Genomic DNA, 45,366 nt, shown 5'->3' with positions numbered 1-45,366 from the left:
CCAGATCCGCATCGGGCATCAGCACCGCGTGGTTCTTCGCCCCGCCCAGCGCCTGGACGCGCTTGCCGCGCTTGGTGCCTTCGGAATAGATGTATTCGGCAATCGGCGTCGAACCCACGAAGCTCAGCGCTTTGACTTCCGGCGCTTCGATCAGCGCGTCCACCGCAGTCTTGTCGCCGTGCACCACGCTCAGCACGCCTTTCGGCAGGCCGGCTTCCAGCAGCAACTGTGCGATCAGCAGCGTCGAGCTCGGATCACGCTCGGAAGGCTTGAGGATGAAGCAGTTGCCGCACACGATCGCCAGTGGATACATCCACAGCGGCACCATGGCCGGAAAGTTGAACGGGGTGATACCGGCCACTACGCCCAGCGGCTGGAAGTCGGACCAGGCATCAATGTTCGGACCAACGTTACGGCTGTACTCGCCCTTGAGGATTTCCGGTGCCGCGCAAGCGAATTCGACGTTCTCGATGCCACGCTTCAGTTCACCGGCAGCATCTTCCAGGGTCTTGCCGTGTTCTTCGCTGATCAGTTGAGCGATGCGGGATTCGTTCTGCTCCAGCAGTTGCTTGAAGCGGAACATCACCTGGGCACGCTTGGCCGCCGGCGTGTTACGCCAGGCCGGGAACGCAGCCTTGGCAGCATCGATAGCGCTCTGGATGGTTTCGCGGGTCGCCAGTGGCAGCTTGTGGATGGCTTGCCCCGTGGACGGGTTGAACACATCAACCGCGCGACCGTTCTCGGTCACCAGTTCGCCATTGATCAAATGCGGAATAACGCTCATGGAAGCTCCTGAAAAGTTGTCCACAGGCGCGCTCCAATCGGCGCGCCCGTTGTGTGTATCTATATAGAAGGAGAAATCAGTCGATTTTGCTCAGCACTTCACCCACCGCGTCGAACAGACGATCAAGGTCTTGCGGCTTGCTGTTGAAGGTTGGGCCGAACTGCAGGGTGTCGCCGCCGAAACGCACGTAGAACCCGGCTTTCCAAAGCGCAATGCCCGCTTCGAACGGACGCACGATGGCGTCGCCGTCACGCGGAGCGATCTGGATCGCACCGGCCAGGCCGAAGTTGCGGATATCGATGATGTTTTTGGTGCCCTTCAGACCGTGCAACGCATTTTCGAAATGCGGTGCGACTTCGGCCACGCTCTGCACCAGGTTTTCCTTCTGCAACAGGTCGAGTGCTGCGAGGCCCGCGGCGCACGCCACCGGGTGTGCGGAATAGGTATAGCCGTGCGGGAATTCCACCGCGTATTCAGGGGTCGGCTGATTCATGAACGTCTGGTAGATCTCGGAACTGGCAATCACCGCGCCCATCGGGATCGCACCGTTGGTGACTTGCTTGGCAATGCACATCAGGTCCGGGGTCACGCCAAAGGTGTCGGCACCAAACATGTTGCCGGTACGGCCGAAACCGGTGATCACTTCGTCGAACACCAACAGGATGCTGTGCTGATCGCAGATCTCGCGCAGACGCTTGAGGTAACCCTGTGGCGGAACCAGCACGCCAGCGGAGCCGGCCATTGGCTCGACGAATACCGCTGCGATGTTCGACGCGTCATGCAGTTCGATCAGCTTCAGCAGTTCGTCTGCCAAGGCGATACCACCCTGCTCCGGCATGCCACGGGAGAACGCATTGCTCGCCAGTAACGTGTGCGGCAAGTGATCGACGTCCATCATCGCCTGGCCGAACATTTTGCGGTTGCCGTTCACGCCGCCGAGGCTGGTGCCGGCGATGTTCACGCCGTGATAGCCACGGGCACGGCCAATCATCTTGGTCTTGGTCGACTGGCCCTTCAGGCGCCAGTAGGCACGGACCATCTTCACGGCGGTATCGGCGCACTCGGAACCCGAGTCGGTGAAGAACACGTGATTCAGGTTACCCGGCGTCAGATCCGTGATTTTTTCTGCCAGTTGGAACGACAGCGGATGGCCGTACTGGAAGCCCGGCGAGTAATCGAGGGTACCCAGTTGCTTGGCGACTGCTTCCTGGATTTCCTTGCGGGTGTGCCCGGCGCCACAGGTCCACAGACCGGACAGCGAGTCATAAACCTTGCGGCCCTTATCGTCGATCAGCCAGCTGCCTTCCGCGCCGACAATCAAACGCGGATCGCGCTGGAAGCTACGGTTGGCGGTGTATGGCATCCAGTGAGCATCGAGCTTGAGCTGGCTGGCCAGAGAAGTCGGGGCGTTTTCGGGCAAGTTCATGAGCGAAACCTCGCAAGGCAATAAGCGGCGTAGGGATTGAAAACCGTTGTTGCAGCTAAGTTGCCACGGCGATAAAGTCGGTGAAATGCAACTTTTGTAACCTTCAGTCTGCCATTCACTAAACATTCGAGTAGCCCGCATGAGCATTCGCCGTCCCGATCCACTGGCTCAAGTCAGCGACTTCGATATCCGCCTGTTGCGGATTTTTCGCAGCGTGGTCGAATGTGGCGGCTTTTCCGCGGCTGAAAGCGTGCTCGGCATCGGTCGTTCGGCCATTAGCCAGCAGATGAGCGACCTGGAACAGCGCCTCGGCCTGCGCCTGTGCCAACGCGGTCGCGCCGGCTTTTCCCTGACGGAGGAAGGGCGCGAGGTTTACCAATCGGCATTGCAGCTATTGAGTGCGCTGGAAAGTTTCCGCACCGAGGTCAACGGCCTGCACCAGCACTTGCGCGGTGAATTGACCATCGGGTTGACCGATAACCTGGTCACCCTGCCCCACATGCGTATCACCCACGCGCTCGCGCAATTGAAAGAGCGCGGCCCGGACGTGCAAATCCAGATCCGCATGATCGCGCCCAACGAGGTGGAACAAGGTGTACTCGACGGTCGCCTGCACGTCGGCGTGGTGCCACAGGCGAGCGCACTGTCGGGACTGGAATATCAACCGCTCTACAGCGAACGTTCGTTGCTGTACTGCGCGGTTGGCCATCCGCTGTTCTATGTCGATGACAAGCAATTGGATGATGAACGCCTGAACAGTCAGGACGCCATTGCGCCGACCTTTCGTTTGCCCGCGGAAATCCAGGCCCATTATCAGGCGCTCAACTGCACCGCCAGTGCCTCCGACCGCGAAGGCATGGCGTTCCTGATCCTGACCGGGCGCTACATCGGTTACTTGCCGGACCACTACGCCAGCCTTTGGGTGCAACAAGGCCGGTTACGCGCCCTGAAACCCAACGCGCGCTTTTATGACCTGAGCCTCGCCTCGGTCACGCGCAAGGGCCGTCGCCCTCATCTGGTGCTGGAAAGCTTCCTCGAAAGCCTGGCCGCCACGCGCTGAACAAACGCAAATCCTGCGACGGGACTTGTCTGAAGCCCATGGGTGCGCTATCAACGCACTGGATGCACCCACCCACTTGTCCGGAAGTGCCTATGACCTTTGAAGTCCCAGCCCACGGTGGAAAACCCGCCAGCCGCATTCGTCAGAAGAACGAAGAGACCATCATCAAAGCCGCCGAAGACGAGTTCGCCCGTCACGGGTTCAAAGGCACCAGCATGAACACCATCGCCCTGAATGCCGGGTTGCCGAAGGCGAACCTGCATTACTACTTCACCAACAAACTCGGTTTGTACGTGGCGGTGCTGAGTAACATCCTGCAATTGTGGGACAGCACCTTCAACACCTTGACCGCCGAGGACGATCCGGCTGAAGCCCTGACCCGCTACATCCGCGCCAAAATGGAATTCTCCCGGCGTCAACCGCAGGCGTCACGCATCTTCGCCATGGAAGTCATCAGCGGTGGCGAATGCCTGACCGAGTATTTCAACCAGGACTATCGCAGCTGGTTCCAGGGCCGGGCCGCCGTGTTTCAAGCGTGGATCGATGCTGGCAAAATGGACCCGGTCGATCCGGTGCACCTGATCTTCCTGCTGTGGGGCAGCACCCAGCATTACGCCGACTTCGCCACCCAGATTTGCCGGGTCAGCGGGCGCAGCAAGTTGACCAGGCAGGACATGGAAGACGCTGGCAACAACCTGATCCGTATCATTCTCAAGGGCTGTGGCCTGACTCCGACTATTTAAGACACCTATGCCTTTTACCCTCAGTGGTTTTTGCGAATACCGCGAAGAAATTCGCAAAAGCCGCTTCATTACCTTCGCCGCGCCGATCACCAGCCCCGCTGAAGCCCAGGCATTCATCGCACAACACAGCGACTTGAATGCCACGCACAACTGTTGGGCATGGAAAATCGGCGATCAATACCGCAGCACCGACGACGGCGAACCGGGCGGCACGGCTGGCCGACCGATTCTGGCCGCGATCGATGCTCAGGATTGCGACCAGGTCGTGGTACTGGTGATTCGTTGGTATGGCGGCATTCAACTCGGTACCGGCGGGCTCGCCCGGGCGTACGGCGGCGGTGCGAACAAATGCCTGCAGCCAGCACCGAAGATCGAATTGATCAGTCGGGTGCCATTGAGATGTGCCTGTGGGTTTAGCGAGTTGGCCCTGGTGAAGCTGCGGGTTGCGGAACTCGGGGGTCTGGTGGTGGAAGAGAACTTCACGGCCAATGGTGTGGAACTGCAGTTGGCGGTCGGTGCACGTCAGATTGATACCCTGCAATCCCAGCTCGCCGACTTGAGTCGGGGACGCATTTTGTTGCAGCGTTGAGGCCTGCATTTTTTTGGGGCGCGCCGATTTTTCACTTATTCCATACTTGCCCACATCAGCTGTGCACCCGACTGTGGATAACCTGAGCACATACTGCTGTAACCCTTCTGTCATGCGGCTTTCAGGGCTTTGCTCACTTTTCGTCCAATTCGACATTGAAAACGCCAAATCCACGTAAAAACAATTAGTTAGAGCGGTTTATCACCTTTAGAAGATAGCCGTCGCGCGCTTATGCCCTCCCTTTGAGCTTGCGCACAAATACTGTGGAGCAATCTGTGGATAACCCGTTCATGGCCGCTGCCGCACCATGCCGGACATGGCTTACGCTCAACTGCTCATTTTTTGATCAAAGGCTGCCGAGCGAAAGCGGAGCCCGATCAAAGGCTTTGCCCTCAAGTGGTGCCGAATTCGGGGGGACTGCCAGCGAAGCGGCCTGCGCAACGCCTTGACTCATGGCGGTTTGAAAATTTCCTGACCCAATGGCCAGAAAATTGCTTTATCCACAGGCACACGTCCATAGCACTGAGCCTGTCATGCCCAATCCCGTGCCACATTCCATTCAAGCGCCTCGCTTGCAACTGCGCAGCATCAGCAAGCGCTACCCAGGCTGCCTGGCCAACGATGACATCGACCTGAGCATCGCCCCGGGCGAAATCCATGCCCTGCTCGGTGAAAACGGTGCGGGCAAAAGTACGTTGATGAAGATCATCTACGGCGTCGTCCACGCTGACGCGGGGGAGCTGATCTGGCAGGGACAACGCGTGACCATGCGCAACCCGGCTCAGGCGCGCAACCTCGGAATCGGCATGGTGTTCCAGCATTTCTCGTTGTTCGAAACCCTGAGCGTGGCGCAGAACATCGCGTTGGCCATGGGCGCAGCGGCTGGCACGCCGAAACAACTTGAACCGAAGATCCGTGAAGTCTCACAGCGTTATGGCATGGCGCTGGAACCTGAACGACTTGTCCACAGCCTCTCCATCGGCGAACGGCAACGGGTGGAAATCATTCGCTGCCTGATGCAGGACATCCGCCTGCTGATCCTCGACGAACCGACTTCGGTGCTGACCCCGCAGGAGGCCGACGATTTGTTCATCACCCTGCGCAGGCTCGCCGCCGAGGGCTGCAGCATTCTGTTTATCAGCCACAAGCTCGGCGAAGTCCGCGCCCTGTGCCACAGCGCAACAGTACTGCGAGGCGGCCGGGTGGCTGGGCAATGCGTGCCTGCCGAATGTTCAGACTCGCAATTGGCGCGACTGATGGTGGGCGAGGCCGCAGAACTGATCACCGATTATCCAAAGGTGCGCGGCGCTCAGGCCTTCTTGAAGGTCAAAGACTTGTCCTGGCATAACCCCGACCCGTTTGGCTGCTCACTGAAAAACATCAACCTTGAGGTGCGCAGCGGCGAAATCGTCGGCATCGCCGGGGTGGCCGGCAATGGCCAGGACGAATTGCTGGCCTTGCTCAGCGGTGAAGAACGGCTGACCCGCGACGAGGGCACAACGATCTGCTTTGGCAGCGAAGCGGTGGCCCATTTGCGCCCCGACGCGCGTCGCCTGCGCGGCCAGGCGTTCGTCCCCGCCGAACGCCTGGGCCACGGCGCCGTGCCGGAACTGAGCCTGGCGGATAACGCCCTGCTCACGGCATTTCAACAAGGACTGGTCAGTCACGGCCTGGTGCAGCGCGGCAAAGTCGAAGCGCTGGCCGAAGAGATCATCCGTCGCTTCGGGGTCAAGACACCGGACAGCCAAACCCCGGCCCGCAGCCTGTCGGGCGGTAACCTGCAGAAGTTCATCCTCGGCCGGGAGATCCTCCAGCAACCGAAGCTGCTGGTGGCCGCCCACCCGACCTGGGGCGTGGATGTCGGCGCCGCCGCCACCATTCACCGGGCGCTGATTGCCTTGCGCGATGCCGGCGCGGCGATCCTGGTGATCTCCGAAGACCTCGACGAATTGTTCCAGATCAGCGACCGCCTCGCCGCCTTGTGCGGCGGACGATTGTCGCCACTGCGCGCCACGGTCGACACCCGCCTGATCGATGTCGGCGGCTGGATGGCCGGCCGCTTCGACGCCCCTCAATCACCTGTATCCGCAACGCTTTAACGGAGTGTCACATGCTGCTTTCTCTTGAACCCCGTGGCCAGCAATCGCGCCTGATGTTGTGGTGTTCGCCGATGCTCGCGGCGGTCCTGACGCTGAGCTGTGGCTCGCTGCTGTTCATCGCACTGGGGCATGACCCGCTGCTGACGCTGCACACCTTGCTGATCGCGCCGGTCAGCGACTGGTATGGCGTGTCCGAATTGCTGGTCAAGGCCTTGCCCATTCTGCTCTGCGCACTGGGCCTGGCGGTGGCCTATCAGGCGCGGATCTGGAACATCGGCGCCGAAGGTCAACTGTTGCTCGGTGCACTGGCCGGCAGTGCGCTGGCGGTGAACATCATCGATATGCAAAGCCGTTGGGCGCTGGTACTGATCCTGCTCACCGGCACCTTCGCTGGCGCGGCATGGGCCGGTCTGACCGCATGGTTGCGCACGCGCTTCAATGCCAATGAAATCCTCACCAGCATCATGCTCAATTACATTGCCCTGAACCTCCTGCTGTATTGCGTTCATGGCCCGCTGAAAGACCCGGAAGGCTTCAACTTTCCGCAATCGGCGATGTTCGGCGATGCCAGTCGCTTGCCGTTGCTGACAGAGGATGGGCGAGTGCATGCCGGGGTGTATTTCGCCCTGCTCGCGCTGGTGGCGGTGTGGGTGTTGTTGCAGAAAAGCTTTGTCGGTTTCCAGATCAAAGTGCTTGGGCTGGACAAGCGCGCGGCCGGTTTCGTCGGCTTTCGCGAGAAGCGCCTGATCTGGCTGGCGCTGTTGATCAGCGGCGGTCTGGCGGGGCTGGCCGGCGTCTGCGAAGTCACCGGCCCGATCGGTCAATTGGTGCCACAAGTGTCGCCCGGCTACGGCTATGCGGCGATTACCGTGGCCTTTCTCGGTCGTTTGAATCCTGTCGGTATTCTGTTTTCCAGCCTGTTGATGGCACTGCTGTACATCGGCGGCGAGAGCGCGCAAATGAGCCTGAACCTGCCCCAGGCGATCACGCAATTGTTCCAGGGGATGATGCTGTTTTTCCTGCTGGCCAGTGATGTGCTGATTCTCTATCGCCCGCGTTTGAACCTGCGCTGGACCCGCCGCGCCCCCACCACCGCCGTACACGCAGGAGCGCTGTGATGGATATCGATCTGCTGAGCAATATTTTCTACGCCATGGTGCGCTGCGGCACACCCTTGCTGCTGGTGGCGCTGGGTGAACTGATCTGCGAGAAAAGCGGCGTACTCAATCTGGGCCAGGAAGGCATGATGCTGTTTGGCGCGGTGATCGGTTTCATCGTCGCCTTCAACAGCGGCAACCTGTGGCTGGGGGTGTTGCTGGCGATGCTGGCCGGGATGCTGCTGTCTTCGCTGTTTGCGCTGGTGGCGCTGGTGTTCAATGCCAACCAGGTGGCCACCGGTTTGGCGCTGACGATTTTCGGCGTGGGCCTGTCGACCTTCGTCGGCGCGGCATGGGTCGGTAAACCGCTGGCGGGTTTCGAACCCTTGGCGATCCCTTACTTGAGTGAAATTCCGCTGATCGGACGCATGCTGTTTGCCCAGGATCTGCTGGTGTATCTGTCGTTCGCCCTGTTTGCGCTGGTGGCCTGGGTGATTCTGAAAAGCCGCGTCGGGCTGATTATCCAGGCAGTCGGGGAAAACCCGGATGCGGCCAGTGCCATGGGCTTGCCAGTGCTGGGCGTGCGCGCATTGGCGGTGTTGTTTGGCGGTGCGATGGCGGGGTTGGCCGGGGCGTATCTGTCCCTGGCGTACACGCCGATGTGGGCGGAAAACATGAGCGCCGGACGCGGCTGGATTGCCCTGGCACTGGTGGTGTTTGCCAGTTGGCGGGTGTGGCGTCTGCTGCTCGGCGCCTACCTGTTCGGGCTCGCCAGCATTCTGCATCTGGTGGCGCAGGGATTGGGGCTGGCGATTCCATCGAGCCTGCTGGCGATGCTGCCGTACGTGGCGACCATTGTGGTGCTGGTGCTGTTGTCCCGGGATGCGGTGCGCACCCGGTTGTATGCGCCGCTGTCGTTGGGGCAGCCGTGGCAGGCAGGGCATTAGGCGTTGATCGGCCTGCCCTCTTCGCGGGCAAGCTCGCACCTACATGACAGCGCCTTGCGCAATTATTGTGTCTGACGTAAACCCTGTGGGAGCGAGCCTGCTCGCGATGGCATGCGAACAGGCATCACCTGCGCAACACCCCACGCCAGTTCAAAAAACAGGACAATCACCAATAGCGAACTGGCCCCATGGACCAGGGCATACAACTGCCAGGCCGCAAACAGGAATCGGCCCACCGCGTCATACCGCCCATAAACCCGCTGCGGATCACGAATCCGCAGCACCGCCCACACGCACACAATCGAGCCCAAGAGATTCGCCATCAACATGTGCACGGGCTCGAACGGTGGTAACGAACCTGGCAAATCGAAAGCCTGACTCACACTCACCATCACCGCATGCAACGCTGCAAAACTCCACGGTGTGGCAAACGCCGCGGTCACGATCAAGTCATACCAGGCACTGCCGAGCACCAATCGGCGATATTGCGTAGAAGTCCACATCGGCGTTGCTCCATAAAATCAGGGAGCAACAAGGCTAAAGCCTGGAGTATGCTCCAGGGTCAAGCCCCTTTGAGACGTCATGATGCGCATCGGTGAATTAGCCCGGGCCAGTGCCGTCACGCAATTGCTGCATGACAAGCTCAAGCTGATCGAAACCCGCATGGCCGAACTGGGTGCACTGCGCAACGAGTTGCAGCAACGGCTCGGTCAACGCTGTCCACTGAATCCATGACCCTACTGAACAAGGAAGCCCATCATGTCCACGGCAAAAACCGCACTCATCATCGGCGCCTCCCGGGGCTTGGGCCTCGGGCTGGTGAAAATCCTGCTGGCCGACGGCTGGCAAGTCACCGCCACCGTGCGTAACCCGCAGAACGCCAATGCCTTGCAGGCCTTGGGCAAGGTGCGGATCGAGAAACTCGACATGGACGACCAGCAAGCGGTGATCGCATTGAGCCAACAGCTCAAAGGCGAAGTGTTCGACCTGCTGTTCGTCAATGCCGGGGTCAAGGGCCCTGACGTGCAGACGCCAAACGGCGGTGCGACGCTGGCCGACGTCGGTCAGCTGTTTTTCACCAACGCCGTCGCGCCGATCAACCTGGCTCAGCGTTTCATCGGGCAGATCCGGCCGGATACCGGCGTGCTGGCGTTCATGAGTTCGGTGCTCGGCAGCGTGACCATGCCGGATGCGCCGGAACTGGCGCTGTACAAGGCCAGCAAAGCGGCGCTGAACTCCATGACCAACAGTTTCGTCACCCAGTTGGGCGAGCAGAAGCTGACTGTGTTGTCGCTGCATCCGGGCTGGGTGAAGACCGACATGGGCGGTGAAGGTGCCGACATCGACGTTGAAACCAGCACCCGCGGCCTGGTGGATCAGGTGAATGCGTATGTCGGCAAGGGCGGGCATCATTTTGTGAATTACCGGGGCGAAACCATTCCCTGGTAACACACAACCCCCCGTGGGAGCGGGCTTGCCCGCGATAGCGGTGTATCAGGCGCCAACGATATCGACTGACACTCCGTCATCGCGGGCAAGCCCGGCTCCCACAGGGGCTCCGGTTGCTCTGTCGGACGAGGCTTGCCGGGAAAGCCGTTTTGATCGAAACTCCGCACCTCGCCTCCCCGGCGACCCTGGATCAGCAGACAGGGCAACACTGAGCTGGCAACCCTGAACCCCACTTTCAGAGGAGCCGGCCAACATGCCTGCGACCCGTACCTGGTTAAAAAATCCCCTCGCCATTTTCACGGCCAACGGTCTCGATGCCCGTGGCGGCCTGGTGCTGCAAGACGGTGTGATCATCGAAGTGCTCAGCCTCGGTCAACAACCTTCGGCACCGTGCAATGAAGTGTTCGACGCCCGCGAGCACGTGATCCTGCCTGGCCTGATCAACACCCATCACCATTTCTATCAAACCCTGACCCGCGCCTGGGCGCCGGTGGTCAACCAGCCTTTGTTCCCGTGGCTGAAAACCCTGTACCCGGTCTGGGCCCGACTGACGCCGGAAAAACTGGCCCTCGCCACCAAAGTCGCGTTGGCCGAGTTGCTGCTGTCCGGTTGCACCACCGCCGCCGATCACCACTATCTGTTCCCCGAAGGCCTGGAAAATGCGATCGACGTGCAGGTTGAAAGCGTGCGCGAACTGGGCATGCGCGCCATGCTCACGCGCGGCTCCATGAGCCTCGGTGAAAAGGACGGCGGCCTGCCACCGCAACAAACCGTGCAGGAAGGCCAGGTGATTCTCGACGACAGCCAGCGCTTGATCGCCGAGTACCACGAACGCGGCGACGGCGCGCAAATCCAGATCGCCCTGGCGCCCTGCTCGCCGTTCTCCGTGACCCCGGAAATCATGTCTGCCAGTGCCGATCTGGCCAACAAACTTGACGTGCGCCTGCACACTCACTTGGCCGAGACCCTCGACGAAGAAGACTTCTGCCTGCAACGCTTCGGCCTGCGCACGGTGGATTACCTGGACAGCGTTGGCTGGCTCGGCCCGCGTACCTGGCTGGCCCACGGCATCCACTTCAACCCGGATGAAATCGCCCGCCTCGGCGCGGCCGGCACCGGCATTTGCCATTGCCCGAGCTCGAACATGCGCCTGGCCTCCGGCATCTGCCCGACCATCGAATTGACCGATGCCGGCGCGCTGCTCGGCCTTGGCGTGGATGGCTCGGCCTCCAACGATGCGTCGAACATGATGCTTGAAACCCGGCAGGCGCTGTACATCCAGCGTCTGCGCTACGGTGCCGAGAAGATCACGCCGGAACGCGTACTGGGTTGGGCGACCAAAGGTTCGGCGAGCCTGTTGGGCCGTACCGATATCGGTGAGATTGCCGTGGGCAAGCAAGCCGACCTGGCGCTGTTCAAGCTCGACGAACTGCGCTTCTCCGGCAGCCACGATCCGGTATCGGCGCTACTGCTGTGCGGCGCGGATCGCGCGGATCGGGTGATGGTCGGCGGCAAATGGCGAGTGATTGACGGTCAGGTTGAAGGGCTAGACCTCAAAGGCTTGATTGCCGATCACAGCCAGGCTGCACGGCAGTTGATCGCCGGGACCTGACACAACACCAATCAACTGTAGGAGCGAGCCTGCTCGCGATGGAGGATCAGTTGCATGGATGTTGACTGACACACCATCGCGAGCAGGCTCGCTCCTACAAGGAATTTATGGTGTTCAAAGGCCCAGCAGCGACAGCATGATAAACGTCGCAAACAGCACAAAGTGGGTCATGCCTTCGATGGCGTTGGTCTCGCCATCGTTAAGGTTGATTGCGCTGACGATCAGGGTGATGAAGATCATCACGGTCTGCACCGGCGTCATGGCCATCTGGAACGGCTGGCCGGTGTAAAGCGCCATCGCTTCCATCACCGGCACCGTCAGGATCACCGTCGACAGCGACGCGCCCAATGCGATGTTGACGACCGACTGCATGCGATTGGCCAGCGCCGCACGCAATGCCGTCAGAATCTCTGGGGCCGCGGAAATCGCCGCCACCAGGATTGCCGTTATCACCGGCGGCGCGCCTGTCCCTTCCAGGCCCAGATCGAGGGTCTTGGACATCACCTCGGCCAGTGCGCCAATCACCACCACACCGAACACCAGGATGCCGATGGACAACTTCAGGTTGATCGGTGCCGGTTCGCTTTCCTGAGGCTCCTTCTTGCGTCGCTTGTCCGGATAGCTGTAACTGAAAAAGTAACTGTGCGGACCAACCTGCATGCGCAGGAACAAGGTATACAGCACCACCATCGCACCGATGGTGAAGGCCGAATAGAGCTTCCAGTTGGCCTCGGGAATAAACTCCGGCACCACCATCGACACCCCCATGGCGGTAAGGATCATCACGCTGTAGCTGCGCGCCGAATCATCGTTGTAGGACTGTTCGCCATGTTTGAGCCCGCCCATCAACGCCGCCAGACCGAGGATGCCGTTGATATCGAGCATCACCGCCGAATAAATCGTGTCACGCACCAGGGTCTTCGAGGCTTCGTTGCTCATCATGATCGCCAGGATCACCACTTCCACCAACACCGCAGCCAGGGTCAGGATCATCGTGCCGTAGGGGTCGCCGACTTTCTCCGCCAACAATTCGGCCTGATGAGCGACACGCATGGAGGCAGCGACGATGAACGCGATCAGCAGCAGTCCGCCGGTCAGTGCAATGGCCTGGCCGCTGTGCAGCAACCAGTGCTCCAGCGCGAAGGCAATGACTGCGGCAATCAGGGCCAGCAGCAGAAAGGTTTCTTGCTTGAGGACGGAGAGCATGTCGAGCCTTTTGCCGTGAGGAGCCGATGAGCTACTGACTGTGGAGCAGCGCTAATGGTTCGCGACACCTTAACGCACCAGTGCATTGCAGCCGTACAAGCCCATGCACTTTTTTTGGCCCTGCCGACCTCTTCGCGGGCAAGCCCGCTCCCACGGGGTTGACGGTGCTTTGGTGGAAGCGAGCTTGCTCGCGAAGGCCGTTATGCGATTAAGCGCTATTTGTTGTCTTGTTGGTCAGCAATTTGCATTGACCCTGCCAACCACACAACAACATGGAGTTCCAATTCATGCACAAGCGTCCGTTGAAGAAGCTGCTTTGCGCCATTACGGCGGCCATCGGTCTGAGCGCCAGCCTGTCCGCCAGTGCCACCGATCCGCTGAAAGTCGGCTTCGTCTATATCGGTCCGATCGGTGACCACGGCTGGACGTATCAGCATGAACAGGGACGCAAGGCACTCGCGGAAAAATTCGGTCCGCAGATCACCACCAACTACGTGGAGAACGTCGCCGAAGGCGCCGACGCCGAACGGGTGATCCGCAACATGGCCAAGGACAAGTACGACCTGATCTTCACCACCTCCTTCGGCTACATGAACCCGACGCTGAAAGTCGCCAGACAATTTCCCAAAGTGACCTTCGAACACGCCACCGGCTACAAGCAGGACAAGAACCTCGGCACCTACCTGGCGCGCACCTACGAGGGTCGCTACGTCGGCGGCTTCCTCGCGGCGAAGATGACCAAGACCAAGAAGATCGGCTACGTCGCATCGTTCCCGATCCCGGAAGTGATTCGCGACATCAACGCCATTCAACTGGCCCTGAACAAGTACAACCCCGGTACCGAAATCAAGGTGGTGTGGGTCAATTCCTGGTTCGATCCGGGCAAGGAAGCCGATGCCGCCAACGCACTGATCGACCAGGGCGTGGACGTGGTGTTCCAGCACACCGACAGCCCGGCACCGATCCAGGCCGCCGAGCGGCGTGGCGTGTATGCCGTCGGCTACGCTTCGGACATGGCGCACTTCGGGCCCAAAGCGGTGCTGACGTCCATCGTCAATGACTGGGCCCCGCACTACATTCAGGCCACCCAGAGCGTGATCGACCATGCCTGGAAATCCCAGGATTACTGGGGCGGATTGAAAGAAGGCACGGTTGAACTGCCGATCAGCGACCTGGTGCCTGCACCGGTGAAAGCCGAGGCCGAGCAGATCATCGCCGACATCAAGAGCGGTGCATTGCAGCCGTTCACCGGGCCGATCAAGGATCAGGCCGGGGTCGAGAAAATTCCGGCGGGCTTGAGCGCGACCAATGCGGAGCTGGCGTCGATGAATTACTACGTGGAAGGCATGAAAGCCGAGATGCCGAAGTAATCCAACGATCAACACAAACCCTGTGGGAGCGGGCTTGCCCGCGATAGCGGACAGTCAGTCAACAGAGATGCAGGATGTGCTGACGTCATCGCGGGCAAGCCCGCTCCCACAGGCTCCCCAGCGTTTTCCCGTTTGCGTACTTCTCAGGACAATCGCATGACCAGCCTTCCCATCATCGACATCGCCCCGCTCTACAGCGACAACCAGAACGCCTGGTCTGAGGTGGCAACGCAAATCGACCACGCCTGCCGCGAATGGGGCTTTTTCTATATCAAGGGCCATCCGATCAGCGCCGCACGGATCGACGCCGTACTCGACAGCGCCAGGCATTTCTTCGCTCAACCTGCCGCCGAAAAGCTCAAGATCGACATCACCCAGACCCGCCACCATCGCGGTTATGGCGCCATCGCCACCGAGCAGCTTGACCCGGGCAAACCCAGCGACCTCAAAGAGACCTTCGACATGGGTTTGCACCTGCCCGCCGACCATCCCGAGGTGCTGGCGGAAAAACCCCTGCGTGGCCCGAATCGTCATCCTTCAGTGCCGGGCTGGGAAGCACTGATGGAGCAGCACTACCTCGACATGCAGGCCCTCGCGCAAACACTGTTGCGGGCGATGACCCTGGCGCTGGGGATCGAACGCGACTTTTTCGATACGCGCTTCAACGAACCCGTCAGTGTTTTGCGGATGATCCATTACCCGCCGCGCCACACGGCCAGTTCCGCCGAACAACAAGGTGCCGGTGCCCACACCGATTACGGCTGCATCACCCTGCTCTATCAAGATGCCGCCGGCGGCCTGCAAGTCCGGAACGTAAAAGGCGAATGGATTGAGGCGCCCCCCATCGAAGGCACGTTCGTGGTCAATCTGGGCGACATGATGGCGCGCTGGAGCAATGACCGTTACCTGTCGACGCCACACCGGGTGATCAGCCCGCTGGGCGTGGATCGCTATTCGATGCCGTTCTTCGCCGAGCCACACCCCGACACGCGCATCGAATGCCTGCCCGGCTGTCAGGATGAGCTGCGCCCGGCTAAATATCCGACCACGACCTGTGCTGAATTCCTGCTCTCGCGCTTCGCCGATACCTACGCCTATCGACGGGAACAGCAAACGGTGTGATGAACCCCTCGGTCAGGTTTTACCAATTATTGCAGCGAGCACCTGTAGAATGGCGGCCATTGCACCTGATGAGAACAGACTATGTACGACTGGCTGAACGCCCTGCCCAAGGCAGAACTGCACCTGCACCTTGAGGGTTCGCTGGAACCCGAGCTGCTGTTCGCCCTGGCTGAACGCAACAAGATCGCCCTGCCGTGGAGCGACGTCGATACCTTGCGCAAGGCCTACGCCTTCAACAACCTGCAAGAGTTCCTCGACCTGTATTACCAGGGCGCCGACGTGTTGCGCACCTCCCAGGATTTCTACGACCTGACCTGGGCATACCTGTTGCGTTGCAAGGCGCAGAACGTGATTCACACGGAACCGTTCTTCGACCCGCAGACCCACACCGACCGTGGCATTCCATTCGAAGTGGTGCTCAACGGCATCGCCGCCGCGTTGAAGGACGGTGAGCAGCAACTGGGAATCAGCAGCGGTTTGATCCTGAGTTTCCTGCGTCACCTGAGCGAAGAACAAGCACAGAAGACCCTCGACCAGGCGCTGCCATTCCGTGACGCGTTCGTCGCCGTCGGCCTGGACAGTTCCGAGATGGGCCACCCGCCGAGCAAGTTCCAGCGCGTGTTCGATCGTGCCCGCGGCGAAGGCTTCCTCACCGTCGCCCACGCGGGTGAAGAAGGCCCACCCGAGTACATCTGGGAAGCCCTCGACCTGCTGAAAATCCAGCGCATCGACCATGGCGTGCGCGCCATCGAAGACGAACGCCTGATGCAACGCATCATCGATGAGCAAATCCCGCTGACCGTCTGCCCGTTGTCGAACACCAAGCTCTGCGTGTTCGATCACATGTCGCAGCACAACATTCTCGACATGCTCGAGCGTGGCGTGAAAGTGACCGTGAATTCGGATGACCCGGCGTACTTCGGCGGTTACGTCACCGAAAACTTCCATGCGTTGTACACCGATCTGGGAATGACCCAGGACCAGGCCAAGCGGTTGGCGCAGAACAGTCTGGATGCACGCCTGGTAAAACCGTAAGAGCTCCGCAAACCAATGTGGGAGCGCGCTTGTTCGCTCCCACAGGGTCAGCATTTAGCCGATGGACACCGGCTCGCTCAATTCCTCCAGGGTCTTGCCCCGCGTCTCCATCCCGAAGACCCAGACCACCAGCGCCGCCAACGCAAAACACAACGCCCCCAGGGCGAACACCCCGCCCTGCCCCGTTATCGGGAACACCAGCCCGGTCACCAGAGGCCCAAGCAGCGAACCCACGCGACCAATCGCCGAGGCAAAACCCGAGCCGGTGGCCCGCGCCGATGTCGGGTACAGCTCCGGCGTGTAGGTATAGAGCACCGCCCACATGCCGAACAGGAAAAACTGCATCAACAACCCCGAGGCGATCAGCAGGCTGACGTTGCCGCCGAACACCGCACTCTGCCCATAAAGAAACGCCATCACCCCGCCGCCGAGCAGCGTCACGACGCACACCGGCTTACGTCCCCAGCGCTCCACCAGCCAGGCCGCCATCAGGAAACCGGGAATCCCGCCGAGGGAAATCAACACCGTGTAGTACACCGACTGAGTCACGGCAAAACCCGATTGTTGCAGCAAGGCACTGAGCCAGGAGGTCAGGCCATAGAAGCCGAGCAAGGCGAAGAACCAGACGCTCCAGATCATCATCGTGCGCTGGCGATACAGCGGCGACCAGATCTGCCTCAGTGCCGAAAAAAAGTTGCCCGGTTGACTGGCCACCTGCGGCAGGCGAATCGGCTCGGGCAAGTGTGAATGGCCCAATGACGTCCTGACCCGCTCCTCGATGCGCCGCAATACCGTATCCGCCGCCTCATGGTGACCGGCCTGTTCCAGCCAGCGCGGTGACTCGGGAATGAAAAAGCGGATCGCCAGGACGAACACCGCCGGCACCGCCAACACCAGAAAAATATCCCGCCAACCAATCACCGGCAGCAGGAAGTAGGAAAGCACCCCGGCCGCGACGAAGCCAAGCGGCCAAAAACCGTCCATCAAGGCGATGTAGCGTCCGCGCCGTTTGGCCGGAATCAGTTCGGACAGCATCGACTGAGCAATGGGAAACTCCATGCCCATGCCGATCCCCAAGAGGACTCGGAACAACGTCAGCGTCTCTATCGTTTGCGCCGTGGAACACAGGTAGCTGGCGAGCCCCCACACCACGATGCTCCACTGGAACACCGGCTTACGCCCGAAGCGGTCGGCCAGCATTCCGGACAGAGACGCGCCCACCACCATTCCGAAAAAGCTCGAACTGGCCAGCAGCCCGGCCTGCGCGGTGCTCAGGCCGAACTCGGCTTTGATGGAACCGAGCAGGAACGTCATCATCGCCAAGTCCATGGAGTCGAAGAAAAACGCCAGGGCGATAATGATGAAAATGACGCGGTGATAACCGCTGATGGGCAGTCGTTCCAGACGTTCTGCCGCGCTATAGCTTCGTGTGTCCATACCGCATCCCCCAATCCAGGAAGTCCCCGGTTCGAGTGTGCGTGATAGCCATGGAGGGTTATTGCTGGATGCGACCTGTCCGGGCTTCTGAACGACGTCTGGTGCCCCAACCCCAGACGTCAACCTGAAAAAGCCCTAGAGCGCCAGTTCCAGCTCGGTTTCCTTGGCAAAACGGTGAATTTCACGCTGCCCGGCGACGGTAATCTGCAAGGCCCGCGAATCGTTGGCCAGGCTCAACCAACCTGATTGCATGAACAGCTGCAACAACGCAGCGCCCAATGAACCACCCAGGTGCGCGCGTCTTTCGCTCCAGTCGGGGCATGCGCACGCGACCCGGCCGTTGCGATGGGCCAGTGCCTGGATGTAGACACCACGGGCCGCCAGCTCCGTGGAACCCTTGAACGTGATCGTGACACGCTGATCAAACTGTTCGATCCAGCCTGAATCCAGTAACCGCTGATACAGGTCAGCGGCCAGTGTGCCGCCCAAATGATCATCGCAAAGCCGGGCACGCAACAATGGCGAACGGGTCGGCAGCGATTTGGCCAGAGGCGCGGTACGTTTGAAAATGTCAGGGATATTCTGTGGGGTGCTGGCAATCGTCGCACTGGCCAGGGCTTCGATCGCCGCACCGACTTCAGGGGCGGCCAGGCGGAAGAAACGCTTGCGCCCGCGGGGCTCGACCTTCAACAGACCTCCGGCGGACAAACGCCCCAGATGCGCACTGGCCGAAGACGGTGACAGACCCGCCAACAACGCCAACTCTTCGGTCTGTCGTGCCGAGCCGTCCATCAAGGCCCACATCATTGCGCTGCGCTTTGGGTCAGCCAGCAAGGTGGCTATCTGGCTGATGCAAGGTGCATGTTCCATGTATTCACTCCCTGTTGAATCGTTTCGTCTACTGCTCACGGGACATCTTGAGCAGTAATGTGTCGTCGGCCAAGACGCGATAACCGCCATTCACCGGACAAAACCATCGCTCACTCAAGCCCTCACCGGACAAGGGTTGCAGAGGGCAAACGACGGGATATGGGGCAAGGTCGGCTCCAGCGAGGCCTCGCCATTCGGATCGACGGTGCGGACATGAGGCGAGCGCTAGTATAGGCGGGTTAGCGCCTGGTTCCTGCCCTCCGCGAAGCGTTGGTGGTGATAGTTCCTGAGGGAAATTTCGCTTTTTTCCTGCGATTAATGATCAATGCCCGCCAACCCCGGAAAATGACTGCTCAACCGCGCACATCGGCTGGCCAACATTTCTCGCAAAAGGTTCACTGGCTTACTCAGTTGGGCGCGATGGGCGCACAGCAGATTCAGCGGTGCGCGCTCGCAGAGCAGCTCGGGCATCAGCACCTTCAAACGGCCGGCGATTACATCGGCCGCCACGTCAAGCCAGGACTTGTAGGCGATGCCTGCCCCCGCCACCGCCCACAAACGCACCACATCGGCATCGTCACTGAAACGATCGCCACTGACCGTCAGGCTGATCTCGCGCTTGCCATCGTGGAAACTCCAGTGGTCGTGGACGCGACTGCCGAGCATGAACAGCAGGCAATTGTGTTGGGCCAGTTGCTCCAGTTGCCGCGGCTCACCATGCCGGGCCAGATAATCCGGTGAAGCGCAGAGGACTCGCCGGTTCTGCGGGGCGATGGGCAACGCCACCAGGCTGGAGTCTTCCGGCTCGCCATAACGCAGGGCAATGTCCACCGGCTGCCGAAACAGATCGGCGATACGGTCGCCCAGCAACAGGCGCACCGTGAGTTTCGGGTGCTCGCGCTGGAACTCGTCGAGCCAGGGCAACAACAGGTTGCGCCCGAAGTCCGACGGTGCCGACAACTGCAACACTCCGCTGACCTGGTCCTGTCCGCTGGCCAACAAACGCCGACCCTCGTCGAGATTGCTCAGGGCCGCCCGGGCGTATTCGAGAATCCTTCGCCCTCGGCGGTCAGGCGCAGGCTGCGCGTGGAGCGCGCCAACAGGCGGGCGCCGAGCTGCTGTTCGATGCGTTTCAAGGCGGCACTGGCCACCGCCGCCGACATGTCCATACCTCGCGCGGCCGCCGACAGACTGCCCAGGTCCGCCGCCCGGACAAACAACTGCAAGTCATCGAAACGCAGCATGTGAAGCCTCGATTATCAAAAAAATATTGAAAGAGACTGCTCTTTTAGCGGGTTTTATCTTCAGTAGAAATAGCCAATCATCTCTCCATCGAAATCACCCCGTTCCCGGAGTCGAAGATGTCCCAGCCTTTTACCGCTATCGCCACCCTCATCGCCAAACCCGGCCAGCAGGACGCCCTCGAACAGCACTTGCGGGCGCTGGTGGAGCCGACCCGTGCCGAGGCGGGTTGCGGGCAATACGATCTGCATCAGGACCTGGCCAATCCACTGGCCTTCTACATGATCGAGCGCTGGAGCAGCGATGAAGCCCTGCAAGCCCATGACGCCAGTGCTCATATCCAGCACTTCCGCGCCAGGGCCGGGGATTTTCTCGAACACTTCGAACTCAAGCGCCTGCAAGCCCTCGCCTGAATCTTTCCTCTATTAGTTAACGGAGCCCTCCATGAAAGCCATCGCCTATTACGCCTCCCTGCCAATCAGCGACGAAAAATCCCTGCAAGACATCGAACTGCCGGAGCCTGTCGCCGGGCCCCGCGACCTGTTGGTAGAAGTCAAAGCCATATCGGTCAACCCGGTGGACACCAAGGTCCGCCAGAACGTCCAGCCTGAGGGCGGCGCGGCCAAGGTGCTGGGCTGGGACGTGGCCGGTGTGGTCAAAGCCGTTGGCAGCGAAGTGACCCTGTTCAAGACCGGCGACAAAGTGTTCTACGCAGGCTCCATCGCCCGCGCCGGTGGTAACAGCGAACTGCACGTGGTGGATGAACGGATCGTCGGCCACATGCCCAAAACCCTGGGATTCGCCGAAGCGGCCGCCCTGCCGCTGACCGCCATCACGGCGTGGGAACTGCTCTTCGAACGCCTGCAAGTACGCGAAGGCAAAGTCGATGAAGGCCAGAGCCTGCTGATCGTCGGCGCAGCCGGCGGTGTCGGCTCGATCCTCACGCAACTGGCGAAACAACTCACTGGCCTGAACGTCATCGGCACCGCTTCGCGTCCGCAAACCCAAAGCTGGGTGAAAGACTTGGGCGCCGACCTGGTGGTCGATCACAGCCAACCGCTGAGCGAAGCACTCAAACACGCCGGTATCGAACACGTGACCCACGTTGCCAGCCTGACCCAGACCGATCATCACCTGGATCAACTGGTCGAGGCATTGGCACCGCAAGGCAAGCTGGCACTGATCGATGACCCGAAAACCCTCGACGTGACCAAGCTCAAGCGCAAGAGCCTGTCGCTGCACTGGGAGTTCATGTACACCCGCTCACTGTTCGAAACCGCAGACATGATCGAGCAGCACAAATTGCTCAATCGCGTGGCCCGGTTGATTGATGCCGGGACGCTGAAAACCACGGTTGGCGAGCACTTCGGCACAATCAACGCGGCGAATTTGCGCCGAGCCCATGCGCTGCTCGAGAGCGGAAAGTCCAAGGGCAAGATTGTGCTGGAAGGCTTCTAGGCCGATGGCTTCGGTGTCGCCCCGAGCACGGGCGACACCGTCAGTCAGAAGCTTGATCCTTGTCACAATTGCGATCGTATTCAGGACTACAATCGACACCTCTGTGAGACACATTTTTATCTGAGGAGGTCAGTAATGAAGATCCTGATAAAAGAATTGGCAAAGTCCCAGTGGCAAGTTCGTCTGGACCAACATGCGGTGACTTTTCGCAGCGAAGCCGAAGCACGCGCCTTCACCAACACGCTTGAAGCGCGCTTGCAGGCCCCCCATCAAATTCCCGACCGTCAGCAGCGAGCTGCCGGCTGAGTCCGCCCTCAGACCTGGGCTTGCACCAACGCCCGGGCATTCTGCAAGCGTCGGGTAAGCATCGCCGCGCTCACCACCAGAATGCCGCACAGGCTGATGACCAAGGCCATCGGCATCGCGCTGCCGTCGTGTAAAACGCCCACCAGCGCGGAAGCTCCGGCGGCCACACTGAATTGCAGGCAACCGAGCATCGCCGAGGCGCTGCCGGCGCGGGCGCCCTGGCCGTTCATCGCGCAGGCCGAGGCGTTGGGCAGGATGCAACCCAGGCTGGCGATGCAGACAAACAGCGGAATCAACAACGGCCAAAGCTGTGCGGTATGCAGCGCACTGACGGCGAGCAACGCCAGGCCGGCGCCAAGGTAGATCCACACCGTGCGCGCCAGCAGGAACGCCGGGCCACGCCGGGCCAACAGCCGTGCATTGACCTGGGCCACCAGAATGAAACCCGCCGCATTGGCCCCGAAAAACCAGCCAAAATGTTCGGCCGGAACACCATAAAGTTTGATGAAGACGAATGGCGAACCGGCGATGTAGGAAAACATCCCGGCGATGGCGATACCACCGGTCAGCGCGTGGCCGAGATACACCGGGTCTTTCAACAGCCGCCCGTACTGACGCAACGCCCCCGACAAGGGTTGGCGCGGCAAATGGGCGGGCATGCTTTCCGGCAATCCAAGGGCCACGGCCAGACCGGCCAACGCGCTGAAACCGGTCAACACCAGGAAGATCGACTGCCACCCCGCGGTGTTGACCAGCACGCCGCCGAGCATCGGCGCAAGAATCGGCGCCAGCCCCATGACCAGCATCAACTGCGAAAAAACTTTCGCCGAGCCCACTGCATCGCATTTGTCGCTGACCACCGCCCGTGAGATCACCATCCCCGCACACCCGCCCAGCGCCTGGACGAAACGCGCGCCGATGAGCCAATCGAGGTCCGGCGCATAGGCGCAGGCCAGCGAGGCAGCGGTGAACAGCCCGACTCCGATCAACAGGGGAATGCGTCGCCCAAAGCGATCCGCCACCGGGCCATAGGCCAATTGACCGATGGACAGGCCAAAGAAGTATGCCGCCAACGTCAGCTGCACATGTTGCTCATCGGTAGCAAAGGCAAGCGCCATGGCCGGAAAGGCCGGCAAGTAAAAATCGATCGCCAGCGGACCGAACGCGCTCAAGGCGCCGAGAATGAGGATTGTGCGCAGGTTCATCAGGCATCCAGTTGGGCAGAGTCAGCAGCCCGACAGTCTAGCCGTGCATGGATGCCTTGAACATTCAGATAGCTCGCTAACTATTAAAAAAATCAGGCTAACTTGACGTCATAACCTTCTTCGCTGATCGCCGCGATCACCTGCTCGGCGCTCAGCGAACTTTCGACGCCCACTTCTTTCGCCGCCAGATCGACCCGCACACTGGCGGCCGCATCCCTGGCCTGTACCGCAGCCGTGATGGCTTTGACGCAATGGCCGCAGGACATGCCTTCAACATTGAATACTTGCATGGGACAACTCCTTGAATGAGGTTTTTTAAATAGGCGACGCGCAGTGTCGAGCTTGCCATCATGGCAAGGTCAAGTTCTGAAATAATCTGCCGGGCTGGCAATCGGCGTCGCGCTCGGCCAAGCTGCGTCCATCTATGACTCGATCTCAGGAGATTCAGCCATGCGCTGGTCAGCTTTCAGCCTGTTTGGCTTTCTCAGCCTTTTCGCCGCCATGCCCTCGGCCAATGCTGCCGGGGAGGACTATGGTGTGCTGATCATTTCCCGCGAACGGCTGGAAGTGTCGACCAACTGCGAGATTGGCGTTTACATCCAGGATCAGTTGTCGGCGCGGTTGTTCCAGGAGCAAAGCACTTCGTTCAATCTGCCGCCGGGCAATGTCTCGCTGCGTCTGAAACTGCTGCCCGGCCAGGCACCTGGCTGCAATCCGGGCATGTTGGCGCCGGGCTCGCAAAACATCACGCTTCGGGCCGGGGACGTGCTGAAGTTCCGGATTGCGATGACGCAGGAAGGGATGTACCTCAAACAAGCGGCGCTCGAGTACTGACATAGCGCCCTTGGGGGAGCGAGCAGGCTCGCTCCTACAGTTGGATTGCAGTGAATTTCTTAATGGCGCTTGACCTTACCCGCATGGCAAGGTTGATCCTGTGGCCATCCACTACAGGGAGCGTGCCCCATGTCCGATTCCATTACCTACGATCTCCCCATTGCCGGCATGACCTGCGCCAGTTGCGCCGGCCGTGTCGAACGCGCCTTGAGCAAAGTCGTTGGCGCCACGGCTGTCAGCGTCAACCTGGCCACTGAGCAGGCCCGTGTTCAAGCACCCGCCGACAGCCTGCCGGCCTTGATGGAGGCGGTGCAAAACGCCGGATACAGCGTGCCGCAGCACAGCCTGGAATTGAGCATCGACGGCATGACGTGCGCCTCTTGCGTCGGTCGCGTCGAACGGGCGTTGAACAAAGTACCCGGTGTGAAGAGCGTCAGCGTCAACCTGGCCAACGAGCGCGCCCATCTCGAATTGCTCGGCCAGATCGATCCGCAAACCCTGCTCGCCGCCGTGACCAAAGCCGGATACAGCGCCAGCGTCTGGGAGGCCGAACAGCCACAAACCGACCGCCAGCACACTCGCCTGCACCGCGAGCGCTGGGCCTTGCTCGCCGCCATCACCCTCGCCTTGCCGTTGGTACTGCCAATGCTGCTGCAACCGTTCGGCGTGCACTGGATGCTCCCGGCCTGGGTGCAATTTGCGTTGGCCACGCCAGTGCAGTTCATCTTTGGCGCGCGCTTTTATGTCGCGGCCTGGAAAGCCGTACGTGCCGGGGCCGGTAACATGGATTTGCTGGTCGCCCTGGGCACCAGCGCCGGTTATGGCTTGAGTCTGTATGAATGGGCCACTGCCGCCGGACGCATGCCGCACCTGTATTTCGAAGCCTCGGCGGTGGTGATCGCCTTGGTGCTCTTGGGCAAATACCTGGAAAGTCGTGCCAAACGCCAGACCGCCAGCGCCATTCGCGCCCTCGAAGCACTGCGCCCCGAGCGAGCCATTCAAATCGTCGACGGTCGTGAGCAAGAAGTCGCCATCAGCGCCTTGCGCCTCAATGACCTGGTGCTGGTCAAACCCGGCGAACGTTTCCCGGTGGACGGTGCCGTGGTCGAAGGCCAGAGCCATGCCGACGAAGCGCTGATCAGCGGCGAAAGCCTGCCGGTGCCGAAACAGCCTGGCGACAAGGTCACCGGCGGCGCAATCAATGGTGAAGGCCGGTTGCTCGTTCGTACTCAGGCACTCGGTGCGGAAACCGTATTGGCGCGCATCATCCGTCTGGTGGAAGACGCTCAAGCGGCGAAAGCACCGATCCAGAAACTGGTGGATAAAGTCAGCCAGGTATTCGTGCCGGTGGTCTTGCTAATGGCCCTGGCGACGCTGATCGGTTGGTGGTTGTACGGCGCACCGATGGAAACCGCGTTGATCAACGCCGTGGCGGTGTTGGTGATCGCTTGTCCATGCGCCCTCGGACTGGCGACACCGACGGCGATCATGGCCGGCACCGGGGTCGCGGCGCGCTACGGGATTCTGATCAAGGACGCTGAAGCGCTGGAACGCGCCCATGAAGTCAGCGCGGTGGTGTTCGACAAGACCGGCACCCTGACCTCGGGCGCTCCGCGTATCGCCCATTTGAGCGCCATCGACGGCGACGAAGCCGCGCTGCTGCAAATGGCCGGCGCCCTGCAACGGGGCAGCGAACATCCACTGGCCAAGGCGGTGCTGGATGCCTGCAGCGAACGTGGCCTGACCGTGGCCGATGTCAGCGACAGTCAGTCCCTGACCGGACGCGGCATTGCCGGGAGCCTCGAAGGCCGGCGGCTGGCCCTGGGCAATCGGCGCTTGCTGGACGAGAGCGGCTTGAGCACGGGTCCCTTGGCCGATTCGGCAAGCGCCTGGGAAACCGAAGGCCGGACCTTGTCCTGGCTCATCGAGCAAAGCCCGGAGCCACGGGTGCTGGGCCTGTTCGCCTTCGGTGACACACTCAAGCCCGGCGCACTGCAAGCGGTGCAACAACTGAGCGCACGGCACATCAGCAGTCACTTGCTGACCGGCGACAACCGTGGCAGCGCCAAAGTGGTGGCTGAAGCGCTGGGCATCAGCGACGTGCATGCCGAGGTGCTGCCAGCCGACAAAGCCGCCACGGTCACCGCGCTGAAGGAAACCGGCGTGGTGGCGATGGTCGGTGACGGCATCAATGATGCGCCGGCCCTCGCTGCCGCAGACATTGGCATCGCCATGGGTGGCGGCACAGACGTAGCCATGCACGCCGCCGGCATCACCCTGATGCGCGGCGATCCACGATTGGTGCCCGCCGCGCTGGACATCAGCCGCAAGACTTACGCGAAGATCCGGCAAAACCTGTTCTGGGCGTTCGTCTACAACTTGATTGGCATTCCATTGGCGGCTTTCGGCTTCCTCAACCCGGTACTGGCCGGCGCGGCCATGGCGTTGTCGAGTGTCAGCGTCGTGAGTAACGCGCTGCTGTTGAAAACCTGGAAACCCAAGGACCTGGAGGACAACCGATGAACATCGGCCAAGCGGCGCGCCACAGTGGCCTGAGCGCCAAGATGATCCGGTATTACGAGTCTATCGGCCTGCTCAAGGCCGCCCATCGCACCGACAGCGGTTATCGGATCTACAGTGACGACGATTTGCATACCCTGGCGTTTATCAAGCGATCCCGGGATTTGGGCTTTTCCCTGGAAGAAGTCGGCAAATTGCTGGCCCTCTGGCAGGACCGCCAGCGCGCCAGCGCCGATGTCAAAGCCCTGGCCCGTCTGCATATCGAGGAGCTGAATCAGAAGATCCGAGAACTGGGCCAGTTGCGCGATACCCTCCAGGACCTGGTTGAGCACTGCCAAGGGGATCACCGGCCGGACTGTCCGATTCTCAAGAACCTGGAATCGGGGTGCTGTGCTGAACCTGTTTCTGCCTGACACCTTGATGCTGAATGTACTGACGCCTTCGCGGGCAAGCCCGCGAAGGCGGACGATCAGGCGACATCCATATTGAATCTGTAACCCTACAAAAAACCCGGCCGAAGCCGGGTTTTTCTTTAGCCGATTACTGCATCCACGGCGGAGGCGGTTCTTCGGCCTTGCCCGGTGGCGCGTCATCAGCGGCACGCGCCGCTTGCTTGCGCTCTTCATCGAGCCGTGCGGCCTCGATCTCGCGCATGATGCCGCCCACGTCAGCTATCTCTTCCGGTTCATCGAACTCGCCGGTCAAGACGCTGGCCGGGTGCAAGGTGCCGGCCTCGTACAAGGCCCACATTTCCTTGGCGTACCGGGTCTTTTTCAACTCCGGCGCGAACCGCCCGAAGTAGGACGCCATGTTGCCCACGTCCCGCTCCAGCATGCTGAACGCGTGGTTGTTGCCCGCTGCGTCCACCGCTTGGGGCAAGTCGATGATCACCGGACCGGTCGGGGTCAGCAATACGTTGAACTCCGACAGGTCACCGTGCACCAGACCGGTACACAGCATCAGCACGATCTGCGAAATCAGAAACGCGTGATACTCGCGTGCCTGGTCCGGTTCCAGCACCACGTCGTTCAGACGCGGCGCGGCATCACCGTACTCGTCGGCCACCAACTCCATCAACAGCACGCCTTCGAGGAAGTCGTACGGCTTGGGCACTCGCACACCGGCGTTGGCCAGACGGAACAGCGCCGCCACTTCGGCGTTCTGCCAGGCGTCCTCGGTTTCCTTGCGGCCGAACTTGGAGCCCTTGGCCATGGCCCGGGCCTGACGGCTATTGCGCACCTTGCGGCCTTCCTGGTACTCGGCCGCCTGACGAAAACTACGTTTATTCGCCTCCTTGTAGACCTTCGCGCAACGTAACTGGTTACCGCAGCGCACCACATAAACAGCTGCTTCTTTACCACTCATGAGTGGGCGCAGCACTTCGTCGACCAGACCGTCTTCGATCAGGGGTTCAATGCGTTTTGGAGTCTTCATCAGCTTTTATTGTGGGTCCTTTATTGCCAAACACGCGAAAGTCATTCGTTATACGGCAATCCTCTCCTTGACGGGAGGGGTTGCCGACCTATGAACGCTGCCGTTGCACACAATGTGCCGAAAAACCTGACAAATTCCGCCGATGCTCATCGACCGCCAAGAATCATAGCCGAGCCCGCAGCACTTGTTGGAGAAGGGATACAAGGGGATTGACGACAAAATCCGACATACCGACCGACCTTTTTCGTAGGATTTTTTTCCAACAGCCCTCAATTTCCCACGAGAGCAGCCGAAGTCATTAGTAACAAAGCGAATTGTCCGACGCTCGTTTCAATAGAAGACGACGACTCTCCCAGGAACGGGATCAACAACTCAGTTTATGTCTGCCAATAATTCCGCGAGTCCTCTGCACTACGTGGGTTACAACAAAATATGGAGCGCGGATGAATATCAAACAGAAGTTGACGTGGGCGTTTGCAATCATCGCCTGCTTGCCCGTGGTCCTGGTCGCCACCCTTGTGGTGCTGAACCTGCGCAGCGATGCCAAGGACAATTTCATCGACGGCAGCGGCCGCGAGATTCGTCAGGTCAGCAACGCCATGCAGCTGTTTTTCGACGGCATCAGCCAGAACGTCGAGTACCTGGCCAACCAGCCCTTGGTCAAGACAGCCGACGCCAGCGTGAAAAGCCGCGTCAGCGCTGACGCCGCGAACATTCCAGACACCGAGATCGACACCAAGCTGTTTGATTTGTTTGCGGCCCTGGCCGCCAGCCATCCGGCTTACTCCTACGTGTCCTACGGCCTGGCCAGTGGTGGTTATGCGTTCTGGCCTGGCGACGCCAAAATGGCCAACTACGATCCACGCGTTCGTCCCTGGTACAAAACGGCGATGGCCAACCCGGGCAAGACTGTGCGCACCGAAGCCTATTACTGGGCTGGCGATGACGCCGTGCTGGTGAGTACCGTGCGCGCCGTGGCCAACCAACTGGGTGCCCAGGGTGGCGTGGTCAACATCGACGTGTCGCTCAAGCAGCTCACCGAAATCGTCAAACAGATCAAACTGGGTGAGTCCGGCTACCTGATGCTGATGGAAAACAACGGCACCGTACTGGTGGACCCGAAACAACCGGAACATAACTTCAAAGCCCTGAGCAGCCTCGGCGACGGTTACGCGCAATTGGCCAAGGCCGGTAAAGGTCTGGTCGAAGTCGAGCTCAACGGCGAGCGCTACATGGCCAACGTCTGGCCGTCGGAGCAATTGGGCTGGACCTTCATCGGCCTGATCAAGCAAAGCGAAGTCATGAGTGCGGCAACCCAACTGACCTGGTTGATCGCCATCATCGCCGCTGTGCTGGCGGTGCTCTTCGCTGTCGTCGGCGCCAGTTTCGCCAGCCTTATCGTGCGCCCGATCCGCAGCGTGGCCAGCGGACTGGAAGGCATCGCCCAGGGTGAGGGCGACCTGACCCAGAACCTGCAAATCCGTGGTCGCGATGAAACCGCGCAACTGGCCAACTGGTTCAACCAGTTCCTGGCGGCGATCCGCAACCTGATTCAGAGCATTGGCGGCGCCGCGAGCAAAATCCTCGACACCTCCAAGAGCTCGACCCAGGTCTCCCACGACATGGCCGAAGCGGCCGGACGTCAACGTGAAGCCGTGGACATGGTGTCCACCGCGTTCCACGAAATGGTCGCCACCGCCAACGAAGTGGCCCGCTCTTGCAGCCAGGCCGCCGAATCGGCCGACAGTGGCCAGCGCCAGGCCCGCGAAGGTCAGCAACAGATTGACGCCGCCGTGACCAGCGTCGACCGCCTGAGCCAGGAAATCGAACAGTCGGCCCAGTCGATGCAACAGCTGGAGCGCGACAGCAACGACATTCAGTCGATTCTCGGGACCATTCGTTCGATTGCCGAGCAGACCAACCTGTTGGCGCTGAACGCCGCCATCGAGGCCGCACGTGCCGGTGAACAAGGCCGTGGTTTCGCGGTGGTCGCCGACGAAGTGCGAGCCCTGGCCAAACGCACGGCCGACTCCACGGCGGAAATCGACGGGCTGCTGGGCAACCTGGCCAAACGCACCAGCCAAGTGACCCAGCAGATGCATGCGAGCCTGGAAGTGTCGCAGCAATCGGTCATACGCATCGGTGAAGCGCGCAGCAGCTTCGGGCAGATTCGCGAGTCGGTGGACGTGATCCGCGACATGAACACCCAGATCGCCACGGCGGCCGAGCAACAGCATCAAGTGGCCGAAGACATCAACCGCCACATCAGCCACATCCATGGCGATGCGCAGTTGGTGGCGGAGCTGGCGAACTCGGCGCGCCTGGATTCCCAGAGCCTGGCCGGGTTGTCGAATGAGCTGGACGGGTTGGTGCGCCGCTTCCGTACCTGACCGAAGACCGCTGCGCGGTCGATCGCTGGCAAGCCAGCTCCCACAGGTTCGTGTCGTACCCAATATCGGGAATGACGCGACCTCTGTGGGAGCTGGCTTGCCAGCGAAGGCTTCATCACTGCCGAAACAACTCTCCCGGCGTAAACCCGAACAGACCTTTGAACGCCGCAATGAACGCCGACGTCGAGTCATACCCGCACGCCAGCGCAGCGTTGGTCACGCTGTCGCCCTCCTCCAGCAAGCTCAGCGATGACAACAGCCGCATGCGCTGGCGCCAGCCACGGAAACTCAACCCCGTTTCGCGCTGAAACAAGCGCATCAGGGTTTTCTCCGAAATGCCCAAGCGCTCAGCCCACGCCTGCAAGGTCACGTTGAGCTCGGGATTTTCGATCAGTTCGTTGCACAACCCCAGCAGCCGTTCGTGCCGAGGCAACGGCAGGGAAAACCCGACTTCCGGCAACGTTGCCAATTGATCCAGCAACACACTCACCAGCCGCGCCTGCGGGCTATCGCCCTGCGGATACTCCACCGGCAGCAAGCAAAAACTCTTGATCAGTTCACGGGCCAGTGGCGTCACTTCCAGCACCCGGCAACGCCCGTCCGCCCACTGGCAATCCTCGCGACGCACGTAGAGGCTGCGCATCTCGGCGCGCATCGAGGTCACCACCTGATGCTCCAGATCCGCCGGAATCCAGATCCCCCACTGGGGCGGCGCGAAAAAACTGCCTTCAGCAGTGTGTACGCCGAGTACGCCACTGATCGCGTAGGAAAACTGCACCCAGTCGTGGCGATGGGACGGCGTCCATGAACCGGCATTGAGGCTCTCCACCCGCGCATACAGCGGACGCGGCAACGCCTTGAGGGGAGGAATGCTGCGTTCGAGGGTGACTTGTCCGTTAGTCGGCATTGACTGACCTTATGTTGCAAGACGGCTGATGGGGCCGACGTTAGGCCATGTCATACATCTATTCAACACCGGTGGCCCCTTGTGGGAGCGGGCTTGCCCGCGATAGCGGTGTGTCAGGCAACAGAGATGTTGAATGTGCCGGCCCCATCGCGGGCAAGCCCGCTCCCACAGGTCTTTCGATGCCTTCAAAAATCAGCGCTCGATGATGGCGGTCACGCCCTGCCCTCCCGCAGCACAGATCGAGATCAGGCCCCGGCCTTTGCCTGCCGCATTCAACAACTTGGCCAGGTTGGCAACGATGCGCCCGCCCGTCGCGGCAAACGGGTGCCCGGCCGCCAGCGAGCTGCCTTTGACGTTGAGCCGGCTGCGATCGATCGACCCCAAAGGCGCATCGAGGCCCAGGCGGGTCTTGCAATAGTCCGGGTCCTCCCAGGCCTTCAAGGTGCAAAGCACTTGCGCGGCGAAGGCTTCGTGGATTTCGTAGTAATCGAAGTCCTGCAACGTCAGGCCGTTGCGCGCCAGCAAGCGTGGCACCGCATACACCGGTGCCATCAACAGCCCTTCGGCGCCGTTGACGAAATCCACCGCCGCCGCCTCGCCGTCGCGCAGGTAGGCCAGAATGGGCAAGCCACGTTCCTTCGCCCACGCTTCGCTGCCCAGCAGTACCAGTGACGCGCCATCGGTCAGCGGCGTGGAGTTGCCCGCCGTCAGCGTGCCCCTGGCACTTTTTTCATAGGCCGGTTTGAGTGAGGCCAGCTTTTCCAGCGTCGAATCCGCACGCAGGTTGTTGTCGCGCGTGAGGCCGAGGAACGGCGTCATCAAATCGTTGTGCCAGCCTTCCGTATAGGACGCAGCCAGTTTTTGATGACTCTCCAGGGCCAGTTGATCCTGTGCTTCACGGGGAATGTTCCAGGTCTGTGCCATCAACTCGCAGTGTTGTCCCATGGACAAGCCGGTTCGCGGTTCGCCGTTGCGCGGAAACTCGGGGATCAGGTCGCGGGGCCGCAACTGCAGGAAGGTTTTCAGTTTGTCGCCGGTGCTTTTGGCGCGGTTGGCTTCCAGCAGAATCTTGCGCAGGCCTTCACTGACACTGATCGGCGCGTCAGACGTGGTGTCGACCCCGCCGGCAATGCCACAGTCGATCTGGCCCAGGGCAATCTTGTTCGCCACCAGCAACGCGGCTTCCAGTCCGGTGCCGCAGGCTTGCTGGATGTCATAGGCCGGGGTCGTGGGTGACAGCCGCGAGCCGAGCACGCATTCGCGGGTCAGGTTCATGTCTCGCGACAGCTTGAGCACCGCCCCGGCAACCACCTCCCCGATGCGCAGGCCATGCAGGTTATAGCGCTCGATCAAGCCTTCGAGGGCAGCCGTGAGCATGGCCTGGTTACTGGCGGTGGCGTATGCACCGTTGGAGCGGGCGAAGGGAATCCGGTTACCGCCGATGATCGCGACGCGGCGCAGCTGAGTCATGAAAAGCTCCCTATCAACATTTGAAAGTTAAAACCGCCCCCTGTGGGAGCGAGCTTGCTCGCGATGGTGTGTCAGCTACATTGACTTCGACGGATACACCATCGCGAGCGGGCTCGCTCCTACAGTCTGGTCAAGCGTAGGCCTTATCTCGTGGATCGAACGACTGATCGCCATTCATGGTCCACACTTTGAACCTCAGCTGCTGGAGCGCGTTCCATGTCTGACCGCTATATCGACTTCGCCAATTCCTCCATCGGCCATCGTCTGGTCGGGGCCTTGGGCCTGCCTTCGCCGGTGCGCCTGGAGCGTTGGCAAGCGGGCCGCTTGCGTCCTATCGAAGGCGCATTGCTGATCGGCGGCGGGCCGCTGGCGGAAAACGTCAGTGCCTTCGCCCATCGCCTGACCGATGCCATCTACAGCTACGCCACCGATCCTTCGCTGGCCACGGCGTGGATTCCCGGCCATGGCCCGAAACTCAAGGCCGTGGTGTTCGATGCCACTCACCTGGTGCAGACCGATCAGCTCAAACAGCTGCGCGAGTTCTTCCAGCCCTTGATGAAGAACCTCGACCACTGCGCGCACCTGGTCATTCTCGGGCGTGAGCCGCAGACCTTGAGCGACCCGTTCGCCGCCAGCGCCCAACGGGCGATTGAGGGGTTCAGTCGTTCGCTGGCCAAGGAACTGCGCAGCGGCGGCACCTTGCAGCTGATCCACGTCGGCGAAGGCGCTGAAGATCAACTGGAAGGCCCGCTGCGGTTTTTCCTTTCGCCGAAAAGCGCCTTCGTCTCCGGGCAAGTCATTCGCCTGAACGCCTGCGACACCCCGGTGACCGACTGGACCCGTCCGCTGTCCGGGCGCAAGGCGCTGGTCACCGGCGCGGCGCGCGGCATTGGTGCTTCCATCGCCGAAACCCTGGCTCGCGACGGTGCCGACGTCATTCTGCTCGACGTGCCGCCCGCCAAAACCGATCTCGACGCCCTCGCCGCACGCCTGGGCGGGCGCAGCATCACCCTCGACATCTGCGCCGAGGACGCCGCCACGCAACTGGTCGAAGCGCTGCCCGACGGCATCGATATCGTGGTGCACAACGCCGGCATCACCCGCGACAAAACCCTGGCCAACATGACCCCGGAATTCTGGGACGCCGTACTCGCGGTCAACCTCAATGCCCCGCAAGTCCTGACGAAGGCCTTGCTCGATAACGGCACCTTGCGTGACCACGGCCGGGTCATCCTGCTGGCATCGATCAGCGGCATCGCCGGCAATCGCGGACAAACCAACTATGCGGCGAGCAAGGCCGGGCTGATCGGCCTGGCACAGGCCTGGGCGCCGCTGTTGCAGGCCCGGGGCATCAGCATCAATGCCGTGGCACCGGGGTTTATCGAAACCCAGATGACCGCACACATTCCATTCGGCCTGCGCGAAGCCGGGCGACGCATGAGCTCCCTGGGCCAGGGCGGCCTGCCTCAAGACGTCGCCGAAGCGGTGGCGTGGCTGGCGCAGCCGGGCACGGGCGCATTCACCGGGCAGGCATTGCGCGTCTGTGGGCAAAGCGTTTTGGGGGCATAGGCATGATCACTGATTGGCACACACTCAACCGCGAGCCGAGCCTGCCGGGGCTGTATCTACGCGCGGCGACGCGACGCAAAATCAGCGGCATCACCCTGCCCGATGCCGGTCTGCGCTGCTGGGTCGATGTCGATCCGAAACGCCTGGCGGACTATCGCAAGGTCTGCGGGTTCGCCGACGATGGTTTGCTGCCACCGACTTATCCGCACATCCTCGCGTTCGCCTTGCAGATGCAATTGCTGACTGCCAAGGACTTTCCGTTTCCGTTACTGGGGCTGATTCATCTGAGCAATCGCATTCGCGTACTGCGGCCGCTGGGCGGGGTCAATCGGGTCCGGGTCAGCGTGCAAGTGCAGAACCTGCAACCCCACGCCAAGGGTGCGACCTTCGACCTGGTGACCACCCTCGATGATCAACTCGGGTCGCTGTGGGAAGCTGAAAGCCGGATGCTCTGTCGCGGCGTCAAGCTTGAGGGTGAGCCCGTCGAGCAGGTGTTGGTCTCGACACTGCCGCTGAGCGAAGTCGCGCACTGGAAAGCACCCGCGGATATCGGCCGGCAGTACGCCAAGGTGTCCGGCGACTACAACCCGATTCACCTGAGTGCCGCCAGCGCCAAACTGTTCGGGTTTCCTTCGGCCATCGCCCATGGATTGTGGAACAAGGCGCGCACCCTGGCCGCGCTGGCCGATCACCTGTCGACGGCAAACCTCGAGATCACGGTGCAATTCCAGAAACCGGTACGTCTGCCCAGCGAGGTGACGTTGCTCGCCAGTGCGGCGGGGTCGAGTGGCGATCTGCGCTTGATCGGCGCCGGAGAGCTGGAGCACATGACTGGCCATTGGCGGCCGCTTGCCTGACAACGTCTGAAGAAGACGCAATGCTGGCGAAGGATATTGGAGGGAGTCGTGTTCTACTGGCCGCCTTCGCGGGTCAGCCAGCCGTCAACCGATCGCCAGACCCAGACAGCGACATTCAGGGATAAACCAACTGAAGCCGCGGCAGTGGAAACAGGTTGTTCAACGTCTCCAACAGCCGTACGTGATAGATCGGCTTGCGAAACAGGTCCAGCACCTGCAACCGCAACATGTCACTCACGTCCTCCATGCCCGCATGTCCGGACATCACAATCACCGGCAGATGCTGGCGCGACGTATGCTCGCGCAAGCGCTTGATCAGCGACATGCCACTCTCCTCCGGCATGCGCAGATCGGTGATGACCAGTGCAATATCCGGATGGAGTGTCAAATGCTGCAACGCCAGTTTCACCGACGTCGCGGTAAAGCAAATAAAGCCTTCGCCCTCCAGCCACTCGGCCAACTCAAGTAACGCCTCTTCCTCGTCGTCGACCAGTAGAAGTTGCTGGCGCGAAAGCACAGGAGCGTTCATAGGAGACACCTGGAGTGGGTTAGCGCTGAAATTAGAATTCGTTTTTAGCCCTGGCGACTTGCCAATACTTAGCCCAACGCAGTTTTGATTTTTCCAAAAATGGTAGTGATCGAATTACCCATTCCAGTACTGAGCCCGGCAATCACCACCGCCACCATCGCCGCCACAATGGCGTACTCAATACCCGAAGCCCCTTCGGTATCTTTGGCCAGACTTTTATAGAAAGCGATCTCGGATTTGATCTTCTGAACAACCTTGGCAACAGACATGACGTTCTCCTTGATGACCACGGGTGTTGCATCGGCGCAACATGATTCCCCTATGCCAGCACCAGCATTGTCGGCATTTCCCCGGTCAACAACTGTAAGAACGCATTAATACAAAAGTATTAGTCATTTAGTTGGCGTCAGATAACCTGATATTTCAGCTTAATCATTCACTTTTATCAGATATTTCAGTGCCAGTAATGGCATTTGCACTAGCTGCGCTAGGGTCAAATAGCGAAATAGTTCAATGTTCATAGCTGCCTTATTGCAAATTTTTCTCGTTCTCTGATATGAAATTTTTGCGCAGCAGGAAAGGGAGAGCCGCATGAACAGTCGTGCCATTCTGGGTCTTGCCGGACTGTCTCTGGTGGGCGCTGTCATTGCCGGTTACTGGGGCTTCACCCTGAGCCGGCAACCGGCTGCCGCACCTGTGGTTGCACAGACCGGGATCGTCACCCCGGCAGCCGCCACTCCTCAGGCAGCGGCACCACAGGAAGAAGACACCCGCCAACCCGTCGTCGTGCTGCTGCATGACATCGCGCCGTTCGTGCAAATCACTGCCGCCGACGTGGCCGTGGAAAAACTCCGCACCGCCCCTGCCGGCAGCCTCACCCGTCTCGATCAAGCGATCGGTCGCGCGCCCTGGCGCAGCCTGCGTGCCGGAACCTGGCTCAGTGACGAAAGCTTCGAAGCCGGCAGCAAACTGGCGCGGATGATTCGTTCTGACGAACGCGCGCTCGCCGTATCCGTGGACGAAGTCATCAATGCCGGCGGCCAACTGGCACCGGGGGACTATGTCGACGTCTTGCTGTTTTTGCGCATGGACGCCATCAACCCCCAACCCTCCGCACAACTGGTGGTTCCGGCATTGCGCGTGTTGGGGGTGGGCGAACAGTTGGGCCTGACCAACGATGGCCAACCCACCAGCCTGGCCTACAGCAATGATGAAAAGCTCAAGCAGGAACAACAGCGCGCCAACGCCCGTACCGTACTGCTCGCCGTTCCCGCGCCACTGTTGAGTCGCCTGCTCCTCGCCACCCAGGCCGGGGTGTTACGCCTGGCCGTTCGCAGTGCCGATGAGAAACGCCTGGCCCGTTATTGGGCCGGCGAGCGCGATTCTGCGACCAACCTCACCAACGCCAATCGCGAGTTGATCCAGTTCAATCAACTGGCCATGACCGCACCGCCCAAACCCGTCGTCGCCAGTGTCCCCGTCGCACCGAGAAAATCGGGCGTGGAAGTCATTCGCGGCAATGAACTCACTCAACAGACCCCCTGAATCGAGCAAGGACGCCTTTCCATGCGCAGACGTATTATTCCGTTATTCAACGGTTTGATCTGGGCCGTCTTGATCGGTGGCATGCCGTTGACCGCCGCCGTCGCGGCAGGCGGAAACTGCGCCGCACTGAGCCCGTTACCCGCCACCGTGGAAATCGGCGAAGGGCAGCAACAGGAACTGCAATCGCCCGTTCCCATCACGCGCCTGGCCGTAGGGGACCCGAAGATCGCCGACGTTCGGGTCAATGGCAACCAGGCGTTCCTGCTCACCGGGATGGCCCCCGGCACCACCAGCCTGATGGTCTGGACCGCCTGCGCCAGTGCACCTCGCCAAAGCATGGTGTTCGTCCAGGGGCGCGCCACCGCGGCCATGACCAGGGCCGCGCGGCTGCCATCGGATGATCCGTCGCTGCCGTCGCAGGTGCAGACCGACATCCGTTTCGTCGAAGTCAGCCGGACCAAACTCAAAGAAGCCAGCACCTCGATCTATGGCAAGAACTCGAATTTCCTGTTCGGCTCCCCTGGCACAGTGCCCAATACCGGGGTGACGCCCCGCGTACTCCCGCTGCGCAACATCGATCCGCGCATCGCCGCCCCCAGCATTCCCCTGGCCAACGACGTGTTCAATATCGTCGCCGGTGGCGGTAACTTCCTCGCCATCATCAATGCCATGGAAAGCAGCGGCTTCGCCTACACCCTGGCACGCCCGAGCCTGGTCGCCCTGAGCGGGCAGAGCGCGAGCTTTCTCGCCGGCGGGGAAATCCCGATCCCGATTCCCAGCGCCAACAGCAACAGCTACTCGATCGAATACAAGGAGTTCGGCATCCGCCTGACGCTCACGCCAACGGTGGTCAGCAACGATCAGATCGCCCTCAAGGTTGCCCCCGAGGTCAGCGAACTGGACTACAACAATGCCGTGACCATCGGCGGCACCACGGTGCCGGCGTTCACCATTCGCCGCACGGACACCAGCATCTCCCTGGCTGACGGCGAGAGCTTTGTCATCAGTGGTTTGATCAGCACGCAAAACGGCTCGCAGGTCAGCAAGTTTCCGGGCCTGGGTGACATTCCGATTCTCGGCGCGTTTTTCCGCAGTTCTTCGATCAGCCGCGAAGAGCGTGAACTGCTGATGATCGTCACCCCGCATCTGGTCCAGCCGTTGGCCGCCAACGCGCAGCTGCCGTCGTTGCCCGGCGAGAAACTGCGCAACTACGACCCCAACTGGTATCGCCTGTACTTCCTCGAAAACGGCGACTTCGATAAACGCAGCGGGTTATCGCAATGAGCCAGAACCTGAGCCAGACCTTCCTCGCGATCACGCGCAACCACACTGACCTCGAGTGGCTGCAGGGCGCCCTCGCGCCGCTGGGTCAAGTGGTCAGTGCCGGCTCCGGCAGCCTCGACGAACTGCTGGCGCTGGTGGATGTGACCTTCGCCAGCCTGGTGTTCGTCGGCCTCGACCGCGAGCACGTGGTGGCCCAATGCGCATTGATCGAGGGCGCCCTGGAAGCCAAGCCGATGCTGGCGATCGTCGCCCTGGGCGACGGCATGGACAACCAGCTCGTACTCAATGCCATGCGCGCAGGGGCGCGGGATTTCGTTTCTTATGGATCGCGCTCCAGTGAAGTCGCCGGGCTGGTACGCCGCCTGAGCAAACGCCTGCCGGCCGTGACACCGAGCACCCAACTGGGTGGCCTGACCGTGCTGTATGGCGTGCAGAGCAATGCCGACGGCGCGCTGCTGGCCAATCACATGGCGCAGGTGGTGCAGAAGAGCGGACAGCAAACCCTCTTGCTCGACCTGGGTCTGCCGCGCGGCGACAGCCTGGCCTTGCTCGGGCTGGAGAGTTCGTTTCACTTCGGCGATGCCTTGCGGCATTTGCGCCGACTCGACGCGACCCTGATCGACAGTGCCTTCACCCGTTGTGAAGTCGGGGTACGAATCCTCGCCTACGCCAGTCACGATGAGCCGCTGGAGCACACCAGCGCCGCCGAGTTGTACATGCTGCTCAGCGCCCTGCGCCAACACTTCCAGCACATCGTGGTGAACCTCACCGGGCAACCGGACAGCGAAGCCCTGCGCACCTTCGTCAGCCATTGCGACAAGCTGTTGTGGTACACCGACCAGAACGTGCTCGACTGCCGCCGCAACCTCGAAGTGCTCAATCTGTGGCGCGAAAAGGGCATGAAGCTCGATCACGCCCGGCTGTTGGTGGATCGCTACTTGCGCGCCGTCGCGCCGGACTCCGACGCCCTGGGCAAAAGCTTCGGCATGGAGGTCATCGCCACCCTCGCCTACAGCCCCGAGGTGCGCCTGAACGCCAAGAATCAGGGCGTGACCCTGTTCGAACTGGCGCCACGGGAAGTCCTTACGCAAAGCCTGCGCACCCTCGGAGAACGCCTGGCCAAGCGTTCCGAAAACCTGGCCAAGCCCAAGTCCTGGTTCAGCCGTTTGAGAGGTGCGCAATGAGCGGCGAAAAACTGTTCGGTGTGGCGCAACGCAGCGTGGCCGGCAACACCGACCACGAAGGCCTGAAACTGGTGCTGCACCGCTACATCATCGATGCGATCGAAGAGTCGGGCAAAAACCTCCTGGAGGGATCGCGGCAGACGCTGTCGCAATTCGTCATCGACAAAGTGGCCGAATACATCGCGCGCCTGCACCTGGCGATTTCCCGTTATGAGATGGAGCGCCTGGCCGAAGAGATCGTCGACGAGCTCACCGGTTTCGGCCCGCTGGAAGTGTTGTTGCGAGATTCGGCGGTGACCGAAATTCTGGTCAACGGCCCGCACCGGGTGTTCATCGAGCGCGACGGTTTGCTGCACCAGAGTGATTTGCGCTTCATCGATGCGCACCACGTCGAACGCGTTATCCAGCGCATTCTCGCGCCCCTTGGTCGGCGGCTCGACGAGTCGTCACCGATGGTCGATGCGCGCCTGCCCGATGGCAGCCGGGTCAACGCGATCATCCCACCGATCGCCCTCGACGGCCCGTGCCTGTCAATCCGCAAGTTCCGCCGGGACATGCTCAACAGCACCGACCTGATGACCATGCAAACCATCGATCAGGCCATCTACGACTTCCTCCAGGAGGCCGTGGGCAAGCGCTGCAACATTCTGATCAGCGGCGGCACCGGTACCGGCAAGACCACGCTGCTGAACATTCTCAGCCAACTGATCAATCCCCAAGAACGGCTGGTGACCATCGAGGACATTGCCGAACTGCAACTGGGCCACCCTCATGTGGTGCGCCTGGAGACCCGTCCGCCGAATGCCGAGGGCCACGGCGAAGTGAAGTCCAGCGACCTGATTCGCAACGCCCTGCGGATGCGCCCGGACCGCATCATTCTCGGCGAGATCCGCGGTGTCGAAGTGGTCGATGTGCTCACCGCCATGAACACCGGCCACGACGGTTCAATGAGCACCGTGCACGCCAACAATGCACAGGATGCGCTGCTGCGCCTGGAAACCCTGGTCGGCCTGACGGGCCGCAGCATCGCCGAACGCACCTTGCGGCAAATGATCTGCGCGGCGCTGGACGTGGTGATCCAGTTGACGCGCTTGCCCGATGGCCGTCGCTGCGTCAGCGAGGTCGTGGAGGTGATCGGCATCCGTGAAGATGTATATGTGACCAATACGCTGTTCCGCCTCGACCGTCGCAGCGGCTTCGGCTTCATGCGCGAAGCGGTCAACCCTGCCGGTGACAAACTGCGGCGCGAATCGGCGCTCTCTCCCTCGGCGTACTGAAGGTTACAGCATGCTCAAATCGCTGCTGCTCATCCTCGTTTGCCTGGCCTTGCTCGGCCTGTCGGCCCGCCTGCTTTACCGCGGGTTGCGCCAGCCCGGCACCCAGCGCGTGCTGGAGCGCCTGACCCAGGGGCAACCCGAACGGGTGGTGCAGAAATCGTCCTGGGTGGCACTGGATCGAGCCTTTTTGCGTGCAGGCCTCGGGCGGCCCACGGAGCGCCTGGGGCTATGGCTGACACTTTGGGGGCTGGCTGTCTTGCTCGGGGTCGCGGCGGGCGGCTGGGTCGGTCTTTTCATTCTGTTGCTGCTGCCGCCGCTGTTTCTGCACTTGTACATCGGTTGGCGCTATCAACGCCGGCTCAAGCGCATGATCGAGCAATTGCCGTCGCTGCTTGACCATGCGGTGCGCAGCCTGAAGTCCGGACGTACCCTGGCCGATGCGGTACTGGGCGCCATTAACGTTGCCGAAGACCCGCTGAAAAACGCCCTGGGCCGTGTGCAACGCAGTGTGCAGTTGGGCGTCAGTCTGCCCGACGCCGCCTCGGACTTTGCCGAGCTGTACGACAAAGACGAACTGCGCCTGTTCGCCCTCGGCTTGAAGGTCAACCATCGCTATGGCGGCAACGCCAGCGAGCTGCTGGAGAACCTGATCAAACTGATCCGCGAACGCGAGCAAGCGGCTCGCCAATTGAGTGCCATGACAGGCGAAACCCGCGTCACGGCGCTGGTCCTGGCCCTGCTGCCGGTCACCGTCGCCGGCTACTTTCTGATCTCCAATCCTAAGTACCTGCTCAGCATGTGGAACGATGGCTCCGGGCAATGGATGCTGGTGAGCGCCCTCCTCTTGCAGGTATTGGGCTGTCTGGCACTGTGGCGGATGTTGCGTAGCCTATGAACCTGTCCATGTTGCTGAGCTCATTGCTGTTTCTGTTGGCATCGCTGCTGCTGTTAAGCGTCGTGCTGGAATTGCGTCGGCGTGCGCGGCAAGTGGTGCGACGACTGGACGGCAAAGCGCCGAGCGAGCCCCGCTTGAGTCAATGGCTGCTGGCCCTGGGCACCAGTCGGCTGGGTCAGCAGTCGGTCAAACTCGATAACGAAACCCAGACACTGCTCAACGGCCTCGGCTGGCGCACCGCGCGCAAACGCGCCCTGTATGCGGCGTTCCAGGTCGGCGTGCCAGTGCTGGCACTGGCCCTGAGTGTGCTGATTCAGGAGCTGTTCTTTGCGCACGTCACCCATCGCTGGGTCGCGCCGACGTTTGCCACCGGCATGGGCTATCTGCTGCCCAAACGCCTGCTGGCGATGGCTGTACAGCATCGCAAAAAAAAGCTGGCGATCGAGATTTCCACCTTCATTCCGTTGCTGCGCATCCTGTTCGAATCAGGCATGGCCGTGGAGCAATCGCTGCGCGTGTTGAGCAACGACGGCAAACAGCTGATGCCCACGCTCACCCATGAACTGCGCCTGGTGTTGGCCCGGGTCGATTCCGGCCTGGAACTGGGCGATGAACTGAACAAGGCGAGCCGCTTGCTGGCGGTGGATGAGTTCACCGACACCTGCGTGATTCTGCAACAGCTGATCCATCAGGGCGGCGGTGCGATGAAGTCGCTGCTGGCACTCAAGCTGTTGCTCGATGACCGGCGCCTGACACGCCTGCAGGAATACATTTCCAAGATGTCCGCCAAAATGTCCGTCGTGATGATGCTGTTCCTCTTCCCGGCGTTATTGATCGTACTGGCCGGCCCGGGCCTCACCGCCCTGAGCCGGGCCTTTGCTTCTTAGAGGGATCGTGATGAAAGTAGTGATTGCCGGTTTGAGTCTGCTGTTGCTGGGCGGCTGCGCGAGCAACGGCCAGACACCCTGGAACGCCCTGACCGACTCCGCCCGTTGCGGCAAGTTGAGTTCCGAAGAACAGCTGTCGCTGAACCTTGCGGACGACATGGCCAATGACGGCAAGCTGCACGCCAGCCTGGCCAATCTGCAGAACCTGCCGGACAACCTGGCCGATGTGCGCTTGCGCAAGGCCAAAGTCTATCGACTGCTGGGCCGCAACGAAGCCGAGCCGCTGTACCGCAGCCTGCTCGGCGGCTGCAAGGCAGCCGAGGCCGAACATGGCCTGGGTCAACTTGCTGCCGCACGGGGCGACAACGGCCAGGCCCAGTCGCACCTGCAACGGGCGGCACGCCTGGCGCCCACCGACGAAAAAATCCGCAACGACCTCGGTGTGGTGTACCTCAATCAATTGCGTGTCGAAGATGCCCGATTCGAATTCCTGACCGCCCTTGAACTCAAGCAAAACAACACATTGGCAGGACTAAATCTGGTGACGTTGCTGATCTATCAGGACGACTGGAGCCGCGCCGCCGAACTGGTCAGCCGCCTCGGCCTGAGCCCCGCCCAAGTCACCGAGGCCCAGGCCCGAGCGGAAAGACTCAAGGCGCCAGCCAAGTCCGCCCCGACCGTCGCCGCGCAAGTCGCCGTCGCCACCGCACCCGCCCTTCAGTAGGGAGAACCCAGGATGAAACCGACCACCCTATGCTGCCTCGGCCTGCTGGCCCTGCCCCTCACCAGCCACGCCATCGACCCCGGCCCGGCCTCGCCACAACAACAGGAAACCGAAGGCTGGCTGCAACTGCAAAGCAGCAAGAACGCCGCTTCGCAAAAACTGCAAACCGCTACCGCAACCGAACGCGAACTGACCATGCAGCGCTGGTTGAAGACTTATCAGCACGAGATCCCGCAGTTCTTTGATCAGGATGCGGGCGGGAAGGTGGACAGTGGGTCGGGGAATTAGCGTTGGTGGTTTGCGGCCATGGGGTGGACGCAATCCTGTAGAGCCGGCTTGCCGGCGAAGCCGTCCTTGAGTCGTGCATCGCGCTTGAGGTCCTCTTCGCTGGCAAGCCAGCTCCCACAGGGGATCGTGGTCGCTCTTCACCACTCATCAGGCCGAGCGTTAGCTCGCCTGCAGCTTTTGATCTTGATCCACCCGCCCCTTCGGAAGGCTGAGTGGAGGTGTTCATCCGGGGAGTGGCGCGCAGCGCCGTTCGACGCAGTCGAACACGCTGCATGTAGGTTGAAGCGAAGCCAACCGGAGGGCAGTGTCCCCGGATGGATACCGTAGCGAAGGAACACCGAGCCTAAGCGAGGGGCCGGACGCCGGGGCGAGCGTTTTTTGCTTACTTTTTTAGGCGCTTGTAAAAAAGTGAGTCGCCGTAAGGGCGAAACCCTAAGTGGCCATTAACGCAGAAATGGATATGTACACCATCCAAAAAACCGATGGCATATTCAGTGCGCCGTCACCCGCTGCCGCAACCCGGAACCGCTCGGCGAAAGCGCCAACGCCAACTGCGTCCGATTATGCATATGGGTCAAGCGCAGCACCTGGGACACATACAGTTTTACCGTGTTCTCGGTGATCCCCAACTCACAGGCAATCTGATAATTGGTCAGCCCCTTGCCCACCAGCCGCGCCACATCCAGTTGCCTGGGTGACAACTGATTGAAAATCGCCGGGATCTCTACCCGATCCGCTTCGCTGACGGCCTCATCGCCCGATTCCCCCGAACCCGACGAAAGCGGAGTCCGGCGAACCTTGTCCAGGTCCTGATACAGGTCCTCGATCGACTCGGACAGGTACTGCAGCTTCTGATCCAGGTGCCCCAGTTGCAGCGCCTTGTGCCGTTCCTGCAAGACCAGCTCCTGCCGCTGCAAGCCTTCGAGCAGCTCCCTCAGATCAATCGGCTTTTGGTAGTAATCGGCAAAACCGGCACGCAATGCCTTGATCACATCCTGCTTGTCCGCATGCCCGGTCAGCATGATCGCCTCGAACGCGCGGTGTTTGCCCGACAGCCGTTGCAGCTCCAGAACCAGTTGAATGCCGTCCAGACCCGGCATGTGCAAATCACAGAGCACCAGGCCGATATCAGGGTCTTCGTTGAACCGCTCAATGGCTTGATGGCTGGACCCGCAGGCAACGGAACGGTAGCCGCGGCTCTCAAGAAATTCGCAGAGTTCTTCAACGATGAATGGCTGATCGTCGACCACAAGGACTTTTACTGCCGAGTTACGCTTGCTCACGTGCAACTCCCTGCCAGGTCAAAGGCTGACCGTTCTTCCAATCACAGCTCAGGGCTGTACAACTACTGAATGAAAGTAGTCGCACTTTCCGACTCTGTAAAAAAACGAAATACAGCCAATGTCAGCAACAAGCCCACGAGCAAAAACGGCGCGAAGGGTTGTTTCTTTGACATTCCAGGCTGCAGATAGCGAAGGCGTCCTCTAAGCCTTTGACCGATATGGAGCCAGACGCTTGGCGCCAGCAGCAGCCAGCACACACTGGCCAATCCGGCACCGATGAACACGCCCAGCACATGCCGACCATCGGTCGCCAGACCCAGGGCGGTCATGAGTTTCACATCCCCCGCGCCCAGGCGTCGTATCGCATAACCGGGCAGGGTGAACGCCAGCGCCAACAGGGCTGCCCAGCCGCCCTGTTCTGCGGGTGCGCCC

The 45,366-nt window shown here is 61.0% G+C and carries 43 protein-coding genes and 2 pseudogenes (2 of these 45 cut by a window edge); 29 read left to right on the top strand and 16 right to left on the bottom strand.

Features of this window, described 5'->3' with window-relative positions; genetic code table 11:
- On the bottom strand, positions 1-784 hold the 5' portion of the coding sequence (locus tag GQ39_RS28395) for a CoA-acylating methylmalonate-semialdehyde dehydrogenase (protein WP_047537154.1). Its footprint begins 710 nt before the window's first position; the window shows 784 of its 1,494 coding nt (coding positions 1-784); its start codon is at positions 782-784; the stop codon falls past the left edge of the window.
- A gap of 76 nt (positions 785-860) precedes the next feature.
- Positions 861-2,210 carry an aspartate aminotransferase family protein gene (locus GQ39_RS28390; protein WP_047537151.1) on the bottom strand — a complete coding sequence of 450 codons (1,350 nt, stop codon included), beginning with the start codon at positions 2,208-2,210 and terminating at the stop codon, positions 861-863.
- Between the two features lie 139 nt (positions 2,211-2,349).
- Between GQ39_RS28390 and GQ39_RS28385 the strand changes: the two genes are divergently transcribed.
- The 6 genes from GQ39_RS28385 (at position 2,350) to GQ39_RS28360 (ending at position 8,745) form a co-directional block, all read left to right on the top strand.
- The gene (locus GQ39_RS28385; protein WP_047537148.1) at positions 2,350-3,270 is read left to right on the top strand and encodes a LysR family transcriptional regulator; all 921 of its coding nucleotides are present in this window, start codon (positions 2,350-2,352) and stop codon (positions 3,268-3,270) included.
- Positions 3,271-3,362: 92 nt separating this feature from the next.
- On the top strand, positions 3,363-4,013 hold the full coding sequence (locus GQ39_RS28380) for a TetR/AcrR family transcriptional regulator (protein WP_047537145.1): 651 nt from the start codon (positions 3,363-3,365) through the stop codon (positions 4,011-4,013).
- Positions 4,014-4,020: 7 nt separating this feature from the next.
- The gene (locus tag GQ39_RS28375; RefSeq protein WP_047537142.1) at positions 4,021-4,602 is read left to right on the top strand and encodes an IMPACT family protein; all 582 of its coding nucleotides are present in this window, start codon (positions 4,021-4,023) and stop codon (positions 4,600-4,602) included.
- Positions 4,603-5,135: 533 nt separating this feature from the next.
- On the top strand, positions 5,136-6,701 hold the full coding sequence (locus GQ39_RS28370; RefSeq protein ID WP_047537139.1) for an ABC transporter ATP-binding protein: 1,566 nt from the start codon (positions 5,136-5,138) through the stop codon (positions 6,699-6,701).
- 11 nt (positions 6,702-6,712) lie between these two features.
- Positions 6,713-7,819, top strand: a complete 1,107-nt coding sequence (locus GQ39_RS28365; protein ID WP_047537136.1) for an ABC transporter permease — start codon at positions 6,713-6,715, stop codon at positions 7,817-7,819.
- Positions 7,819-8,745: an ABC transporter permease gene (locus GQ39_RS28360; protein ID WP_047537133.1), complete on the top strand. Its 927-nt coding sequence runs from the start codon at positions 7,819-7,821 to the stop codon at positions 8,743-8,745. Before GQ39_RS28365 ends, GQ39_RS28360 begins: the two co-directional genes overlap by 1 nt.
- A 62-nt stretch (positions 8,746-8,807) precedes the next feature.
- Here the strand turns inward: GQ39_RS28360 and GQ39_RS28355 are convergent, their stop codons facing one another.
- Positions 8,808-9,248, bottom strand: coding sequence for a hypothetical protein (locus GQ39_RS28355; protein WP_047537130.1), 441 nt, complete (start codon positions 9,246-9,248; stop codon positions 8,808-8,810).
- A 109-nt stretch (positions 9,249-9,357) separates the two neighbouring features.
- Here GQ39_RS28355 and GQ39_RS33080 point away from each other — a divergent pair.
- The 3 genes and pseudogenes from GQ39_RS33080 to GQ39_RS28345 all read left to right on the top strand — a co-directional run.
- Positions 9,358-9,480: pseudogene (locus GQ39_RS33080) on the top strand (MerR family transcriptional regulator); the annotation flags it as partial.
- Positions 9,481-9,504: 24 nt separating this feature from the next.
- A complete protein-coding gene (locus tag GQ39_RS28350) occupies positions 9,505-10,194 on the top strand; it encodes an SDR family oxidoreductase (protein ID WP_047537127.1) in 690 nt (229 codons plus the stop codon).
- Positions 10,195-10,447: 253 nt separating this feature from the next.
- Entirely contained in the window at positions 10,448-11,806 is a 1,359-nt protein-coding gene (locus GQ39_RS28345) for an 8-oxoguanine deaminase (protein ID WP_047537119.1), read from the top strand.
- Positions 11,807-11,920: 114 nt separating this feature from the next.
- On the opposite strand, the gene GQ39_RS28340 is transcribed toward GQ39_RS28345, so the two are convergent.
- Positions 11,921-13,012 (bottom strand): calcium:proton antiporter, encoded by a 1,092-nt coding sequence (locus tag GQ39_RS28340; RefSeq protein WP_047537116.1) that lies wholly within the window; start codon positions 13,010-13,012, stop codon positions 11,921-11,923.
- A gap of 287 nt (positions 13,013-13,299) precedes the next feature.
- On the opposite strand from GQ39_RS28340, the gene GQ39_RS28335 reads away from it, so the two are divergent.
- From GQ39_RS28335 to GQ39_RS28325, 3 genes are all read left to right on the top strand, one after another.
- Positions 13,300-14,382, top strand: coding sequence for a BMP family ABC transporter substrate-binding protein (locus GQ39_RS28335; RefSeq protein ID WP_047537113.1), 1,083 nt, complete (start codon positions 13,300-13,302; stop codon positions 14,380-14,382).
- Between the two features lie 156 nt (positions 14,383-14,538).
- Positions 14,539-15,504 carry a 2-oxoglutarate and iron-dependent oxygenase domain-containing protein gene (locus GQ39_RS28330; RefSeq protein WP_047537110.1) on the top strand — a complete coding sequence of 322 codons (966 nt, stop codon included), beginning with the start codon at positions 14,539-14,541 and terminating at the stop codon, positions 15,502-15,504.
- Positions 15,505-15,585: 81 nt separating this feature from the next.
- Positions 15,586-16,539, top strand: coding sequence for an adenosine deaminase (locus GQ39_RS28325; RefSeq protein ID WP_047537107.1), 954 nt, complete (start codon positions 15,586-15,588; stop codon positions 16,537-16,539).
- 54 nt (positions 16,540-16,593) lie between these two features.
- On the opposite strand, the gene GQ39_RS28320 is transcribed toward GQ39_RS28325, so the two are convergent.
- From GQ39_RS28320 to GQ39_RS28310, 3 genes and pseudogenes are all read right to left on the bottom strand, one after another.
- Positions 16,594-17,976, bottom strand: a complete 1,383-nt coding sequence (locus GQ39_RS28320; protein WP_047537104.1) for an MFS transporter — start codon at positions 17,974-17,976, stop codon at positions 16,594-16,596.
- 135 nt (positions 17,977-18,111) lie between these two features.
- Positions 18,112-18,846, bottom strand: a complete 735-nt coding sequence (locus GQ39_RS28315; RefSeq protein WP_047537101.1) for an ArsR/SmtB family transcription factor — start codon at positions 18,844-18,846, stop codon at positions 18,112-18,114.
- A 315-nt stretch (positions 18,847-19,161) separates the two neighbouring features.
- Positions 19,162-20,090: pseudogene (locus GQ39_RS28310) on the bottom strand (LysR family transcriptional regulator).
- Positions 20,091-20,207: 117 nt separating this feature from the next.
- Between GQ39_RS28310 and GQ39_RS28305 the strand changes: the two are divergent.
- From GQ39_RS28305 to GQ39_RS33075, 3 genes are all read left to right on the top strand, one after another.
- Entirely contained in the window at positions 20,208-20,501 is a 294-nt protein-coding gene (locus tag GQ39_RS28305) for a putative quinol monooxygenase (RefSeq protein ID WP_047537098.1), read from the top strand.
- A 31-nt stretch (positions 20,502-20,532) separates the two neighbouring features.
- A complete protein-coding gene (locus GQ39_RS28300) occupies positions 20,533-21,546 on the top strand; it encodes a zinc-binding alcohol dehydrogenase family protein (RefSeq protein WP_047537095.1) in 1,014 nt (337 codons plus the stop codon).
- 135 nt (positions 21,547-21,681) lie between these two features.
- On the top strand, positions 21,682-21,852 hold the full coding sequence (locus GQ39_RS33075) for a hypothetical protein (protein WP_167361795.1): 171 nt from the start codon (positions 21,682-21,684) through the stop codon (positions 21,850-21,852).
- A gap of 8 nt (positions 21,853-21,860) precedes the next feature.
- On the opposite strand, the gene GQ39_RS28295 is transcribed toward GQ39_RS33075, so the two are convergent.
- Positions 21,861-23,057 carry a multidrug effflux MFS transporter gene (locus GQ39_RS28295; protein ID WP_047537092.1) on the bottom strand — a complete coding sequence of 399 codons (1,197 nt, stop codon included), beginning with the start codon at positions 23,055-23,057 and terminating at the stop codon, positions 21,861-21,863.
- A 92-nt stretch (positions 23,058-23,149) separates the two neighbouring features.
- Positions 23,150-23,347 carry a cation transporter gene (locus GQ39_RS28290; protein WP_047537090.1) on the bottom strand — a complete coding sequence of 66 codons (198 nt, stop codon included), beginning with the start codon at positions 23,345-23,347 and terminating at the stop codon, positions 23,150-23,152.
- Positions 23,348-23,507: 160 nt separating this feature from the next.
- Here GQ39_RS28290 and GQ39_RS28285 point away from each other — a divergent pair, with 160 nt between their 5' ends.
- From GQ39_RS28285 to cueR, 3 genes are all read left to right on the top strand, one after another.
- Entirely contained in the window at positions 23,508-23,891 is a 384-nt protein-coding gene (locus GQ39_RS28285; protein WP_047537087.1) for a hypothetical protein, read from the top strand.
- A gap of 129 nt (positions 23,892-24,020) precedes the next feature.
- Complete coding sequence (locus GQ39_RS28280) at positions 24,021-26,414, top strand: heavy metal translocating P-type ATPase (protein ID WP_047537086.1); 2,394 nt, start codon at positions 24,021-24,023, stop codon at positions 26,412-26,414.
- Positions 26,411-26,824 (top strand): Cu(I)-responsive transcriptional regulator, encoded by a 414-nt coding sequence (cueR, locus tag GQ39_RS28275; protein WP_047537083.1) that lies wholly within the window; start codon positions 26,411-26,413, stop codon positions 26,822-26,824. Before GQ39_RS28280 ends, cueR begins: the two co-directional genes overlap by 4 nt.
- 127 nt (positions 26,825-26,951) lie before the next feature.
- On the opposite strand, the gene GQ39_RS28270 is transcribed toward cueR, so the two are convergent.
- Positions 26,952-27,845 carry a PA4780 family RIO1-like protein kinase gene (locus GQ39_RS28270; protein ID WP_047537080.1) on the bottom strand — a complete coding sequence of 298 codons (894 nt, stop codon included), beginning with the start codon at positions 27,843-27,845 and terminating at the stop codon, positions 26,952-26,954.
- Between the two features lie 443 nt (positions 27,846-28,288).
- On the opposite strand from GQ39_RS28270, the gene GQ39_RS28265 reads away from it, so the two are divergent.
- Positions 28,289-30,235, top strand: coding sequence for a methyl-accepting chemotaxis protein (locus tag GQ39_RS28265; RefSeq protein ID WP_047537077.1), 1,947 nt, complete (start codon positions 28,289-28,291; stop codon positions 30,233-30,235).
- A gap of 115 nt (positions 30,236-30,350) precedes the next feature.
- On the opposite strand, the gene GQ39_RS28260 is transcribed toward GQ39_RS28265, so the two are convergent.
- Positions 30,351-31,142: an AraC family transcriptional regulator gene (locus tag GQ39_RS28260; protein ID WP_047537075.1), complete on the bottom strand. Its 792-nt coding sequence runs from the start codon at positions 31,140-31,142 to the stop codon at positions 30,351-30,353.
- 192 nt (positions 31,143-31,334) lie between these two features.
- Positions 31,335-32,612, bottom strand: coding sequence for an acetyl-CoA C-acetyltransferase (locus tag GQ39_RS28255; protein WP_047537072.1), 1,278 nt, complete (start codon positions 32,610-32,612; stop codon positions 31,335-31,337).
- Positions 32,613-32,828: 216 nt separating this feature from the next.
- Here GQ39_RS28255 and GQ39_RS28250 point away from each other — a divergent pair, with 216 nt between their 5' ends.
- Positions 32,829-34,181, top strand: coding sequence for a 3-oxoacyl-ACP reductase (locus tag GQ39_RS28250; RefSeq protein ID WP_047537069.1), 1,353 nt, complete (start codon positions 32,829-32,831; stop codon positions 34,179-34,181).
- Between the two features lie 2 nt (positions 34,182-34,183).
- On the top strand, positions 34,184-35,038 hold the full coding sequence (locus GQ39_RS28245) for a MaoC family dehydratase (RefSeq protein WP_047537067.1): 855 nt from the start codon (positions 34,184-34,186) through the stop codon (positions 35,036-35,038).
- 115 nt (positions 35,039-35,153) lie between these two features.
- Here the strand turns inward: GQ39_RS28245 and GQ39_RS28240 are convergent, their stop codons facing one another.
- Positions 35,154-35,567: a response regulator gene (locus GQ39_RS28240; protein WP_047537065.1), complete on the bottom strand. Its 414-nt coding sequence runs from the start codon at positions 35,565-35,567 to the stop codon at positions 35,154-35,156.
- A gap of 68 nt (positions 35,568-35,635) precedes the next feature.
- Positions 35,636-35,836, bottom strand: coding sequence for a Flp family type IVb pilin (locus GQ39_RS28235; protein WP_047537063.1), 201 nt, complete (start codon positions 35,834-35,836; stop codon positions 35,636-35,638).
- 322 nt (positions 35,837-36,158) lie between these two features.
- Between GQ39_RS28235 and cpaB the strand changes: the two genes are divergently transcribed.
- The 8 genes from cpaB to GQ39_RS28195 are packed head-to-tail and all read left to right on the top strand — an operon-like array spanning position 36,159 to position 43,651.
- Positions 36,159-37,112: a Flp pilus assembly protein CpaB gene (gene cpaB, locus GQ39_RS28230; protein WP_047537061.1), complete on the top strand. Its 954-nt coding sequence runs from the start codon at positions 36,159-36,161 to the stop codon at positions 37,110-37,112.
- A 21-nt stretch (positions 37,113-37,133) separates the two neighbouring features.
- Positions 37,134-38,396: a type II and III secretion system protein family protein gene (locus GQ39_RS28225; RefSeq protein ID WP_047537059.1), complete on the top strand. Its 1,263-nt coding sequence runs from the start codon at positions 37,134-37,136 to the stop codon at positions 38,394-38,396.
- Entirely contained in the window at positions 38,393-39,580 is a 1,188-nt protein-coding gene (locus tag GQ39_RS28220) for an AAA family ATPase (RefSeq protein WP_047537056.1), read from the top strand. The genes GQ39_RS28225 and GQ39_RS28220 overlap by 4 nt, the downstream gene beginning before the upstream one ends.
- On the top strand, positions 39,577-40,857 hold the full coding sequence (locus GQ39_RS28215; protein WP_047537053.1) for a CpaF family protein: 1,281 nt from the start codon (positions 39,577-39,579) through the stop codon (positions 40,855-40,857). Before GQ39_RS28220 ends, GQ39_RS28215 begins: the two co-directional genes overlap by 4 nt.
- 10 nt (positions 40,858-40,867) lie before the next feature.
- On the top strand, positions 40,868-41,752 hold the full coding sequence (locus GQ39_RS28210; RefSeq protein WP_047537051.1) for a type II secretion system F family protein: 885 nt from the start codon (positions 40,868-40,870) through the stop codon (positions 41,750-41,752).
- Positions 41,753-41,760: 8 nt separating this feature from the next.
- Entirely contained in the window at positions 41,761-42,639 is an 879-nt protein-coding gene (locus GQ39_RS28205) for a type II secretion system F family protein (protein ID WP_425272100.1), read from the top strand.
- A 10-nt stretch (positions 42,640-42,649) separates the two neighbouring features.
- Entirely contained in the window at positions 42,650-43,363 is a 714-nt protein-coding gene (locus GQ39_RS28200; RefSeq protein ID WP_047537045.1) for a tetratricopeptide repeat protein, read from the top strand.
- Between the two features lie 12 nt (positions 43,364-43,375).
- Positions 43,376-43,651, top strand: a complete 276-nt coding sequence (locus GQ39_RS28195; protein WP_047537042.1) for a DUF3613 domain-containing protein — start codon at positions 43,376-43,378, stop codon at positions 43,649-43,651.
- Positions 43,652-44,142: 491 nt separating this feature from the next.
- On the opposite strand, the gene GQ39_RS28190 is transcribed toward GQ39_RS28195, so the two are convergent.
- Positions 44,143-44,934, bottom strand: coding sequence for a response regulator transcription factor (locus tag GQ39_RS28190; protein ID WP_047537039.1), 792 nt, complete (start codon positions 44,932-44,934; stop codon positions 44,143-44,145).
- Positions 44,935-44,996: 62 nt separating this feature from the next.
- On the bottom strand, positions 44,997-45,366 hold the 3' portion of the coding sequence (locus tag GQ39_RS28185) for a prepilin peptidase (protein ID WP_052193649.1). 140 nt of this gene lie beyond the right edge of the window; only the last 370 of its 510 coding nucleotides appear in the window; its start codon lies off the right edge, out of view — the gene reads right to left on this strand; the stop codon is at positions 44,997-44,999.

Source organism: Pseudomonas sp. 11/12A (assembly GCF_000800055.1).
Classification (GTDB): domain Bacteria; phylum Pseudomonadota; class Gammaproteobacteria; order Pseudomonadales; family Pseudomonadaceae; genus Aquipseudomonas; species Aquipseudomonas mohnii.
Note: the sequence above shows the minus strand (reverse complement) of the source record. Positions and strands in the feature narration are given on the sequence as shown.

Excerpts from the sequence above, each read along its gene's own strand:
- GQ39_RS28225 (WP_047537059.1), top strand. The coding sequence starts at position 37,134 with ATGCGCAGACGTATTATTCCGTTATTCAACGGTTTGATCTGGGCCGTC.
- cpaB (WP_047537061.1), top strand. The coding sequence starts at position 36,159 with ATGAACAGTCGTGCCATTCTGGGTCTTGCCGGACTGTCTCTGGTGGGC.
- GQ39_RS28265 (WP_047537077.1), top strand. The coding sequence starts at position 28,289 with ATGAATATCAAACAGAAGTTGACGTGGGCGTTTGCAATCATCGCCTGC.
- GQ39_RS33075 (WP_167361795.1), top strand. The coding sequence starts at position 21,682 with ATGAAGATCCTGATAAAAGAATTGGCAAAGTCCCAGTGGCAAGTTCGT.
- GQ39_RS28250 (WP_047537069.1), top strand. The coding sequence starts at position 32,829 with ATGTCTGACCGCTATATCGACTTCGCCAATTCCTCCATCGGCCATCGT.
- GQ39_RS28375 (WP_047537142.1), top strand. The coding sequence starts at position 4,021 with ATGCCTTTTACCCTCAGTGGTTTTTGCGAATACCGCGAAGAAATTCGC.
- GQ39_RS28195 (WP_047537042.1), top strand. The coding sequence starts at position 43,376 with ATGAAACCGACCACCCTATGCTGCCTCGGCCTGCTGGCCCTGCCCCTC.
- GQ39_RS28390 (WP_047537151.1), bottom strand. The coding sequence starts at position 2,210 with ATGAACTTGCCCGAAAACGCCCCGACTTCTCTGGCCAGCCAGCTCAAG.
- GQ39_RS28240 (WP_047537065.1), bottom strand. The coding sequence starts at position 35,567 with ATGAACGCTCCTGTGCTTTCGCGCCAGCAACTTCTACTGGTCGACGAC.
- GQ39_RS28295 (WP_047537092.1), bottom strand. The coding sequence starts at position 23,057 with ATGAACCTGCGCACAATCCTCATTCTCGGCGCCTTGAGCGCGTTCGGT.
- GQ39_RS28330 (WP_047537110.1), top strand. The coding sequence starts at position 14,539 with ATGACCAGCCTTCCCATCATCGACATCGCCCCGCTCTACAGCGACAAC.
- GQ39_RS28325 (WP_047537107.1), top strand. The coding sequence starts at position 15,586 with ATGTACGACTGGCTGAACGCCCTGCCCAAGGCAGAACTGCACCTGCAC.
- GQ39_RS28345 (WP_047537119.1), top strand. The coding sequence starts at position 10,448 with ATGCCTGCGACCCGTACCTGGTTAAAAAATCCCCTCGCCATTTTCACG.
- GQ39_RS28200 (WP_047537045.1), top strand. The coding sequence starts at position 42,650 with ATGAAAGTAGTGATTGCCGGTTTGAGTCTGCTGTTGCTGGGCGGCTGC.
- GQ39_RS28205 (WP_425272100.1), top strand. The coding sequence starts at position 41,761 with ATGTTGCTGAGCTCATTGCTGTTTCTGTTGGCATCGCTGCTGCTGTTA.
- GQ39_RS28215 (WP_047537053.1), top strand. The coding sequence starts at position 39,577 with ATGAGCGGCGAAAAACTGTTCGGTGTGGCGCAACGCAGCGTGGCCGGC.
- GQ39_RS28305 (WP_047537098.1), top strand. The coding sequence starts at position 20,208 with ATGTCCCAGCCTTTTACCGCTATCGCCACCCTCATCGCCAAACCCGGC.
- GQ39_RS28210 (WP_047537051.1), top strand. The coding sequence starts at position 40,868 with ATGCTCAAATCGCTGCTGCTCATCCTCGTTTGCCTGGCCTTGCTCGGC.
- GQ39_RS28370 (WP_047537139.1), top strand. The coding sequence starts at position 5,136 with ATGCCCAATCCCGTGCCACATTCCATTCAAGCGCCTCGCTTGCAACTG.
- GQ39_RS28245 (WP_047537067.1), top strand. The coding sequence starts at position 34,184 with ATGATCACTGATTGGCACACACTCAACCGCGAGCCGAGCCTGCCGGGG.
- GQ39_RS28320 (WP_047537104.1), bottom strand. The coding sequence starts at position 17,976 with ATGGACACACGAAGCTATAGCGCGGCAGAACGTCTGGAACGACTGCCC.
- cueR (WP_047537083.1), top strand. The coding sequence starts at position 26,411 with ATGAACATCGGCCAAGCGGCGCGCCACAGTGGCCTGAGCGCCAAGATG.
- GQ39_RS28290 (WP_047537090.1), bottom strand. The coding sequence starts at position 23,347 with ATGCAAGTATTCAATGTTGAAGGCATGTCCTGCGGCCATTGCGTCAAA.
- GQ39_RS28350 (WP_047537127.1), top strand. The coding sequence starts at position 9,505 with ATGTCCACGGCAAAAACCGCACTCATCATCGGCGCCTCCCGGGGCTTG.
- GQ39_RS28270 (WP_047537080.1), bottom strand. The coding sequence starts at position 27,845 with ATGAAGACTCCAAAACGCATTGAACCCCTGATCGAAGACGGTCTGGTC.
- GQ39_RS28380 (WP_047537145.1), top strand. The coding sequence starts at position 3,363 with ATGACCTTTGAAGTCCCAGCCCACGGTGGAAAACCCGCCAGCCGCATT.
- GQ39_RS28340 (WP_047537116.1), bottom strand. The coding sequence starts at position 13,012 with ATGCTCTCCGTCCTCAAGCAAGAAACCTTTCTGCTGCTGGCCCTGATT.
- GQ39_RS28260 (WP_047537075.1), bottom strand. The coding sequence starts at position 31,142 with ATGCCGACTAACGGACAAGTCACCCTCGAACGCAGCATTCCTCCCCTC.
- GQ39_RS28285 (WP_047537087.1), top strand. The coding sequence starts at position 23,508 with ATGCGCTGGTCAGCTTTCAGCCTGTTTGGCTTTCTCAGCCTTTTCGCC.
- GQ39_RS28235 (WP_047537063.1), bottom strand. The coding sequence starts at position 35,836 with ATGTCTGTTGCCAAGGTTGTTCAGAAGATCAAATCCGAGATCGCTTTC.
- GQ39_RS28300 (WP_047537095.1), top strand. The coding sequence starts at position 20,533 with ATGAAAGCCATCGCCTATTACGCCTCCCTGCCAATCAGCGACGAAAAA.
- GQ39_RS28220 (WP_047537056.1), top strand. The coding sequence starts at position 38,393 with ATGAGCCAGAACCTGAGCCAGACCTTCCTCGCGATCACGCGCAACCAC.
- GQ39_RS28280 (WP_047537086.1), top strand. The coding sequence starts at position 24,021 with ATGTCCGATTCCATTACCTACGATCTCCCCATTGCCGGCATGACCTGC.
- GQ39_RS28360 (WP_047537133.1), top strand. The coding sequence starts at position 7,819 with ATGGATATCGATCTGCTGAGCAATATTTTCTACGCCATGGTGCGCTGC.
- GQ39_RS28365 (WP_047537136.1), top strand. The coding sequence starts at position 6,713 with ATGCTGCTTTCTCTTGAACCCCGTGGCCAGCAATCGCGCCTGATGTTG.
- GQ39_RS28355 (WP_047537130.1), bottom strand. The coding sequence starts at position 9,248 with ATGTGGACTTCTACGCAATATCGCCGATTGGTGCTCGGCAGTGCCTGG.
- GQ39_RS28255 (WP_047537072.1), bottom strand. The coding sequence starts at position 32,612 with ATGACTCAGCTGCGCCGCGTCGCGATCATCGGCGGTAACCGGATTCCC.
- GQ39_RS28385 (WP_047537148.1), top strand. The coding sequence starts at position 2,350 with ATGAGCATTCGCCGTCCCGATCCACTGGCTCAAGTCAGCGACTTCGAT.
- GQ39_RS28335 (WP_047537113.1), top strand. The coding sequence starts at position 13,300 with ATGCACAAGCGTCCGTTGAAGAAGCTGCTTTGCGCCATTACGGCGGCC.
- GQ39_RS28315 (WP_047537101.1), bottom strand. The coding sequence starts at position 18,846 with ATGGAACATGCACCTTGCATCAGCCAGATAGCCACCTTGCTGGCTGAC.